44 protein-coding genes and 2 pseudogenes (2 of these 46 cut by a window edge) are annotated in these 57,671 nt (G+C 36.5%); 35 read left to right on the top strand and 11 right to left on the bottom strand.

All coding sequences use genetic code 11. The annotated features are described in order from the left end of the window. Together F9U64_RS09915 and F9U64_RS09910 are read right to left on the bottom strand one after the other, a co-directional pair. Nucleotides 1–183: the start of an MMPL family transporter gene (locus tag F9U64_RS09915; RefSeq protein WP_153402940.1), read on the bottom strand. Its footprint begins 2,115 nt before the window's first position; 183 of the gene's 2,298 nt are visible here — the first part of the coding sequence; its start codon is at nucleotides 181–183; the stop codon falls past the left edge of the window. 26 nt (nucleotides 184–209) lie between these two features. Next, nucleotides 210–818 (bottom strand): TetR/AcrR family transcriptional regulator, encoded by a 609-nt coding sequence (locus tag F9U64_RS09910; RefSeq protein ID WP_153402938.1) that lies wholly within the window; start codon nucleotides 816–818, stop codon nucleotides 210–212. Nucleotides 819–1,302: 484 nt separating this feature from the next. Here F9U64_RS09910 and F9U64_RS09905 point away from each other — a divergent pair, with 484 nt between their 5' ends. The 4 genes and pseudogenes from F9U64_RS09905 to F9U64_RS23645 form a co-directional block, all read left to right on the top strand. Beyond that, nucleotides 1,303–1,671 carry a MarR family winged helix-turn-helix transcriptional regulator gene (locus F9U64_RS09905; protein ID WP_323125835.1) on the top strand — a complete coding sequence of 123 codons (369 nt, stop codon included), beginning with the start codon at nucleotides 1,303–1,305 and terminating at the stop codon, nucleotides 1,669–1,671. 127 nt (nucleotides 1,672–1,798) lie between these two features. Then, nucleotides 1,799–2,278, top strand: a complete 480-nt coding sequence (rlmH, locus tag F9U64_RS09900) for a 23S rRNA (pseudouridine(1915)-N(3))-methyltransferase RlmH (protein ID WP_153402937.1) — start codon at nucleotides 1,799–1,801, stop codon at nucleotides 2,276–2,278. A 666-nt stretch (nucleotides 2,279–2,944) separates the two neighbouring features. Then, nucleotides 2,945–4,528, top strand: coding sequence for a hypothetical protein (locus F9U64_RS09895; RefSeq protein WP_153402935.1), 1,584 nt, complete (start codon nucleotides 2,945–2,947; stop codon nucleotides 4,526–4,528). Between the two features lie 196 nt (nucleotides 4,529–4,724). Next, nucleotides 4,725–4,832, top strand: a pseudogene (locus F9U64_RS23645) (ATP-binding protein); the annotation flags it as partial. A 375-nt stretch (nucleotides 4,833–5,207) separates the two neighbouring features. Here F9U64_RS23645 and F9U64_RS09890 read toward each other — a convergent pair. After that, nucleotides 5,208–5,408, bottom strand: coding sequence for a YjzC family protein (locus tag F9U64_RS09890; RefSeq protein WP_153402933.1), 201 nt, complete (start codon nucleotides 5,406–5,408; stop codon nucleotides 5,208–5,210). Between the two features lie 316 nt (nucleotides 5,409–5,724). Between F9U64_RS09890 and F9U64_RS09885 the strand changes: the two genes are divergently transcribed. From F9U64_RS09885 to F9U64_RS09835, 11 genes are all read left to right on the top strand, one after another. Further along, complete coding sequence (locus F9U64_RS09885; protein WP_153402931.1) at nucleotides 5,725–7,668, top strand: DUF2075 domain-containing protein; 1,944 nt, start codon at nucleotides 5,725–5,727, stop codon at nucleotides 7,666–7,668. Nucleotides 7,669–7,741: 73 nt separating this feature from the next. After that, entirely contained in the window at nucleotides 7,742–8,692 is a 951-nt protein-coding gene (locus tag F9U64_RS09880; RefSeq protein ID WP_153402929.1) for a GNAT family N-acetyltransferase, read from the top strand. A gap of 49 nt (nucleotides 8,693–8,741) precedes the next feature. Next, entirely contained in the window at nucleotides 8,742–11,918 is a 3,177-nt protein-coding gene (locus tag F9U64_RS09875; RefSeq protein WP_153402927.1) for a DEAD/DEAH box helicase, read from the top strand. 7 nt (nucleotides 11,919–11,925) lie between these two features. Next, nucleotides 11,926–13,260: an RES family NAD+ phosphorylase gene (locus F9U64_RS09870; protein ID WP_153402925.1), complete on the top strand. Its 1,335-nt coding sequence runs from the start codon at nucleotides 11,926–11,928 to the stop codon at nucleotides 13,258–13,260. A gap of 61 nt (nucleotides 13,261–13,321) precedes the next feature. Next, the gene (locus F9U64_RS09865) at nucleotides 13,322–15,211 is read left to right on the top strand and encodes an AbiA family abortive infection protein (RefSeq protein ID WP_153402923.1); all 1,890 of its coding nucleotides are present in this window, start codon (nucleotides 13,322–13,324) and stop codon (nucleotides 15,209–15,211) included. A 68-nt stretch (nucleotides 15,212–15,279) separates the two neighbouring features. Beyond that, entirely contained in the window at nucleotides 15,280–16,968 is a 1,689-nt protein-coding gene (locus F9U64_RS09860) for an RNA-binding domain-containing protein (protein WP_153402921.1), read from the top strand. A 591-nt stretch (nucleotides 16,969–17,559) separates the two neighbouring features. Beyond that, nucleotides 17,560–18,552, top strand: a complete 993-nt coding sequence (locus F9U64_RS09855; RefSeq protein WP_153402919.1) for a virulence RhuM family protein — start codon at nucleotides 17,560–17,562, stop codon at nucleotides 18,550–18,552. Nucleotides 18,553–18,743: 191 nt separating this feature from the next. After that, nucleotides 18,744–18,836: a 23S rRNA (pseudouridine(1915)-N(3))-methyltransferase RlmH gene (locus F9U64_RS22965; RefSeq protein ID WP_228275656.1), complete on the top strand. Its 93-nt coding sequence runs from the start codon at nucleotides 18,744–18,746 to the stop codon at nucleotides 18,834–18,836. Nucleotides 18,837–19,154: 318 nt separating this feature from the next. Then, entirely contained in the window at nucleotides 19,155–20,558 is a 1,404-nt protein-coding gene (locus tag F9U64_RS09845; protein ID WP_153402917.1) for a carbon starvation CstA family protein, read from the top strand. A 230-nt stretch (nucleotides 20,559–20,788) separates the two neighbouring features. After that, entirely contained in the window at nucleotides 20,789–21,622 is an 834-nt protein-coding gene (locus F9U64_RS23490; protein WP_153402915.1) for an STAS domain-containing protein, read from the top strand. Nucleotides 21,623–21,964: 342 nt separating this feature from the next. Then, entirely contained in the window at nucleotides 21,965–22,231 is a 267-nt protein-coding gene (locus F9U64_RS09835) for an alpha/beta-type small acid-soluble spore protein (RefSeq protein ID WP_153402914.1), read from the top strand. A gap of 71 nt (nucleotides 22,232–22,302) precedes the next feature. On the opposite strand, the gene F9U64_RS09830 is transcribed toward F9U64_RS09835, so the two are convergent. Next, nucleotides 22,303–23,298, bottom strand: a complete 996-nt coding sequence (locus tag F9U64_RS09830) for an aromatic acid exporter family protein (RefSeq protein ID WP_153402912.1) — start codon at nucleotides 23,296–23,298, stop codon at nucleotides 22,303–22,305. A gap of 185 nt (nucleotides 23,299–23,483) precedes the next feature. On the opposite strand from F9U64_RS09830, the gene F9U64_RS09825 reads away from it, so the two are divergent. After that, nucleotides 23,484–24,476, top strand: coding sequence for an aldo/keto reductase (locus F9U64_RS09825; protein ID WP_153402910.1), 993 nt, complete (start codon nucleotides 23,484–23,486; stop codon nucleotides 24,474–24,476). A 151-nt stretch (nucleotides 24,477–24,627) separates the two neighbouring features. On the opposite strand, the gene F9U64_RS09820 is transcribed toward F9U64_RS09825, so the two are convergent. Continuing rightward, nucleotides 24,628–25,590, bottom strand: a complete 963-nt coding sequence (locus tag F9U64_RS09820) for a TRM11 family SAM-dependent methyltransferase (RefSeq protein ID WP_153402908.1) — start codon at nucleotides 25,588–25,590, stop codon at nucleotides 24,628–24,630. A 337-nt stretch (nucleotides 25,591–25,927) separates the two neighbouring features. On the opposite strand from F9U64_RS09820, the gene F9U64_RS09815 reads away from it, so the two are divergent. From F9U64_RS09815 to F9U64_RS09790, 6 genes and pseudogenes are all read left to right on the top strand, one after another. Continuing rightward, nucleotides 25,928–26,281, top strand: coding sequence for an RpnC/YadD family protein (locus F9U64_RS09815; RefSeq protein ID WP_228275655.1), 354 nt, complete (start codon nucleotides 25,928–25,930; stop codon nucleotides 26,279–26,281). A 379-nt stretch (nucleotides 26,282–26,660) separates the two neighbouring features. Next, nucleotides 26,661–27,083: a hypothetical protein gene (locus F9U64_RS09810; protein ID WP_153402906.1), complete on the top strand. Its 423-nt coding sequence runs from the start codon at nucleotides 26,661–26,663 to the stop codon at nucleotides 27,081–27,083. A gap of 196 nt (nucleotides 27,084–27,279) precedes the next feature. Further along, nucleotides 27,280–28,116: pseudogene (locus F9U64_RS09805) on the top strand (alpha/beta hydrolase). 416 nt (nucleotides 28,117–28,532) lie between these two features. Then, on the top strand, nucleotides 28,533–29,732 hold the full coding sequence (locus F9U64_RS09800; RefSeq protein ID WP_228275654.1) for a DUF819 family protein: 1,200 nt from the start codon (nucleotides 28,533–28,535) through the stop codon (nucleotides 29,730–29,732). A gap of 451 nt (nucleotides 29,733–30,183) precedes the next feature. Then, a complete protein-coding gene (locus F9U64_RS09795; protein WP_153402904.1) occupies nucleotides 30,184–31,116 on the top strand; it encodes an L-lactate dehydrogenase in 933 nt (310 codons plus the stop codon). Nucleotides 31,117–31,148: 32 nt separating this feature from the next. Next, entirely contained in the window at nucleotides 31,149–32,723 is a 1,575-nt protein-coding gene (locus F9U64_RS09790) for an L-lactate permease (protein WP_153402902.1), read from the top strand. A gap of 85 nt (nucleotides 32,724–32,808) precedes the next feature. On the opposite strand, the gene F9U64_RS09785 is transcribed toward F9U64_RS09790, so the two are convergent. Beyond that, the gene (locus F9U64_RS09785) at nucleotides 32,809–33,948 is read right to left on the bottom strand and encodes a hypothetical protein (RefSeq protein WP_153402900.1); all 1,140 of its coding nucleotides are present in this window, start codon (nucleotides 33,946–33,948) and stop codon (nucleotides 32,809–32,811) included. A gap of 280 nt (nucleotides 33,949–34,228) precedes the next feature. On the opposite strand from F9U64_RS09785, the gene F9U64_RS09780 reads away from it, so the two are divergent. The 7 genes from F9U64_RS09780 (at nucleotide 34,229) to F9U64_RS09750 (ending at nucleotide 44,988) form a co-directional block, all read left to right on the top strand. Then, nucleotides 34,229–34,441 (top strand): DUF378 domain-containing protein, encoded by a 213-nt coding sequence (locus F9U64_RS09780; protein WP_153402898.1) that lies wholly within the window; start codon nucleotides 34,229–34,231, stop codon nucleotides 34,439–34,441. A gap of 759 nt (nucleotides 34,442–35,200) precedes the next feature. Beyond that, complete coding sequence (locus F9U64_RS09775) at nucleotides 35,201–36,514, top strand: extracellular solute-binding protein (RefSeq protein ID WP_153402896.1); 1,314 nt, start codon at nucleotides 35,201–35,203, stop codon at nucleotides 36,512–36,514. A 258-nt stretch (nucleotides 36,515–36,772) separates the two neighbouring features. Beyond that, on the top strand, nucleotides 36,773–38,554 hold the full coding sequence (locus tag F9U64_RS09770) for a cache domain-containing sensor histidine kinase (protein ID WP_153402894.1): 1,782 nt from the start codon (nucleotides 36,773–36,775) through the stop codon (nucleotides 38,552–38,554). Nucleotide 38,555: 1 nt separating this feature from the next. Beyond that, nucleotides 38,556–40,067, top strand: a complete 1,512-nt coding sequence (locus F9U64_RS09765; protein WP_194287331.1) for a response regulator transcription factor — start codon at nucleotides 38,556–38,558, stop codon at nucleotides 40,065–40,067. Nucleotides 40,068–40,150: 83 nt separating this feature from the next. Continuing rightward, entirely contained in the window at nucleotides 40,151–41,023 is an 873-nt protein-coding gene (locus F9U64_RS09760) for a carbohydrate ABC transporter permease (RefSeq protein ID WP_153402890.1), read from the top strand. A 3-nt stretch (nucleotides 41,024–41,026) separates the two neighbouring features. After that, nucleotides 41,027–41,899 carry a carbohydrate ABC transporter permease gene (locus F9U64_RS09755; RefSeq protein WP_153402888.1) on the top strand — a complete coding sequence of 291 codons (873 nt, stop codon included), beginning with the start codon at nucleotides 41,027–41,029 and terminating at the stop codon, nucleotides 41,897–41,899. 14 nt (nucleotides 41,900–41,913) lie between these two features. Continuing rightward, a complete protein-coding gene (locus F9U64_RS09750) occupies nucleotides 41,914–44,988 on the top strand; it encodes a beta-galactosidase (protein ID WP_153402886.1) in 3,075 nt (1,024 codons plus the stop codon). A 108-nt stretch (nucleotides 44,989–45,096) separates the two neighbouring features. Here the strand turns inward: F9U64_RS09750 and F9U64_RS09745 are convergent, their stop codons facing one another. Continuing rightward, nucleotides 45,097–46,176, bottom strand: coding sequence for an inorganic phosphate transporter (locus F9U64_RS09745; protein ID WP_153402884.1), 1,080 nt, complete (start codon nucleotides 46,174–46,176; stop codon nucleotides 45,097–45,099). 453 nt (nucleotides 46,177–46,629) lie between these two features. Between F9U64_RS09745 and F9U64_RS09740 the strand changes: the two genes are divergently transcribed. Both F9U64_RS09740 and F9U64_RS09735 read left to right on the top strand, forming a co-directional pair. Continuing rightward, entirely contained in the window at nucleotides 46,630–47,382 is a 753-nt protein-coding gene (locus F9U64_RS09740; RefSeq protein WP_153402882.1) for an SDR family NAD(P)-dependent oxidoreductase, read from the top strand. A 271-nt stretch (nucleotides 47,383–47,653) separates the two neighbouring features. Continuing rightward, a complete protein-coding gene (locus F9U64_RS09735) occupies nucleotides 47,654–48,853 on the top strand; it encodes a DUF819 family protein (RefSeq protein ID WP_228275653.1) in 1,200 nt (399 codons plus the stop codon). Between the two features lie 122 nt (nucleotides 48,854–48,975). Here the strand turns inward: F9U64_RS09735 and F9U64_RS09730 are convergent, their stop codons facing one another. After that, nucleotides 48,976–49,437, bottom strand: a complete 462-nt coding sequence (locus F9U64_RS09730) for a flavodoxin (protein WP_153402880.1) — start codon at nucleotides 49,435–49,437, stop codon at nucleotides 48,976–48,978. A 443-nt stretch (nucleotides 49,438–49,880) separates the two neighbouring features. On the opposite strand from F9U64_RS09730, the gene F9U64_RS09725 reads away from it, so the two are divergent. The 4 genes from F9U64_RS09725 (at nucleotide 49,881) to F9U64_RS09710 (ending at nucleotide 54,742) form a co-directional block, all read left to right on the top strand. Further along, on the top strand, nucleotides 49,881–50,090 hold the full coding sequence (locus F9U64_RS09725) for a DUF378 domain-containing protein (protein WP_153402878.1): 210 nt from the start codon (nucleotides 49,881–49,883) through the stop codon (nucleotides 50,088–50,090). 290 nt (nucleotides 50,091–50,380) lie between these two features. Continuing rightward, nucleotides 50,381–50,806: a hypothetical protein gene (locus tag F9U64_RS09720; RefSeq protein ID WP_153402877.1), complete on the top strand. Its 426-nt coding sequence runs from the start codon at nucleotides 50,381–50,383 to the stop codon at nucleotides 50,804–50,806. A gap of 18 nt (nucleotides 50,807–50,824) precedes the next feature. Then, entirely contained in the window at nucleotides 50,825–53,062 is a 2,238-nt protein-coding gene (locus F9U64_RS09715) for a molybdopterin oxidoreductase family protein (RefSeq protein ID WP_153402875.1), read from the top strand. Nucleotides 53,063–53,497: 435 nt separating this feature from the next. Continuing rightward, nucleotides 53,498–54,742 (top strand): ATP-binding protein, encoded by a 1,245-nt coding sequence (locus tag F9U64_RS09710; RefSeq protein WP_153402873.1) that lies wholly within the window; start codon nucleotides 53,498–53,500, stop codon nucleotides 54,740–54,742. 155 nt (nucleotides 54,743–54,897) lie between these two features. Here F9U64_RS09710 and ahpF read toward each other — a convergent pair whose 3' ends face one another. From ahpF to F9U64_RS09695, 3 genes are all read right to left on the bottom strand, one after another. Further along, nucleotides 54,898–56,427, bottom strand: a complete 1,530-nt coding sequence (ahpF, locus tag F9U64_RS09705) for an alkyl hydroperoxide reductase subunit F (RefSeq protein ID WP_153402871.1) — start codon at nucleotides 56,425–56,427, stop codon at nucleotides 54,898–54,900. Between the two features lie 15 nt (nucleotides 56,428–56,442). Continuing rightward, a complete protein-coding gene (ahpC, locus tag F9U64_RS09700) occupies nucleotides 56,443–57,006 on the bottom strand; it encodes an alkyl hydroperoxide reductase subunit C (protein WP_153402870.1) in 564 nt (187 codons plus the stop codon). 567 nt (nucleotides 57,007–57,573) lie between these two features. Beyond that, nucleotides 57,574–57,671, bottom strand: the 3' portion of a protein-coding gene (locus tag F9U64_RS09695) for an AraC family transcriptional regulator (RefSeq protein WP_194287330.1). The gene runs 778 nt beyond the window's last position; only the last 98 of its 876 coding nucleotides appear in the window; its start codon lies off the right edge, out of view; its stop codon occupies nucleotides 57,574–57,576.

Below are 57,671 nucleotides of genomic sequence, written 5' to 3'. Positions count from 1 at the left end.
CTCTGCTAGCTGGTCAAGAACTTCCTGAGCTTCTGTCCCATCAATTCTTGTTTCACTGGTCATGCTCACACCATTTGATACAATTGCTGCGATAATAATTCCTAAAATGATTACCCAGCTGGCAATAAATGCCCATGGCTTGTTATATGCTGTCTTACCAATTCTGTAAAATAACTTCGACATTTTCTAAACTCCTACTCGTTTTAATTTTATTTGAAGCCTTCCTTTAATTTGGAGAAGACGATTTCCATGTATTTCTGAAATTCATTATCAGGTTGGTCTTGTGCTGTGTCACCAATCGGCAAATGAACATTAATGCTTCCATCAAGGACAGGCATTAGAGCACCAAATACTGCACCAATTAACAGGTGGTAATACTCTTCAGAATAAGCATCACCAAAACCTTCCTTAATACCCTGTCTAGCATAGTCCTGGGTTTCTTTTAAAACACCAGTCACATATAATTTCAAGGTTGGGTGACTTTTGGATAATAAAATCAATTCGTGCAATCTTTGTAATTTATCAATGGTAAAACTGCGCTTGATATACATTTCGATGGTAGTCAGTGGCGTAAGTCCTTCTAAGGAATGTGCCTCATCATGTTCTCGAAAATCATTCATGGTGAGAGCGCTAGCGATTGCTTCTTCCTTACAGGAAAAATGATTCGCAAATGTTCTCCTTGAATAGCCTGCCATTGACACAATGTCCTCTACCACAAAGTCATCTAAACCACGCTCCATTGCTAAGTCAAACGCAGCTTCCGCAAGAGCACGCCTCGTAGCATTTTTCTTTTTTAACCTTAGACTTTCATCTGACATCTTTACACCTCCGCTTATCATTCTATATTTAGTTATAACATAAAAATTGCACAAAGGGCAATGTTTCCCTTTGTGCAATTAAAAATATTATTTTACTTATTATTTGAGATAATGGCTTGTGTGGCGCTACAGAAACTTCCAAACTCACATCCCGTAAAACACCCAGTAACATTATGAATCTCGTTTTACAATATACTGATATCATTTAACCCTTCAGATTCTTGGAGTCTTTATCTGGTTGGTTATACTATAGCCCGCCAGATGCTGTTGATGATGCTGTGTATAACGCTGATCCCATATTAAAACACGCCCTTAATTAATTGTTTACAAATAGATTGTTCGCAATTTAATTGTGTTGCGTCACTTATTATAATTTTACTTCTCGACTTGGTATAATAAAGCCTAAGAGTGATCAACAATGACAAATGAAATAATGAAATTAGATAATCAAATCTGTTTTCCAGTGTAAGCAGCCACACGTGAAATGACCAAACACTATCGTCCATTACTGGAGGAATTGAACATAACCTACCCGCAATACCTAGTACTACTTGTTCTCTGGGAAAAAGATCGTATTTCCGTAAAAGCATTAGGCAAACGCCTTTTCCTTGATTCAGGCACACTGACTCCCATGCTGAAACGAATGGAAGAGCATGGATTAGTAAAAAGGGAGCGTTCCAAAGAAGATGAACGGATCGTAGAAGTTGTCCTAACCGAGCAAGGCAAGCAGACAGAGAAGCAAGCGGAACAGATTCCGTTAAAATTTATTGAACAGACTAATTTGGATGTGGAAGAAGCGATTCAATTAAAGCGGATTTTGAATAAGATGCTTGTGCAGTTAGATACTGAATAGATTAAGCTTCTATTGCCGAACTGCTGAGTTTGCATTTTGTAGAGATGAGGTTTCTACGGGTTCGGCAATAGCTTGATTTTAACTGTGGTAAACTATAGGGGATAAAAGAGCAAAGGATGACACTGCAATGAAAATAACCATTGTAACAGTTGGAAAATTAAAAGAGAAATACCTCAAGCAAGGTATCCAGGAATATATGAAACGGCTCAGTACATATGCCAAGGTAGAGATTGCCGAAGTGGCAGATGAAAAGGCACCAGAAAATATGAGTGAAGCGGAAATGATCGAAGTGAAACGAAAAGAAGGCGAGCGTATTCTTGCTCATATTAGTCAGGATACTTATGTGATTACACTTGAGATTAATGGGAAGATGCTGAGCTCTGAACAGTTAGCTGCAAAGATGGACGAGCTGGCGACCTATGGGAAAAGTAAGATTGCTTTTGTGATTGGCGGTTCTTTGGGGATCAGTGAGGAAGTGCAGCAGCGGAGTGATTTGGCTTTATCTTTTTCTAAGATGACGTTTCCGCATCAGGTGATGAGGTTGATATTGTTGGAGCAGGTTTATCGGGGGTTTCGGATTAATCGGGGGGAACCGTATCACAAGTAAGTACATAGTCATTCTTAATGGAAGTCAAAGAACAATTCAATGTCCTTGACGCTTCTTTCATCTGGTGAATCTCTTTCAATTACTGTAATTTTATTAATGATTGTATGGAGTAAATCCTTTTGTTCCTCAGCGTATACTTTAGGGAGTACCTTTGAAATTTAATTAAAATACTATGCACTTGTTCCAAAGAAACTACTTTAATAGACGGCTTATTTAATACATATACTACAAACATTTTATAAAATGAATGTATGTGTGACACTTCCAGTAGAGAAAATATTAGAGAAATGTTGATTTATCAATGTTTTGAAAAGAAAATGGAAGCACTATTTAATATTAATTTAAATAATATAAGGGCAGTGTGACAAGCCTATTTAAATGTGGAAAAATAATTGATAAGTGTGTAGTGGTAAAAGTGATTTGAATTTAGGTGATGGACTAGAGCATAAACAAACCAGTAAATAATGAAATTATCATCTTATCACATATATTTACCCACAAACTTACAGAATACTATAAAATTGATATATGTGTGACATTTTTAGTAGAGGAAATATTAGAAAAATGTTAATTTATCAATGTTTTATAAAGAAAATGAAAGCACTATTTAATATTAATTTAAATAATATAAGGGCAGTGTGACAACATTTATATAGGGGTGATTAAGTGAGCAAATATCATAAGTATCTAAAAGAAATATTTTCAAATGAGAATGTCTTTAAAACGGGCAAAGAATTAAACCAAATGTTACAAGATAAATTTCGAATAACATCTGATAATGCAAGGAAGATTATTTCGAGGGCTTGTGATAAAGAAGTTATGAAATCAAGTAATCCTGTAACATTTGGTAATGGCCAGTATGTTTACTATGGTAACAAAAAAGGACTAAATACTAATATTGTTAAAGAGATAACAAAGAAGAATCGGCCACCAGTATATCACTTATTAAACTTACTAGAATCCAATAACGGAATTATTTCATATTATGAAAGTTTAAAGATTACAGCATCACCCGTAAGAAAAGAAAAAGAAAAGTCTAATACATTGAATGAAATATTAAGTATGCTGATTAACTTAAGGTTGGTAGAGATTGAAACTAAGAGTGGTATTAACTATATAATTTTATCAAGTCATAAAAAAAATTCTATTTCATTGATATATCAACATAAAAATAATATGGTTTTGGATTGCATGTTCATTCCAGATATACGTAATTGGTTAATAAAGCATAATTTTATTGATAATAGGTTTTTTGTATATAGAAATGCAACTAAATTGACTAAAGGTGCTGAACATAATAATTACGTTTGGGATGCTTACGCTTATACAAACACCACAGGTTATAATACTGTTTTAAGAAGTAATAATGAACGGGATGAAAAGAAGACTTTAGTTGTAATAGATGTAGTTGTTTCTAGAACTTATATGTCATGTGATGTTCAGGGCTTTTTAAGAAGAGTACAAGCTGTCCGCTCAAGTGCAAAAAATGAAAGAAAAATACTACCTATAGTTGTTTATCAAGAAATTACTTCACATGCATTTAGCCAATTAAAAAAATTAGGTTTTATAATGCTTAATTTAGGGTCAATTTATGGAGAAAATATATATCCCATCATTCATAAAGTCAAAGAAATCAAAAGTGCAATAGCTAATGATTTTGGTACATCTGAAGATATTATAGAGAATGTGGATTCAACATTATCTGATATGGACAAGTCTGGACAATCAAATAATTTAGGAAATATGAAAGGTGATTTGTTTGAAGCATTGATGTATCCTTTTATAAAAAAAATGTATCCAGATGCATCAATAGAACAAGGCAAGGTTTTAAAAAGAAAAGAAGATGATGGAACACCTCGTGAATACGAATATGATGTAATTGTTCGGGACTTTCAAAAACAGGAAATTATTGTTTATGAATTTAAAGGTAGAAACTCTAACATTGAAATACCATTAAAACCACATGATAAGAAAAATACAGTTAAATGGTTTTTTAACACGACATTACCATTCGCTAGAGAGGAGTTACAAAAACAAAATTCATTTCCGGTTAAAGGATGTTATATTACCACTGCTAAATTTTCAGAGGATGCATCAAAAGCATTGGAAAACATAAATACACATAAAAACGTAAAACCAGAAACTCTCGATGTCTTTTATGATGGAGAAAAATTACTTAAATTATTAGAAGAAAAAAGAGAAAACCACATAATAGAAATCCTTAAAAAATATTATATCCATAAAGGTTGAAAACGTCTCTGTTTTAGTGACGTTTATTTTTATGTTTATTCTTTATATTACATTAACATCTATTACTTTTTACTTTGTTGTTTAAAAACTTTTAAAAAGTCTCTAAATCCAATTGTATTGTAATACTACTAGATTTTCATTTAGGGAGAAGTTTCGGATCAAAGTTCATTCTAATTTTATAGCGTTGGAATAGCTTATATTGGACCGCATCCTACACCGAGTAGAAATCATTCACTTGAATGAAGACATTCGGCGAATGAAGCATAGATCACCTATATTTGGTCAACCAAGTGTATCAAATTAATCAGCAAAAATTGTGTCATTCTACTTGACGGTCACAATAACTTATTTTTCTATATTATCATTATACATAATAATGGATTTTCAAGTATGTTCATATATATTATAAATGACTTTTGATGAACCGCGTCACAAGTAGATGAGGTATTTATAGAAAAAGCATCATTTACTTAATCCGAGAGCTGCAAATTATATTAGATATAATAGATTTCGATTATGATCAAAAAATAAGATCATACTCTTTCTTCCCAGTTAAAAATAAAATTTAAAATGTAAATCACACCAGTCTATAATTTCAGATGAACCCAAAGCCGTTTGGTAGAAAAACGCTTACATCTAGCTTGAAGAAATATGCTTCAAGCTAGATGTGATGCAAGAATTAAGCATACGAAGTCATACGCCAATAAGCTCCTTTATCACATGAGTTTATTGGTGGAAACACTTCACCCTTCTCTAATCGAATTTTTTGCTCTTCTGAAGTAGGTCTTGGTGAATTTGTTCCATCCGTATAACCATCCCATTTATAATACGCATTTGCTGGGGAACGTTGCCCGGTTTTATATCTATCTCCAATAGCCATTATACTCACCTCCTGATCCTATTAGGAACGTATGTTCTGTTATTAATATATAACATTATTTATTACTTGTCAATAATAGCTAAACAAATTAATTTCATTGAAAGAACTCTCCTAGTTTTATTGTTTTAATAAATACTAAATAAAAAGTCATGAAATTCGAGATTTATTTGTTCTATTAATAAATAAAATGGTATAATTTAGGTGTGTTTAATAAATAGAATTACCTAAATAATTAAATGAGTGAGTTGAAAAGACCTATAAAAAAGTGTATATATTCTAAAATAAAACAACTAACTTGAAGTTCGGAGATGAAACCATGATTGTATACGAATCCACAAAAACAGCTTTTCTCGACGATGTATTTAACGATGAACTAGTAAATAATATCACCAAAAATTATAATGCGAAGATCGGAAATATTAATGAAAGAGAAGTAAGATCCTGGGACAATTCTATGCAGTATATGTATAGAGTATTAAGTGACCGGGAAATTCCCGATGATGCAGGGATAGCAATAGAGTTTAATATTCCCCATACCTCTAGAAGGGTAGATTTCCTCATTAGTGGAAGAAATAAAGATGAAAACTCAATAATTATAGTAGAATTGAAACAATGGGAGTCTGTGGAAAAAGTAGAGGGAAAAGAAGCTATTGTTAAGACATATTTAGGAAAAGGAATAAGAGAAACCACACATCCCTCCTACCAAGCATCTTCCTATGCTTCTCTTATTGAAGATTATAATGAAAACGCTCAAAAAGAAGAAATGCAGCTTTATCCTTGTGCTTACTTGCATAATTACATAACTCAGAAAAATGATCCCCTATCAGATAATATTTATAGTTTCTATATTGATCAAGCTCCTATTTTTGTTAAGGGAGATTCTCAAAAGCTGCGGGACTTTATTAAGCGTCACATTACTATAGGTGACAATAAGGAGAACCTATATAAAATCGAAAAGGGTAAGATTAGACCCTCAAAATCATTACAAGATGCATTAAATCAAATGTTAAAAGGTAATCAAGAGTTCGTTATGATTGATGATCAAAAAGTAGTATATGAACAAGCCATTTATATGGCTGAAGAGGCGCTTCGTACAGGAACTAAGCAAGTATTAGTTGTGAAAGGCGGACCTGGAACTGGTAAATCTGTTTTAGCGATAAATTTATTAGTGGAATTAACAAAGCGCCAGATGGTGTGCCAATATGTTACCAAAAATTCTGCCCCTAGAAATATATATTCTACTAAATTAAAGCAAGACTTTCGCAAAGGACATATTGATAATTTGTTTAAGGGTTCTGGAAGCTATGTTGAATCACCAAAAGATGAGTTTGATGCATTAATTATAGACGAGGCACACCGGTTGAATGAGAAATCGGGTATGTTTCAACATTTAGGAGAAAACCAGACGAAGGAAATTATTAACGCAGCAAAATACTCAATCTTTTTTATTGATGAAAGGCAAAAAGTCACTATCAACGATGCTGGAAGCTTAGAACAAATACAACATTTTGCCCAGGATAATGATGCAAATATTGAGATTTTGAATTTGGAATCCCAGTTTAGATGTAATGGATCTGATGGCTACCTTGCGTGGCTTGATGATGTCCTTCAAATCAGGGAAACAGCAAACAGCCAGTACATTGGCGGCCAGTATGACTTTCGCGTATTCGATAACCCAAATGAGTTAAAATCAGAAATAGAAAAGTTAAATGAGAATAATAACAAGTCAAGAATAGTTGCAGGATATTGTTGGAATTGGGATAAAGCAGGAAGAGATAAGCCAGACTATGATGATATCATTCTACCTGACTATAACTTTAAAATGAGCTGGAATTTAGGAAACTCAGCTACCTGGGCAATAGACAAAGACTCTATTAATGAAGCAGGATGTATTCATACATGTCAAGGGCTAGAGTTTGATTATGTTGGAGTCATTATTGGTGATGATTTACGATTTGCAAATGAAGAAGTGATTACAGATTATAACCAAAGGGCAAAAACTGATAGGGCATTATTTGGTATAAAGAAGTTGTTTAAAGAGAAGCCAGAAGAAGCTGCTAAATTGGCGGATGAAATAATTCGAAATACATACAGGACGTTAATGACCAGAGGACAAAAGGGTTGCTTTATTTATTGTACTGACAAGAAATTGTCGGAGTACTTTAAAGAGCGATTAGAGCTAGTGAATAGAGTTTATAAAGAGAATGAGTTTTTTACTGATTGGGGAGAAGTGGCTGAAGATCAAGGGAAGTATGAGTGATTTTTAGCTTCTTCTCATGCAACTGAAATTTAGTGAGTTGTATTTTTCATGAACAAATAAGGGGGGAAGAAAAATGGAAGAAAAATCCCAGGAACTCGCAAAAGCTTTTCTAAAAGATAAAAAGTTAAATGATAAGTCCTTACATAAAATGAAGGATCCTACACTAGCAGGAGAATGGGCTAAAGCAATTGCACATTTTATATATAGAAATGGGCCTGTGGAAGACATACATAGCAATGGTCAATTGACAGATGCCGATATGAAGACGATAAACAAATATATGATCAATCAATTAACAGGTCTTATTCTCACTATTCAAAGGGAAGAGTGGTTTTTACTAGATAACATGCTTGCTTTTTATAAAATGTTTGGTGGAAATTGGGATAATGCAGATTTAACAAAGTTTAATACTGAAAAACAGCTTGTTATTGAAAACATAGCAAAGATAGTAGCGAATAATGTTAGTGACTATAGTGCAGTTGAACCGGAAGAAAATATTCATTATATTGATATAACTTACTCCTCCAGTTTAGATGAAGAGACAGGCGTAATACAATACTCTTCAACAATAGATAACTACTCGGTGTATACCGATTCACATGAAAATGTAGGTCGTGCTCTGTTTTCTATGTACAACCTTGGTATTTATGAGAGTTGGTGGGGTGTAATAGATGCAGCAGATCATTATTCAAGTGAAGAATGTATATTAATTGGTTCCTTAAAAGATGTAGTAGACGAAGAATTGTTGTATGGTAAATGTATTATTTTCCATTCATTAAGTATTGAAGAACAATTTCAGCAGAAAGGTATAGGTAGGGAAGCAATGGATAAATTGATGTCATATTGGTCCATTTTAGGAGTAGAGTATGTAATTTTACGGGCAGCCCCACCTATTACTGAAAGCGTTGATAATAAAAGGAAAGAGAATATAGAAAAACTGATTCGCTTTTACGGATCTCTAGGATTCAAAGAATTAGATAAAGGGAGTGATATGGAGGGATCGGTAATGATTATGTATTTATAATAAACTGTATGGCATTTTTGAAATCTAGTATTTAGTATGAATTACCTTAATGAAACGAAGGAACCGTCCCAATGTTTCAAAGAAATGTGAGCAAATAGATGATCGATTTTATATTGTTGAAGCTATTGGGCGTGATACGAGTAAGTTTTATGAACTGATGTTGGAAGAAGATGAGATCCACTCGTTGGATGGGTTAAATCAGGAACACGAATATAAGAATATATCACCAGAGGACATTCAACATTTCTTACAATACTATGAATTGGTAAATGAACATCGTTATAAACATTCCAGGGCATTGGGTGGAAATAATTTAATTCCATTACCACACCAAATAGAAGCTGTATATAGCAGAATGTTGCAATCGCCAAAAGTACGCTACTTACTCGCCGATGATCCGGGTGCGGGAAAAACAATCATGTCTGGAATGTTAATAAAAGAACTTAAAGCTAGACAAAGTGTTGATCGTATTTTGATTCTCGTTCCACCTTTAGTATTAAAACAATGGCAAGAAGAGTTAGAAGAAAAATTTAATGAATCATTTCATATTATTAATCGTAATGTAGTGCGGGAATATGGAAATAAAAATCCTTTTTTAGTGAATGACCAATGCCTAGCTTCTATGTATTGGGCATCCAGAGATGATATAAAAAGTTTAATAAATGAAGCAGACATTGATTTAGTTATTGTAGATGAAGCACATAAAATGGCGGCGTATACGTATGGTGTTCTGAAGAAGAAAACCCGAAGAACGAGATTGTATCAATTAGGGGAATTACTTCTAAAAAAAACGGAGCATTCTGTATTACTAACAGCAACCCCACATAAAGGTGATATGGAAAACTTTCGTCATCTAATGAAGCTTTTGGATGATGATATCTTTTCCTCGATTTCTGCAAATGAAAGCTTACGAGAAAAGAGTAATCCATTCATAATTCGACGTTTAAAAGAAAGTATGACTAATTTTGATGGAACACCTATATTCCCAAAAAGAACAACTAAAAAAATAAAATATCAGTTATCCAATGAGGAATTAGATTTATATAACCAAGTAACAGACTATGTCAGAGAACACTTTAACCGAGCTGTTAATAAAGGTAGTAACAGTACAGCCTTTGCAATGATGCTATTACAACGTAGATTGAGTTCGTCTATTGAAGCTATTCATATTTCACTTAAACGAAGGAAGAATAGGTTGGAAAAACTACTGGAACGAACATTGAAAGAAAGAAAAAGTTATCTTGCTAAATTAAAGAAGGTGGATATCACTGACTACAATGAGGAATCCTCGGAAACGGTAGAAGAGATAGAGACCAAACTACTCTATTCAATCGATGATATAGATCCAGAAGAAATTAATGTTGAAATTAGTGAGCTTGAAAAATTAATTAACCAAACTACCTATATTCGACAAAATTTTGTTGAACGAAAATATAAAGAACTTGAGGAAACTTTGTTTGGCATCAACGGTTTGTTAAATGAAGATGAAAAGATTTTAATATTTACAGAATCAAAAGATACTCTGAAATACTTGGAGAAAAAATTGCTTGAACGTGTACCTTCTGTTGCAAAAATTATTGGTGAATTTACCATGGACGAAAGGAGAAAACAAGTAGAGAAATTCAGGAATGAATCACAGATTATGCTGGCTACAGATGCAGGTGGAGAGTCTATTAACCTCCAATTTTGTAATCAAATGATCAACTACGATATTCCATGGAATCCGAATAGATTAGAACAACGGATGGGTCGTATCCATCGTATCGGTCAAAAAAATGAAGTCTTTGCTTTTAATTTGGTAGCTGAAAATACTAGAGAAGGTAATGTAATGATTCGTTTGATTGAGAAGATGGAACGGATGAGAGCTGATTTAGGTTCTGATTCAGTATATGACTTTATTGGTGAAGTACTGGAAGATCAGTATGATAGTTTAGCCAATTTAATGCAAGAAGCTATTATTAATCGTGAGAAATTAGATGAGATCATCATTAATATGGAAAAATCATTATCAGAGGAACATGAAAATCTGTTAAAACTTGTACACGATGAAAAATTAGATGAAGACACTATTGATTTACCTCACTTAAAAAGAGAACAGAACGATATTGCTGTCCATCGTTTACCGAAAAGAGGATATGCAAACTTTGTAGATCATGTCTTTAAAATGAGAAAAGTACGAGTTTATGATTCAAATGATGGCTTTGTCAAACGAATTGAGCGGTTTCCGAAGTTTATCAGGGATATTGCATTAAAAGAAAATATCCAGCTTGATTTTACTGAATCAATACGTTTTACAGGATACCAAGAATATGCAAATGGATACACACCACAAATCGATATTGATTCTCCTATACTTAAATTAGGGCTGAATTTAACAAAGAAAGAGCTAGATAAGTACGCATTAGGTCGATATATGGCCGCTTATCCAGTTTCAGAACCATTAAGTATTGAATGTTACCTAATAGGAATCAATGATGGTACTGGTGAAATGCTAAAAAGCGAACTTATTTTTCTAGCAAAACGAGAAAATGGACAAACCATTGAAATTGACCCTTATTGGTTGTTCCAAAGCAAGCTTACCGGTGAAGGTATTAATTTAAACACAGATAAAGATACGACATTAAAATCAGAAGCACTTAAAAAAGCAATTAAAAGCAGGAATGAAGTGAAGGACAAACGAGAGAAACAATTAAACAAAATGAAATCATTCTTAGATAGAACGTACCGAGTGCAATACGATGAGACACTTCAGAAACTTGAGGAATATCAAAGAGACAATATTGATAATAAAAACAGTGCATTGATCAATCAGATGAATGCCAGATTAATTGATATTGAAAATAAGAAGGAAGACCGTCTTAGTTTGATTGAAAGACAAGCTAATATTGGAATGATCCCACCAAAACAGATTGTACAATTAGAAGTAACACCGAATGGCAAAAATAACAGGGTAATTTCTACAGATTATCAGGAAATTATTGAAGAGTATGAGAAAGCGAATGGCCGACGAAATGTGAAAGCTTATGCCCCTTTTGCGTTGGTGGACTTTTATAGTGAACGATTTAATGGTGAAGAACGAGTTATTATTTTAACGGACAGTGAAGATTATTTTCCATCAGATGGTTATTTAGAAGATATTCACGAGATCTTGAACCAAGTGTATATTTATGTTGTTAAAGATGGAAGGGTAGTCGAAGAAAGAAAAATTAAAGACGAATTAATATAATATTTTTTTGAAGCTACTTAAGACTCTTCCTGAGGATGAAAAAAAGGGGTGCTTAAAAATCTTTATTAGTGATGATAAAAATTATAGATTAGATACAAGAAGACTTTTTAGTGAAATAATTAGAGAAATATTTGGAAATGAGCCTCTTTCAAAATTAATAACTGATGAAAAAGAAATCTTCGAAATACTCTCAAAGTTGGAGAAAAAGTTTAATTTGGAAAAGGATAAAATGGAGTATATATGGTGGTGGAGGGGTGGGAATAGTCCAATTGGAAAATTTGAAGTGTCAGGGAATTACCTTTTAATGGACTATTGGAAGTTAAGGATTGAAGAGCTTTATATACAAATATCTCCGATATCAGTCTTTGATTATATAGTATTTAGGGTTAAAGGTGAAAACAATAATACTCCAGATATTAGAAATTATAACTGGACAAATGAATTTGTTGACTTAGATTTAGATCATCACACCTTTTACGATTATTCCATACGGGAACATGTGGATGATGATTTACAATTTTTTAAACAACCTTATAACTTTATCCTATCTGCTAAATTTGCTTTACCAAATTTAAACATGAAAGGGTATTCTGATTCGAAAATAGTAATTATGCTAAATAAACTTCTATTCAATGTAATAGGATATGACGAATTTAATACCTGGTATAATGGGATTTTGAATGGGTTAAAAAGACAGATAGACCAATTTTATAATTATTTAAAAGAATATCCAATGCTTGCTTTAAATACCGAATTTGGTAGACATATCCTAGAAAATATAAATGGTTTAGGGAAACATGAAATTACAAACGCTTCTTTTTATCGGGCAAGAAAATTGAAAGAGTACATACCCTATGATGAAGGTGGTATGTGGCATCCAACAGCAGAAAAAGTTGCGATTTATGAAGGTAGATACAATCATTTTGGACAAAGTTTTCTTTACCTATCCAGTAATGAAATGACAGCATTTAGTGAGGTGATTCCCTTATGGCATAGGTCATGCAGTATGATTAGAATTGACGTAAACCAGCTAATATATGTTCTGGATTTAAGAAAGGTTAACTTTTATACAGAGGACAAGGGTATGAATTTTATTATGCTACATTATATGTTGGTGTATGAAGGTATTGTAAGTCGAGAAACTAAAAATGAGTATGTAAAGCCTGAGTATTTGGTTCCTAGATTTATAGCTGACTGTGCCAGATTATATGATTTTGATGGTATACTTTTCAGTAGTGTAAAAGGGGAAGGTGAAAATTTAGTCCTTTTCGAACCTGATAAATTAAAGCTTGAACAAACGATTGTTACATTTGAACAGCCATATATATTTTATCAGAACTGATTTATTATAAACATTCCTATTTTGTCTTCTTCTTCAAGATGTATTGGGGGATTAAAATTATATGATTAACATGAAATACGATACCTGGAATAATGTCTGTGAAGGGATTTTTAAACAAAATAAGCAATCTCTAAACAAATATCTGCAATTGTATCCTTTTTCTATTTTAACTGATGATGAAAAGGAAGTAATAAGAAGTGAAGAGTTCTTTTATAAGTTTATTAATAATGGCGCTCTTTTTAAGAATAAACTAGTTTTTGACTTTCCACGTCACTATATTCAAAAGAATAATAGCTCATTTAGAAATTCTAAGTTGGTATCTCCAATAGTTTATATCTATTTGGAATGTATAGGATACCATGTATGTAAGACGTACATTAAAGATTCGACTTTAACAAGGTGTTACTATGCAGGAAATATACATGATCTAGATTTTCATTATCAAAAAAGCTATGAGCATTATTATGCTGATGTTAATGAATGCTCTCAACGATACCAGTATTATTATAAGTTTGATATTACCAATTTCTTTGATAGTCTAGATATTAACATTTTATTTGACCAAATAAATAGAAAGTCCACCATTATAGATTCAAGAACTGCTTTGATCTATAAAAGATTACTGCAATCAATTGGAAGCGGAAAGTATCCTACTATAGAAAAATCTTGTTCACTATCATTTTTGGCAACATATGTTTACTTAGATCTGTTTGATAGTAAACTAGAAGCATTTTTAAGTGATCTACATGAAATTGAAGATTTCCAAATTATAAGATATGTAGATGATCTATATATCTTCTTTAATACAAGTGATGACCTGTTAAATGAAGTTATTTCAATTATAAAAAACTTCGTTATTCATAATTATAGAGAAGTTAATCTGAACTTAAATGAGCAGAAAAGTAACTATGGATTTTCTAATGATATAAGTGAGGAACTAAGTGTCGCCTTATATGATCATTATGTTAATGAGCAAGATATAGATATACCAAGTATGTTTGACGAGAATAGCATTAAAGTATTTGTAGATGAGTTGTATGAAATTGCCAGAGTAAGATTGCATAACCACGACCGCTACAGAGAAATAAAAGATGAAGTTTTTACCATACCTGATGTACAGTATTCATCTGATGAGGTATTTCGATACTTAATTTACTATAGAAAAGGTATATTTAATGATGCAGAACTCATTAGTAAATTAAAAAGGTTGTTAAGACGTGATTACAAGATAATTAAGTACGATACAAAGAATTTGATTTATATGATATTAAACACATGTGATGAGGAACTGATAAAGCACTTCCTGAACGAAATATTTCGTAATAGAAGTTTGGATTCATTTGATATTGCAATGATTATTAATTACCTGATATTAAGGAATTTTCGTCATCAAGATCTACTAGATAAACTCACTGAATATGAACCTAATATCTATAAATACATCAATTTGTACTGTATGGGCTCTTTTGTAAAATCTCTGCTTGATGAAGACAACAACAGTTACGTAAACCTAATATTTGAGGATGACTATGATTTTAATAATGACTCAAAAGTCTGGTATATATATTTTATGTACCAACATTACAAGAATAGTAACGATACCTTAGAGGCGTTTTCATATTATAAATCATATTTTGATAGAGTTACTGCCCATTTGATGTGCTTCAAAGGTATCGAACGAGCTGGAAAAGGTAAGCCTAATTACAGAATGTATTATAAAGAAGGCCCAATAAAAAAGGGTTTTAAAAGAATTGAATTCAATCAGGAGATTACTGATATTGATGATTTAATAAAAAAAGCCCACGACTTAAGAAATCACAACCCAATTAATCATTCAAGTGCTGAGGTAATGGATGATGAAACATTAAATATAGAGGAAATAGAAACCATTATCGATGAATTAGAATTTTTATTGGAACAAGGCTTTTTGGGAGAGGTTGTTAATGAATAAAGGAAGTATGTGTGTAGAGTGGTAAATAATTATATAACAGGCTAAAAATGCCGGGGAGGTGTGAAAAGATGATATCCAAGCAAGACGTGTACCAATTATTAGACAAGCTCGAATCAAACATCGCTGATGACCTTGAATCACAAACATTAGACTTTAAACAATGGAATAAAAGAAGTTTAGATGACAATGTTAAATTGATGTTGAAAATGGCTGTATGCATGGCAAACGGTGGTGGCGGAAGTATTGTGTTTGGTGTAGCAGATAAAGTAAAGGGAAGGTCTGATGCAATATTAGGTGTTCCGCAAGAAATTGATACAACTTTACTTCAGAAAAGCATTTATGAAAAAACCGACCCACACCTAACACCAGTATTTGAGGAAATCACTGTACCAGAAGGAACAAAGCGCTTATTATTGATGAATGTTTACCCTGGAATGCCACCATATACGACAACGGATGGAGCAGCAACCATAAGACAAGGGAAGGAATGTATCCCGTTTACTGGTACGCTTAGGAGACAAATGGTTGGCGCATCTACTGAAATGGATTACACATCAGAGATTATTTATGAAGATTGGAAAGAATTATTCTCTCCTTCAGCAATGGAACGTATAAGAGAAATAATGTCAAAAGAAAGAGTTGATCAAACATTATTGACTTTAAGTGATAAAGATTTGCTCGAATCAATAGGAGCACTAAGGGACGACTTTCTTACAAAAGGAGCTTTACTTTTAGTTGGGAAACCAGACGCTCTTTCAAGAATTATACCTCAGCACAAATGGTCATATCGAAAAATGATGAGTGATACAGATTATACCCTAAGGGATGATGGCACACAGTCAATTCCAGTTGCCCTATACGAACTTGAAAGGTATATTTCTGTTGATAATACAGTGGTAACAATAGAATCAGGTTTGGTGCATCCAGAGTTTAGCACTTATCCTACAATAGCTTTAAGGGAAGCTTTGTTAAATGCATTTGGACATCGAGATTTTAGGATACCAGGCACAGTGATGCTTAAACAATATAAAGATAAGCTAATACTCACTAACCCGGGTCAATTTATTGGAGGCATTACTGAAAAAAATATTCTTCACCATCCACCAGTAGCAAGGAATGATCATTTAATGGATCTATTAGACCGTCTTAAATTAGTGAATAGATCTAATTTAGGAGTGTCAAGAATTTACCGTTCTTTATTGATAGAAGGAAAAGAACCTCCTGTTTATCGAGAAGTCGGAAATAATATTGAATTAACTTTTACAGCATCTCCATTAAAGAAAGGTTTCAAGACAATTGTAGATGCTTTAACAAATGAAGGTAAAACACTCGATGTAGATCACTTGTTAATATTACAGTATCTGCTAAGGCATGAACAAATAGATTCTACGGTAGCATCTATAGTGGCGCAAAGAAGCATGGAACAAGCTAGAGAATTGTTAAGTAGAATGAATAACGATTTTAATCTCATCGAGCCCATTGGAAGGGGAAAAGGGAGATATTTCACTTTAACTCGTTATTCCTACGGTTTACTAGAAAAAGATATGAAATATGAACGACAACAGCGCTTGGACAAGGAAGCTATTAAGATAAGAGTACTTTCTATTCTCAAGGAGAGAGATTTAACAAACAAGGAAATTAGACAAATGACAGGTCTGACAAGTAAACAGGTACAACGTCTAATAAAGGAACTAAAATCGGACGGTGTAGCAGTTATCGGCCATGGAGCGGGTACTAAATATACTTTTGATAAATAAGTGAATAATAAGGACAATCTTCCTTTAAAAGAAGTAAAAATAAGTTGAATAGAAGCGGATGTCCGAGCACTAATGGGAATAAATTAAGACAATGAGGACAAGAAATAAGGACAATAGGGACAAAAATAAGGACATTACAATTTAAATGCAAGATAAACATAAGAAATAATTATTAAGTTAGAGCTCCTCTCAATATATTTTGTGAGGAGCTCTAACTACTTTATTTTACCCTACATACCGGTACGGTGAACCGTATCATAAGTAAATGAGGTTTTTAATTTGAGTTTACGAAATATGAAATATTAATTTTGAACTATCTTAAAAAATTTAAAAAACAATGGAATGAAAGTAATGTAGGTATTAATTGTCTCATAGGAATTATGTCTATTTATTAAAATAAATAGGTGCTTTGCTCAACAAGTTGTCGAAAAAGTCATTAATTGAATGAGTATTGTCCTCCCGCTCCAAAGTAACTAAGTTTCTGAGGAGCATATTTCATTTATATTAGAATGGAAATTCAACTGACGAACAAACATTCCCTTCGTTGTATTAAAATGATATAATTATAAGAAAACAACGGGAGTGAATAAAGTGCAAAATCAAACAGATATCTTAATCTATCAAACAGAGGACGGAAATACAAAAATAGATGTTCGATTAGAGGATGAAACAGTTTGGATGACACAAAAGATGATAGCAGAGCTGTTTCAAAAAAGTGTCAAAACAATTAATGAGCATATAAAAAATATATATGAAGAAGGAGAACACAGGATAGATACAACTATCCGGAAAAACCGGATAGTTCAAGTTGAGGGTTCTCGGGAAGTAGAGCGAGAGGTAACATTTTATAATCTTGAAATGATCATTGCAGTTGGTTATCGTGTTCGTTCTCATCGTGGTACACAATTCCGACAGTGGGCGACGGAACGTCTGAATGAATATCTTGTCAAAGGTTTTACAATGGATGATGAGCGATTGAAAGAAATTCGTAATATTGGCTCAGATTACTTTGATGAATTACTGGAACGTATTCGTGATATTCGTGCATCTGAAAGACGGTTTTATCAAAAAATTACAGACATTTATGCGACATCCATTGATTACAACCCAAGCACACCAATAGCGAAAGAGTTCTTTGCAACGGTTCAAAATAAACTTCATTTTGCGATTCATGGCTATACAGCTTCGGAACTAATTATGAAAAGATCAGATGCTACAAAGCCTAACATGGGATTGACTAGCTGGAAAGGAGATAAGGTACGTAAACAAGATGTCGTTGTAGCAAAAAATTATTTGACACAAGAAGAACTTGGTGATTTAAACCGTATCGTGACAATGTATTTAGATTATGCAGAAAATCAAGCTAGAAAGAAAAAGCCGATGTATATGAAAGACTGGGCAGGGAGATTAGACGCATTTTTAGCATTCAATGAGCATGAAATATTAACAAACGCAGGAAAAATAAAAGCCAAAGTAGCGGAGCAATTTGCAAATGAACAATATGAAGCCTTTCATCAACAGCGATTAGCAAATCCACCGAAAGATGATTTTGATAAGTTTATAGAGCAGGAAAGGTTGAAATAAAACACCCATGTAAGATCGACGTGCACGTCATCCACTTGCAATTTAAGGAAAATGAAAATGTTGAAACAATTAACAACAGTCATCCAATCACTTATGACTTATGATAAAAGTAAGTTTGCGGCATTATCAGAGGATCACTCAGTTTATAAGAGTCCGTTTATAAACTTGCCAATGAATTATTTTTATTTAAAATGGCAGCCCCACATCAACTTATGAAAATTTCCCTGATAGAGCAAGTCTATCGAGTGTTTAAAACTATGAAAGGTGAACCATACCATAAGTGAGTGGCAAACAGACTAAAATACTTAGCTATTCCGTGCTCATTAATGCTCATTAAATTTAATTTAATATGAGGGAACCACGCCGATATACTAATATTAGATGTTATATTGGCGTTTTCCCATTTAATAAAGGCAGTCTGAAATTAGAGTTACCCTCATAACTAATGCAATATAGTGAACCTCTATGTAATGCATAATCGATTCAAATGCAGAGTCACCTATCAAACAACAAATGTCTGAAAATTTAAAAAATATCATTGCTTTTTCCTCCCATTAACTATATTATTAGATTTCACTATTTAAAAAAAGGAGGTTTCAGCGGTGGTTACTTTTATAGCATCTATTGTATTGTTAATTGTCGGCTACATTGTTTATGGTAAGGTGGTTGAACGAATTTTTGGCATTAATGACCAGGATTCAACGCCTGCTTATACAAACAATGATGGTCTTGATTATATGCCGATGAGTTGGTGGAAAGCGAGTTTAATTCAACTATTGAATATCGCTGGAACCGGTCCGATATTTGGTACAATAATGGGCGCGTTATATGGTCCAGTCGCATTTATATGGATTGTTATTGGTTGTATTTTTGCTGGAGCAGTGCATGATTACTTTTCGGGGATGATCTCACTTAGACATAATGGAGCTCAATTTCCGACACTTGTCGGTAAATATTTGGGCGGTAAAATGAAATTCATTACAACGATTGTTTCGATCATATTAATGGTTTTAGTGGCAGCAGCATTTACTGCGGCACCTGCCCAGTTACTTACGGAAATAACACCACTTAACACGACGACTTGGCTGGTAATTATTTTTGCGTATCTAATACTGGCGGCGGTTCTGCCAATTAATAAAATAATCGGAAGAGTGTATCCTGTATTTGGAGCTATCTTAATTTTCATGGCTGTATCAATTGGTATTGGAATGTTTTTCTTTGATCATCAAATTCCAAATTTAACATTAAGTAATTTACACCCAGGAGATTTGCCTATTTGGCCATTGTTAATGGTAACAATATCTTGTGGGGCAATTTCTGGATTTCATAGTACGCAAAGTCCTATATTAGCTCGAACCTTAAAAAAGGAAAGTGAAGGCAGAAAAGTTTTTTATGGAGCTATGATTGGTGAAGGCGTCAGTACGGGTGCATTGCAAACAGCACTGGATGCAGGAGGCCCAGCAGGCATCGTTAATGAAATTAGTATAACGACGTTAGGTGCATTTGGCGGATTCATCGCCATTTTGGGTATTGTGGTTCTCCCAATTACAACAGGTGATACGGCATTACGTTCCTCCAGAATGATGCTGGCGGAAGTATTGACTCAACTGACGAAGAAAGATTTTAATGGGAAGAAGAATTTAGCTTTACTTACCATCCCTGTGGCTGGTGCAACGCTATATCTAACTACGATTGATTATAGCTTCCTCTGGCGCTATGTTGGAGGATCGAATCAGATTGTTGCTGCGGTGATGTTATGGACGGCAACCATGTACTTAGTGAAAAATAACAAGTTTCATTGGATTTGCAGTATTCCGGCTTTGTTCATGACAGCAGCCGTAAGTACGTATTTCTTCTATGCACCGGAAGGCTTTAACCTGGACTATGGTATTTCTCTGATTTTAGGAACGGTTATTTGGACAGCTGTGCTCGCTTGGTTTGTATGGCAGCTTATTAAACATAAAAGAGCAAGTAACTATGGAGATTCAGAGCTGAAAGCAGGGTAGAGCTATCCTCTTTAGATATAAAGGAATGTTGAGAGGGCATTGAAAATTCAATTCCCTCTTTGCTGTATAAGTTATTCGCTTCATTCATGATATAATAATAGAGTGAATTACTGGAAAATAAGTGACTTCTTATCGGTTAGGTGATTTGGAAAGTGGAAGTGTTACTTTGTTATAAAAATAGTGTAGAATATATGTAGGAAAATTCATCTAGTTTGTTGGGAGGAATTTAAATGGAATTAAAAAATATCTATGATTTCTTTAGTAGTAAAACAAGGGAATTAACTGAACAGTGGTATGACAATCTAGATAAGACAGGGTCAAGAGGTGTATATTCTTCTGATTCAGCAGATACTATTGCTGCTGTTAAAGAACAGAATCATCAATTCCACCAATTTTTTATAAAAATATTTCAGAATGATAGAAACGCATTTAAGAAGAACCTAGAAAATTGGATTATAAAGGTTGCACATGATGAAGCGCATGGGCATACTCCTATTCATGAGATCATTAGAGAATTTCATGGAACTCAACACCAATACCTAGAGTTGTTAAATGAGTACTTCAAATTACATAAAGATCATTATTCGTTAGATGAAATGTTCTATCTAAATAAGTTAATAACGGATACAATGGGAGAAGTAATTGAGTGGTATACAAAAGAATATAACCAAAATGCTGAAAATAAACTTCTTGCTCAACAAGAATTGATATTAGAATTAAGTACCCCAGTAATTGCTTTAAATGACCATATTGCTTTGTTGCCATTAGTTGGTGAAATTGATACTCACAGAGCAAGAATATTACTTGAAAAAACTCTGGAAGACTGTGCTCGCTTAAATATTGATCATTTATTATTAGATCTATCAGGTGTTGTTGTGATAGATACTATGGTTGCCCATCAAATTTTCCATTTAGTTGAATCATTATCACTTATCGGTGTGAAAACTCATCTTTCAGGTATACGCCCGGAAATTGCACAAACAGCGATACAATTAGGATTGGACTTCAATGACATCAGCATAAATTCCTCCTTATCAAAAGCAATTAAGGCTGTGGATATTTAATATTATACCCTCTAAGAACACAAGTCTCCCTTTTTATCAAGTGACTTTTTGCATGCCAGCCCACTAAAAAGCCCTCGAAACCGTTATGGTTCGAGGGCTTTTGCAGAATCTGGTTAATAAGTGTTGCTTGTCAGTTACTCATAAATTCTAGTTAAACGTAAATCATAATAATAAAGGAGGTATTCACCACAGCCCTAAAACAAAAGAGCTGACTAATTAAGATGTAAAGGGTCATGATAGCCAAGATCAGCATCAAAAAATTGATTATTAGTGAATTTGATAGCATTAATAAAAGACACGAATGAACTAACAGAGATATTCTAAGAAAGGGTAATAAACAATATGGCAAATAAAAATAAAATTCTTGTACCAGAAGCTCGAGAAGGATTAGATCAATTAAAAGCAAAAGTAGCTAATACAAAAGATCCCCAAAAAGCAAAATTTGAAGTGGCAGAAGAACAGCAAATTTCACTTAATCAAGGGTATAATGGGAATATTAAAGCGAAAGATGCTGGGAAAGTTGGTGGGCATCTGGGCGGGAGTATGGTTAGAGAATTAGTCAAGATGGGGCAACAGCAGCTTAATCAAAATCGTAATGAATCTAAATAAATAAGCACCATAAGTGAGACTTTCCTCAGGGGGGGTTTTTGTATCCCCCCACTGAGGATACTTAGCGTCTGTTATCCCCCACTTACCATCTTCGTGTTACTCGAAACTTTTCGTTTCGGATCTGGTTTGAATTTTTTCTTAATGGTTAAATAATTTTCTATTTCATACAATAAATGAAATAATGCAGATCGTACTTCGAACTCTTCTCGGGAATTTGGAAGCTCCATTTCCCGAAATTCTTGCGTCATTTCATGCAGCTGTTTTAAATAAAAGATGGCAGTATTGCCCGGATGGACGGCTTTACTCAATTCCTCCATAAATTCAGCTATTTTCTGACTTTGTACGACTGTGTGATCAAGTGTTGATATCAACGGTAACATCCGTTCCATAATCTCAAACTGTTTTTCTCTCATTTTAAAATAGTGAAAAAAGTAATCATCATGACGAAATAATTGATTATCGCTCGCTTTTAACGCATTTGCAAGCCCATCATCAATTCTATTGGAAGCAGTTATGAGTTCCTCCCCGTTCCAATCCGTAATATTTTCTCTTAAATAGCGCGCATATTCATACCAGACCTTTTGAAAACATTGTTCGATTTCTCGTTGAGTGTCTTGCATTTGTTTTTCATTGCTTGGCATATATGTATTCATTAGCAGTGCCGCTCCGACCCCAATTAATAATAGCAAGATTTCATTAAGCAGAATACCGAGTGTAACTTGTTCAAGTGTGTAAAGATGGAGCATGAACACAGTGCTTGTCACAATGCCTTTTTTTGCATTAAAATACACGACTATCGGAATGAACAATAGCAGTAAAGCACAGAGCACGATAGCATGATATCCGATTAATTCAAACATGACTGTCGCTAGAGCTAGTCCAAGGACACACGCAACGATTCTCTGCCAGGAAGCTTTCAGAGAGTCTTTTCTTGTCACCGATATACAAAGGATTGCGGTAATTCCTGCTGACACATAAAAATCAAGCTGCAGCTGCTCTGCTATGAATATGGCAAGAGCCGCACCTACAGCAGTTTTTGCTGTACGATAACCAATTATGTTAAACATATATCTTTTCCTCTTTTCGTGGACTACAGTAAGGATGTACTTTTATTTAATCATATGGCAAAGGTTTGGAAAAGCGATTTGGTGCGGAGTAATGTGGAATTATTTTTTCTGCCGTTCTTTATGTTTAATGCAGGATAAAAGCGGAAAAAGACTTGTGTGACTTCATAACACAAGGAGGAATATTAATGAAATCACTAGAGCAAGCTCTTAAACATAAAGTAGGTCTTGGAACAGCACCATTAGGAAATATGTTCAGAGATGTTCCTGAAGAGGAAGCACAAGAAACCATACAAACGGCATGGGACCAAGGGATTCGCTATTTTGATACGGCCCCTTTTTATGGAGCAGGATTAGCAGAAATCCGTCTGGGCAAGGCTTTATCAAATTATAATCGAGATGAATATTTATTCGGAACGAAAGTTGGACGTTATATGACGGATGAAAAAGAGGAAAAAGAGGAAGGCATTTTCCAGAATGGACGTCAAAACAAGGTCATTACAGATTATTCAGAGGAAGCAACCATGAAATCAATTGAGCAAAGTCTGGAACGATTAAACACGGATCGTTTAGATATCGTTTATGTTCATGATCTCTCTCCTGATTTCCATGGCGATGAATGGCTTGCAAAATTTGAAGAGGCAAGAAATGGGGCGTTTCGTGTCTTGAGTCGCCTTCGTGAAGAAGGAGTGATTAAATCGTGGGGACTTGGTGTTAATACAACTGAACCGATTGAGTTAGTGATGGACATGGAAGAATTCCAGCCTGACGTATGCTTAAATGCTACCAAATATACCATTTTGCAACATGAGCAAGCACTCCAGCGTATGATGCCGAAAGCTGCCGAAAAAGGGGTGGACATCGTTGTAGGCGGCCCATTTAATTCTGGTGTTTTGCTTGGAGGAGATTATTTTAACTATGCTAAAGCAGATGGTGAGATCAAAAATAAAGTAAAACAGCTAGAAGAAATTGCGGAAAGTCATAACGTACACTTGAAGGCAGCAGCTTTACAATTTTCAACCGCACACCCAGCTGTGAAAGCTGTCATTCCTGGTTCTACTCGCCCGGAACATAACGCTCAGGACGTGGAAATGATTAAACAAGATATCCCGCAAGCATTCTGGAGTGAATTAGTGGACAAAGGATTTATTTCACCACATGCTCCATTACCGGCTAAATAGAAACATTGCAGCTCAAAAATTGATTATTCTCACCCTGTTTTGGGAATTTACTGAGAAAAAATAAAAGAACCATGCTGGTGAAAATGAATCAGTATGGTTCTTTTTTATAGCAGACTGGACCACTCGTACATTAACTCACCATCATAATCCATTATTCACAAACAATCACTTGCCTGGAGAAAAGCGCCTTCTTCCCTTTGTTGGCAACACACCGATCGACGATCGTAAAATCAGCGGACAAAATCATTTCATCTATGTCTTCAATCGTCAGAATCACCACTCTATCTGCTATTTTTCTAGCATGCCTGATGATAGTGAACTGCTCCTCTTGCGTAGCTTTGGCAGAAAGGTTATATGGCAAATCAATGATTGCCACATCATAATAGCCTTCTTCGTCAGCAATATCTTTTACCTTCACTGTTCCCTCATAGTTAAAAAAGGCGATATTTTCTCTGGCCCCTTTTACGGCTAATGGATTGCGGTCAGAGCCAACAATCTGAATCCCCATCGACAGTGCCTCGACAAGTACTGTACCTATTCCGCAACAGGGGTCGATAACAAGGACTCCTGCTGTGTCTGGAACTGCTATATTGACAACAGCTCTGGCCAAGCGTGTGCTTAATGCTGTTGAGTACTCCTGCGGCTTCTTCAAATGATGCAGCCATACTGATTCACTTTCCAGGTATGTGCCGAAGTACCAATGTCCTTTGAACGGTACAATCCCGAAAAGAATATCAGGGTTTTTCATTTTCGCCTTTCCAATGATGTTCCAGCCAATCTCATTTTCAATCATTCGCTGTTCTGCAAATTCTATTTTCTGCTCATGAGAAAGGTCATTTATCTTAATGTAAAGAATTTTGAAGGTTTGGTCACTAAGTTCCATTTGATGAACCTGTTCAGCAATTGCTTGCACAGACTCACCTGTAAAAAGAATGGAGAGCCTCCCCTTTATAAACGGGCTCCTGCTTGGGTTGATATTTTTACTGCTTTTGATAATGTTATCGGATTCTTCACCGAAGAGTACTCTTTGCTCTAATGCACAGAGAGAGTATTCTTCGAAATCACGTGAGTAGGTGTACAGGTATTCTGAGGATTGCAAGTTAAGTTTTTTCATATTTGGTTTATTAGCCTTTCTTTGATCATTAATTGAATACTTTTAAACCTATTATATCTTAAAAACACCTTGATAACGGAAAATGAAGAATTTATAAAACAAACCTATTAAATTACTAGTTTGGGGGGAGCTGTCGCTGTTTATGAGTAAACTAAACCGTGCCAGAAGCCATGGAATAATCCCGATTTTTTTAGAAAAATTTCTCAATTAAAAAGCGCTTCCTAAATGGTGTAACTTTGGCCAATAGTGATATCTTTTTTCTTGCACAAACAATAGAAAGTAGTTTAATATTTATTTAAGAACAAGTGTTCGATAAGGTAATGAGAGGAGAAGTGTTATGAATCATACGTTGATCGCAGTTCATGAAGATTCCAGCAAGTATTTATCGCATGATCAGTTATTTATACAATTGATTGGCACGTTTTTTGAAGAGTTTCTTGAATTATTTTTCCCAGATGTCCATCGCTCCATCGATTTTTCTGACGTGAAGCCATTATCAGAGGAATGGTTCACAGATTTGCTTGAAGGGGACCATAAAAAAGTAGATATGGTATTCGAAGCCAAGTTAAAAGGAGAAGAAAAACTGATTATCATCCATGTAGAGCCTCAAAGCTACAGACAAGATTTTTTTCATCAACGTATGTATCAATACTTCAGCCTATTGTATAATAGGTATAGAAAACCTGTATAGCCAATCGCCCTTTTCACATATGACTACATTCGCAATGAACCCAACCAATTTACTATTACCTTTCCATTCTTTCATGTCTTAACCTTTTCGTTTTTAAAAAGGTAAGGGAGTATAAAATGTTGGCTATATAATGCTCGCTGACAGAAACGGCCACGTCCGGCTCCAGCGCCCAGAGACTAGGCGACTTCGCGAAATCGCCCTACGATAAGTCATCATCGTTTCGTTACCTCACCGTGATTCCCTTTATCTCAGTTGATTCGCTCCACTGCTACGTCTCTAAACGGGTGCTTGCGCCTTTGTTCAAATAGAATTAAAGAATCTCAACTGCCGTACTTTCCTAAAGTCTAATAACCCAGTAGCTGCTGCTTTACTTAGTAAAATGGGTTATCAAAAGTCAGAAGAATTAGATGTCAAGCGTGCCTTCTTAAGAATGTTAATAAGCCTTAACACAACCCCTGCAAAAGCAGAGTTAGTCAATGGATTTTTTGAAGCGTATTTACCGATCACTGTACAGGAGAAGGAAAAAATAATGAAAGATATGGAGGAATTCACACCAGAAGAGTTAGCATTTATTCGAAGCTTACCAAATTCTTGGCGGGATAGAGGATTGAAAGAAGGAAGAAAAGCAGGAAAAGCGGATACAACTGTCCGATTGATTAAGAAATTTGTCGGTCCTGTACCAGAAGATATAAAACAGCGAATCTACATGCAAAGTATCCCAGTGTTAGAAAACATTATTGACCATATTGATCAAATAGAGACAATGGAAGAAGTGAAAGAGTATCTGATCAATCGGGAATAGAAAGCGAATGATTATACACAGTGTGAGCGGCTGTAATTTTTTACTTAGCCTTGTTTTTTAGTATGGGGGAGGGGCTGTTTGCACTGTGAACAACAAAAGCAAATGCATTCCTTTAGTTAGCACATGAACATAGGGTTTTATGACCTATTTCTATACAAGGTTTTGACAATACAAGATTTAGCAGGGAGAATCATAAATGAGCAAAACTACTGCTTTACCGTGGAGAAAAGTTCTGAATGACGACAAAATACATACGATTACCGGTGATGTGAAGATAATCGAAGCATTCCCGATTCCTCAGCTGCAGATAGAGCGCAGAATATGGATTTATTTTCCGAAAAGTTATAAAGAAGGGGTACGCAGGTATCCAGTCCTCTATATGCAAGATGGCCAAAATGTGTTTAATCAAGCAACATCTTGGGGAATCGAGTGGGGCGTAGATGAGACACTAGAGCAAATGGCTATTGGGGAAACTGGTCTCGAGGCTATCGTAGTTGCTATTGATAATGGAGGCGACCAGCGCAACAATTAATATAATTTTACCATGAACGAGGAGTATGGCTTTGGAGGAAAAGGTAATGCTTACACTGAATTCAGTGCAGAAACACTTAAGCCATATATCGACCGTCACTATCGAACCCTTCCCGAACCGGAGAATACACTGATTGGCGGAAGCTCGTTCGGTGCGTATATTGCGCTCTACACGGCCATTTGCTATCCTGATCTGTTTGGCAAAGTTTGTGGGATTTCATTTGTTATGTGGCAGGATGATGGTGCGATCATCCGATTAATTCAGCAGTCAGATATTTCTCCTGCGATGGGTATTTACCTGAGCATGGGAGGTCAGGAGACCGATAATACAGATTTTAATCAGACTGCCTATGAGCATGTAGTAAAGGTCCGTCAGACGCTAATCGCAGCAGGTGTAGATGAAAATCGAATACGATTTGACTTTATACCTGATGGAACGCACCATGAATCAACTTGGGGGCCATTGTTTGCTGAGGCTCATCGTTGGCTGATCCATTTATAATATCGTGTTTTCTGCTAATCTAGCGAAAGGAATTACAGTGTCATTCGCTTTCTTGTTAAGAGTTAAAGATATTTATTATAGCTAAGCTGGTGGCTTTATAACCATATCATTATATAATAGAAAGTTGCACTGCTGCATGTGTACATTTAGTAAGAGTGCTGTTGTCTTTAAGATAATAGTGCTTTTTAGCTGTGCATATTTCTGGCTTTCGAATTTGGGACAGACGATATAAGTAAAGGATCTATCCTCCCAACAGTAAATAAACCCTCAATGCTTCCATCTCCTTATCTGTAGTTCGATGCAAATTTCACAATATTTTCCGATTGATTTTTTGACTGGAAAAGTGATAAAATCTCCAAGTCCTTACCACCAATTATCTGAAAATTTTCAAAAATCAACAAGGAGTGTTTCTCATCATGAATAAAGATATGGTGTTAATTCAAGATCCTATGGCGATCTTCGCTTATTTAAGTGCAATTGTCGGGATTGTATTTATGTTATCTACTTTAGATAATAAATTTTTACGTAAGTTCTTTCGTTATGCTCCACCTTTAATCTGGATGTACTTTTTACCAATGCTTTCAACCACATTTGGTATTATTCCGCAAAGTTCGGATTTATATAGTTTTCTAAGTACGTATATACTTCCAGCAGGTTTGTTATTATTAATGATTAGTGCGAACGTTCCAGCAACATTTAAGCTCGGAGGGAAAGCTGTTCTTTTATTTCTTTCAGGGACAATCGGTGTTGTGATTGGAGGCCCTATTGCTTTTGCTTTATTCCAAGGAATCCTGCCTGAGGAAGCATGGCGTGGAGTAGGAGCCCTTGCTGGAAGCTGGATTGGCGGATCAGCAAATATGGGTGCAATGATTGAAGCGTTTCGTACACCTGACGAGATATTAAGTCCAGTCATTTTGACAGACACCCTAGTCGGAATTAGCTGGATGGGTGTTATGATTGCATTAGCCAATTTCCAAGAAAGGTTCAATAAGTGGAATGGTGCGGATAATTCTACGATTAAGAGAGTTAATGAAGATATAGCAACAGATATTGAAAGGAATGTGAAACCATTACAACTTCCACAGCTGTTTGGAATAATTGGTATTGGTTTTGCAGGATCCTATATCATTCGTGTCTTCGCAGGGATGGACTTTATTCCAAAAAGTGAGATTATGAGCACTTCAACATGGTCGTTCATTTTGATCACTGCTGTTGGAATTGCCCTTTCCTTTACAAAAGTTAGAAACCTGGAATACTATGGTGCCAGTAAAATCGGTTATTTAGGAATATATTTGTTTTTAACTGGGATTGGTGCACAGGCGAATTTAGCAGATGTTGTGCAGGCACCTCAGTTTATCTTAATGGGAGTCGTCTGGTTAGCAATCCATATCCTTTGTATCTTTGCTGCCGCGAGATTGTTAAGAGCGCCGTTGTTTTTCGTAGCAGTTGGGTCTCAAGGTAATATCGGTGGGACGAGTTCAGCACCCATTGTTGCATCTGTATTCCAACCCGCATTAGCGCCTGTGGGATTATTAATGGGGATTTTAGGTAACATTGTCGGCACCTATGCAGCCTTATTGTGCGGGAAACTAGCACAGATGATCGCAGGGGGATAGGCTTACTCAAATTGCCTCGCCAAAGGAGCGAATAAGCTCTTAGTGAGCGATTAGATTATATGGATTATGCCTAATTATATAGGCGAGATCCACTATATTGATTGTTAAATAGCAAAAGAGCACACTCTTAGTATATAGACTGTGCTCTTCTTTGCATGAGGGTTAATTTTGTTAGGTTGTTTTTTACAGATTGAGATAAAGTCTCCATCCCCATTTCTTTTGATCTTGTTATTGAGATTTGATTTATATGTGACAGAAATTTGTCCAAAGCATCAAAGGACTTTAGAAACTTTAATGGTGATCTTGCTAAATTCAAAAAAATCATGTATATTATGTTTGTGAAGTAATTCACAATTATTGAGTTAAAGGATCAAGAAATTAGATATTTTTTTACACCTATATGTGAAACACTTCACATTAAATAAATTCAAGGACGATGGAGGAATTTAAAATGAATTTTACACAAGGTAACAAAGTTGTATTAATCGGAGACGGTGCTGTTGGATCAAGTTATGCATTTGCTTTAATGAATCAGGGATTATGTGATGAATTAATAATAGTAGACTTAAATGAAGATAAAGTAAAAGGGGATACTATGGATTTAAGTCATGGTATTGCATATGCCCCTACGGCAATGAAAGTCAAAAAAGGTTCTTATCAGGATTGCAGCGATGCAGCCATTGTTGTCATTACAGCAGGAGCAGCACAAAAACCTGGAGAAACCAGATTACAGCTAGTAAATAAAAACGTCGCTATTTTTAAAAGTATTGTAACAAATGTAATGGATTCAGGGTTTAACGGTATTTTTATTGTTGCATCAAATCCAGTTGATATCCTATCATTCGCAACATTAAAATACTCAGGTCTACCAAAAGAAAGAGTTATTGGATCTGGAACTATTTTAGACTCTGCGAGATTTAGATACTTACTAGGAGAGGAGTTTGATACGGCAGCAATAAGTGTTCACGGTTATATCATTGGAGAACATGGGGATTCTCAATTCCCGGCATGGAGCTCTGCAAATATCTCTGGTGCACCTCTTGCCCAAAAGCTAACCGAGGAAAGGAAAGAAGAAATAGCTGGAATGGCTCGTGAAGCAGCTTATGAAATAATTAATGCAAAAGGTGCAACATATTACGGTATAGCTATGGGATTAGCCCGGATAACGAAGGCTATTTTCAGAAATGAAAATGTCGTTCTGCCTGTAGGGACATTGTTAGAGGGGGAATATGGTCACAGTGGTGTATATGTCGGTATGCCTTCTGTTATTACAAGAGCCGGCGTAAAACGTATTGTCGAACTATCTCTGAATGAGGAAGAGAGACAAAAGCTTTCTCAATCTGTCCGAACGTTAAAAGATATTCAAGATTCTATTTTCGAATAAAGATATATTTATAGTTTAAAGGGGCAATTTATATGTTAGTGGAAACTTTTAATCCATTTGATAACCTTGTTCTCTCCGCACTTGTCGCAGCAATACCGATCTTATTGTTTTTAATCTGTTTAACTTTTCTAAAGATGAAAGGTATAAATGCTGCCTTATTGAACTTATTCATTACATTTTTAATCGTAATATTCGTATTTAAGTTACCTCTTAGTACATCACTTGGAAGTATTGTTCAGGGGATCGTTGCAGGTTTTTGGCCAATTGGCTGGATTATCGTGATGGCTGTCTGGCTTTATAAGATCTCTGTGGAGTCTGGTAAGTTTAATGTGCTACGTAGCAGTATTGTCGGGGTTTCACAGGATCAACGGGTTCAATTTTTACTTATAGGATTTAGTTTTAATGCATTTTTAGAAGGCGCTGCTGGATTTGGTGTACCTATAGCCATTTGTTCGGTACTGTTAGTTTCATTGGGTTTCAAACCTCTCCAAGCTGCCATGCTTTGTTTAATCGCAAATGGCGCTTCGGGAGCGTTTGGGGCAATTGGTATACCTGTAGGAATCATTGATACATTTGAACTTCAAGGAAATGTTACTTCGATGAGCGTATCGGTAATGACAGCTTTAACACTTCCGATTATTAACTTTACCATTCCATTTTTATTAATATTCTTAATTGACGGATTAAAGGGAGTAAAGGAAGTATTACCGGCAATATTAGTGACATCTGCCACATACACTTTGACTCAAGTGATAATTACAGTATTTGTAGGTCCGGAATTAGCCGATATTATACCACCTTTATTAGCAATGGGAATGTTAGCATTATTTCTTAGAAAATGGCAACCACGGAATAATTTTTTATTGATTGGCAAAAATCTTGAATTTGAGAATCATTCTCTAAGTGAAGTTATTAAGGCATGGTCCCCATTTTATTTGTTAACGATCTTCATTCTGATTTGGAGCTTCCCAGCTTTCAAAGGGTTATTTGCTGAAGATGGTATGTTAGGATTCACTGTATTGGACTTTGGAATAGCGGGAACATCTTTAAGTGCAAGTGTTAGTTTGATAGGGGCAACTGGAACAGCAATTTTGTTAGCGGGATTAACAACCATTGGAACAACGGCAGGAATTAAATTTAGCGAAGGTTATCACCTTATTAAAAACACAGTGGTTGAGTTCTGGAAACCAATTGTAATGATTTGTGCTATTATCGGGATTTCTAAATTAATGACATACGGTGGATTAACTGTTGCATTAGGAGAAGCTGTGGCAACCGCAGGTACAGTCTTTCCACTATTATCACCAATATTAGGATGGATTGGCGTATTTATGACTGGATCAGTTGTTAACAATAATACATTATTTGCTCCGATTCAAGTAACAGCAGGTAATATTATCGGAACTAATCCTTCTCTATTAGTTTCTGCCAATACGGCTGGTGGAGTTATTGCGAAGCTTATTTCTCCGCAATCGATTGTGATTGCAACTGCAGCTGTTGGCGAAACAGGAAGGGAAGCAGATTTAACAAAGATGACGCTGAAATACAGCTTTGGATTATTAGCTTTTGTATGTATTTGGACATTCATCTTATCACTATTTTTCTAGATGAAATATAGAAGCAAGGGAGAAGCACTTTCGCTTCTCCTTTTATTGTCTTAGATCGTAATTGGTTCTTAAAACGGACTCTTTATCACTGATAATTAATAATCGCAGGATTGGGATCAAGCTTTAAGACGTCTTCAGCACTTAGTACAGGTTCATCTTTATTATAAAAGATCTTGAACCCGCCGTATTGGACTGCTTCATTCCGCACGAACTTGCGATAGAGAGACATTTTTGTGGAGGAATCACCCCAGCCATCATAGTTCAAGACGACTTCTACATTCTCAGTCGGTTGGATGGCTTCTTTGTTCGTTAATGCTTCGTCCATGAACTGATGGACGAGGATAATTTTGTCTGGCAGGTCGTTTTCTTCTACCATTTCTGTAAGGTAGTCCACCGCTTCTTGGACTTCCGCTCCGTTTACTTGGCCAAGGTCGATACCTGGTGTTTCTCCTTCTTTTACATGAAATTCGGTATCTATGGCCAGGTGAACGTATGGAAGCTTCAACCATTCCTCGAGTAATTTAACTTGATTCATGACAGAGTCTGTTCCCAGCTGAACATCAAGCATAAGCAACGCATTGTTTTCTCTTGCAAGTTCAGCATATTCATCAATTTGTTCTGTTGAAGTCATGTGGTAGTACTTACCTTCAGGTCCAGGATCCCGCTGTGCTATTGTAGAAATCAACTCAATCATTGGAATGGCCGGACGGGATGGATCGGCATCGGAATATGCCTTTGTCTGTTTTTTTAACTTTTCCATGAGTTGTTCTGGTTCCATTTCCCCCAGAATCCCCATATTGGTGGAGTTCGGATGCCCATAGTAGGCTACAATTCTATTATCCTTTAAAGGACCATTGGTTTGATCCTCCGCTCCTTCAACCAGTGTTTGGCCGACTGGAACCATCCTCGTGCGATCATCTCCGTGAGCTTCGGCACTAGGCATCATCTCAAGCTCCTCTTCAGACAATTTATCTTTGAGAAGTTTGGCATCATTTTCAGGCTCTATCGGTTTGTAAGGCTGAGCTGGCTCTGTTTGTTTTGTTTCTTCTGTTTCTTGCTTTTCCTCTGATTCTATATTTCCTTCTTTCTGTTCCGATACACTTTCTTCCGATTGCGCATTTTCATTGTTTCCTTCACTCTGATCAGTAGTAACAGTGTTTTCCGAGCATGCGATAAGGACAAAGACTAAGAGTAACCAGGATAATGTCATGGTTAAATTTTTCATGTTGTTCACTTCCTTATGTATTAATTTTCTTCTATCTATCATTCTATCTATTTCCCCTGAATTTAAAAAGAATAACAGAAACCAGATAGATTTCACATGGGAATTTTCATGGTAGAACGATTCTAAACAAAGACAATTAGTGTATAAGTAGTAAAGGAGAAGTCACCACAAACCAACTTAGCTCTTTGCTTAAAGAACTAAAAATGTTTGAAAAGTTGAATAAAAGGAATGAACAAAGTAAGGCAAGAAATCATCGAACACATAGAAAGGAGTATTATGTATGAAAGCACTAAATATTATTGCTTTAGTTTTATTAATTGTAGGAGGGCTAAACTGGCTTTTAGTTGGTCTGTTCCAATTTGATCTTGTAGCAGCAATCTTTGGAGGAGAGGAAGCAGTTCTATCACAAATTATTTATGTTATTGTAGGTATTTGTGCGATCTATGCTTTAAGATTCATCCCTAAAGTTAAATCTGAATCAGTGCATAGTTGATAAAAAACCAGGGATATTGTAATAAGATACAATTTTCACTCTTGTGCTGAAAGAGATCATCAGTTATTATTTAATATTCTCAATTCTTAGTGGATAAATCCTTTTCATTATCCAACCCTAGTGCTAGGCTGCATATTTTCAATATTTCCTGTATGTTCCTTAGGTTGTTTACCATTACTTGGTGGCTTAATTGTCATCGCGATCACTAGAGAGACAATACATAAGACTGCAATAATTGTAAAGGTTGCTTGAAACCGCTTTAGACAAAACTATTGTATTAGTCCAAAGAAACGACCATTTTAAAAAGGACAGCAACCATATTTGTTGTCAACCACAAACAAATTATGAAGCTAATGGATGAAAAATCAAATAATAACGGCAAAAAAGGAGAAGGTTTCCTTCCAATTAGGTGGAAATCCTTTTTTTTACATGTTAGGAGGAAGTCTTGGTTGACATAGTAGAAATTCTGAAGTTTCAAGTATAAACAGAGATGTCTAGCCTCATGTACCAGAAACTAGGCAACATGCTTCCTTTATCTTAGTTGATTCGCTCCACTCGCTATGTCTCTAAACGGGCGCTTGCGCCTTTGTTCTGGTATATTCCCCGAACGACTAACTTTATTCTGCAACTTTCCATTCATCTGCTATATAATTCCAAAGTATAAATTATTGGATATTATATTAATTTTCTTGTATTTTTAAGTTTAATATCCTGTGAGATAATCCATTTGTAAGCGATAACAAAATGGAGGGTTGTTAAATGAGAAAGCATAGTAAACGTGTACTTTTAGGTTTTGTTATATTATTGGTCAGTTTCTTAACAGCATGTTCAGGGGAGAGTGATAAGGAATCTTCGGCTGATGGAACTTCTAATAATGAAGACGCTGTGGAATTGACATTTTGGAAATCGGAAGATATTGGCCGGGCAGATTACCAGGCGTTTATGGATGTAGTAGAAAAATTTGATGAAGAGCATCCAGACATTGATCTTCAAGTCGATACAACACCTAATGCGGACTATCGAACACGCTTAAATACACAGGCAGCAGGTGGACAATTACCTGACGTATTCCAGGTTTGGCCAGGTGCTGAGTTAGAGCCACTCGTAGAAGGTGGTGTTGTACAGCCAATCAGCGATATTACCAGCTATTGGACAGAGGAAACAGGGTTGTTGGATGAAGAGGATTTTGAAGATTTTTCAATTGACGGGAAACCTTATGCTGTACCTGCAAACACAAATCCAACCCATATGATTTTTTATGATAAGGATATGTTAGCTGATGCTGGATTTGAGGAATTTCCTACGACCTATGAGGAATTTCTTCAATTAATTGATAATCTGAATGCAAATGATATTACACCAATGGCACTAGGTAACTCAGATGCATGGGTTTTACAATCTGTCTATATTTCTACCATTGCTGATAGATTTACTGGCAACGATTTTTTGGAAGGTGTTTCTAATGGGGAGAGAGCATTTACCGATGACGATTTTGTCCAGTCATTGGAAGTAATTGATGAATTGGTGAAAAAGGGAGCCTTTAATGAAGATTTGAACACAATCGACAGTTCCCAAATGATTGACTATTTCCTTCAAGGAAGAGCAGCAATGGTAATGGACGGTAACTGGGGTATTTCCGCGATTTTGGAAAATATGCCTGAGGGCAAAAATGTAGGGGTTGCCATGATTCCGCTAAATGATAAGAAAACGATGGCAACCGTTGCAGGGACCGGTGTTGCGATTAATAGTGACTTAGAAGGTGAAAAACTGGAGGCAGCACATACCTTCCTAAAATACGTCTACAACCAGGAACTATGGGAAGAACTGATTAAAGTGGGTCGTCCGGTTATTGCCAATGTTGAAGTACCAGCCGATGCAGAGCTTCATCCATTGCAGGAAGATATGCTGGACTTAATTGCAGAGTCAGAGCCTGCTCCTGTTTATGACGCCACATTGATACCTGCAGTAAATGATCAATTAGAAAATGAACTGCAATCGATAACGGTTGGTGGTTCAACTCCAGAGGAAGCAGCAGAAAATATTCAACGTGTACAGGAGAGTGAACAGCAGTAGCTTATTACAAAGCGTAGATTAGTAGAGTGTCTTACGAGATGCTCTACTTTTTGCGCATATGAAAGTGTTATACTTTACTTATCTACGATGCTATACATCTATGAAGTCACCACTTCAAGCGTAAAGTAGCACAGGAAGCTAAGTGTATGTAAACAGGCTAACACTCTGATAAGTTTCGCAAGGAATCAGTGTGGATTAACCTCCCGCTGACCATAGTTTCAATTTACACTAACGATGACATAATGGGGGCAATCAACTATGCCACTTATTCACTTTATTAAAAACAGCTTAAAATGGAAATCTGTTATTATCTTCCTTCTGCTAGTCACCATTCCTAGCGGGATAATTGGATCAATTGTTCTCTACCAATCCAATAAAATATTAAAAGAACAAATTATAACGACAACTCATCAAAATCTGGGGAACATGGAGTCCCAGCTGACCAATGTGATAAAAGAAATTGAAGATATATCAAGGTATATGATTTACAGTCAGGAGTTTCGTGACTTTATGACATATCCAGCTGTTACGGGAGAAGATTATAATCATCTGAATCAAGTGCGAAGTAATATAAGTGGTTTTTTTGTCTTTCATCAATCAGAGAAGGATTATTTCCATTCAGTTCAAATCGAAGGAGAAAATAAGCAAGTACTGTCCGTTGGGGAAACTGTCGAGGGAAATGAGAAACAATGGGTGGAAGGTGCAAAAGAACGGAAAGGAGAAATGCTGTGGAGTTCACCATATCAAATGTACAATCAACGTACCGGCCAAGATGAAGAAGTAGTTACATTGTTCCGGGTGATTAATAACTTATATAACATTACTGAGCCAATTGGACTTGTTCGTATCCGTCTTGATCTGCAAGCATTGTATCAGCAGGTGACAGATGGTTTCACTAATGAGCAGCATCAAGCCTTTCTTGTTCATAACAAGGAACAAAATATTACGTCGTCTAAATTTGGTCCAGACTTTAGTTATCAAGCAATAATCAATAATATTCATACAGAGGGTGAAAGTTTCCAACTGGAATCAAAAGGGGACGTCTATTATGGTGTTTCAAGGTATATTGAGCCGCTTGACATGCATTTAGTATCGGTTGTCAGTGAAACATATATATTATCAGAAATGAAGGATATTCGATCGACCTTTGGCTATATGATTTTGATTTCAATTTTTATGGGATTAATGACATTTGCTGGGTTCGTTGTTTTTGTAGTCCGTCCTATTCTGGAGTTAACAAGAGAAACGAAACGGGTGGAACATGGTGACTTTAGTGCACAGGTAAAGGTTCGATCAAATGATGAAATCGGCCAGCTGGGCTATCGGTTCAATTCAATGGTGGAACAGATACAGCGATTAATTGATAATAAGTATAAGCTTGAAATTCAAAATAAGCATTCAGAATTGAAAGCGCTGCAAAGTCAAATTAATCCTCATTTTCTTTACAATACATTAGACATGCTGCGTTGGACAGCTAGATTGGAAAAAGCGCCGAATACTAGTAAAAGTATTGAAGATTTATCAACACTGTTTCGAATTACACTCAGTCAGGGAAAAGTATGGATTCCGTTAGCGGATGAATTAAAATATGTCCAGAGTTATATGGAATTGCAGAAGCGGAGATTAGGAGAGACTTTTCAATATGCTATTTTTATCGAAGCCGGATTAGCCAGCAGTATTGTTCTAAAACTAATGCTCGAGCCACTTGTTGAGAACAGCTTTAAACATGGATTCCCACAGTCACAGGAAAATAAAAATATCACCATTCGTTGTTATTTGAAAGGAGATGTTATGATCATTGATTGCTCGGATAATGGGATGGGAATCGATAAGGCAAAAGTCAAGCACTTATTACATGCTACGGAAGAACAAGACAGTTACGCATTGAAAAATGTACATGATCGGATTACAAATGCATTTGGCAATCATTATGGAATTGAAGTCATCGAGGTTGCATCTGGTGCAACTGTACGTATAAAGGTTCCCTGGATTAAGGATAAAGGAATGCTGAATCAGTTAATAGAAGGAGATGACAGATGAAATGACGCTGAAAATGTTGATCGTAGACGATGAACCATTAATATGCCAAGGGTTAGCCAATACCATACCATGGGGAGAAATGGATATTGAGATTGTTGGATCTGCACTTAATGGCAAGAAAGCGTTGGAGATTATGAAAAAAACGCCGATGGATATTGTCATAACAGATGTCAATATGCCTGAATTGGATGGTATCGAATTATCTAAAGTAATCATTGAGACTTTTCCTCATGTGTCTATTATTATGATTAGTGGTTACGATGAGTTTGAGTATGCCCGCCAGGCACTTCGGATGGGGGTAAAGGATTATCTGTTAAAGCCTGTCGATATTGATGAATTATGGACATTAGTCAGTAATGTAAAAAAACAAATAGAAGAGACAAGGAAGAGTGAGCAGACGAAAGAAGAGACAATCCTGACAAACTATTTATCTCAGCAATTATTTCATTTGCCGGGATCCTTTAATTTATCGGAGCAAATTAAGAGCCGGCATTATGCCTATCGATTAATGTTAGTCGAAAAGAGAAACTATTATAAAGCGGGTCAGCCGCCAATATCCTATAAAAACATGAAACATCTCATCGATCAAATGAATATTTGCTCAATTGGTATTGAAATGCATGAAAATCAGACAGTTTTATTTTTATATGACCAAGAGGGAATTTCAGCAGAGAAAATAAATAAACTCTCCTCTTCGGTCATGACTGCCCTTAATAATGAAGCTTCGTTAGCCATATCCAACAGCTATTATGATATGCATCAATTAGCAGCACTTTATCAGGAACTTAACATACGTTTAAGCTTTTACCGTGGTTCAGATAAACAGGTGGTGACAGAGCTGGAAAAGCTCCCAGCTGCTAAAGAATATCAATTAGACAAACAACAGATTGGTAATTTGGCAGAAGCTATCTTTCAACAGAATAAGAAAGCTGCAGTGAGAACAGTGAATAAATTGTTTGCTGATTTCCAAGAACAGTCATTAACCCTCCAGCAAATAAAAACAATCTGCCTTCTTCTGTTTACATCCATTAAAGAAAGAGGACAAGAATCCTTGTTTGAACAACTTGATTTTCAATTAAATGAAGAAACGGATTTACTGGTTTATAATAGTGCCTGTTCCATTCAAAATTTGCTGCTAGAAGATCTGGAAAGAATGATCGATTATGTAGATCGTTCTACAGATAGCCATTGGATTATTCAGCAAGCAAAGCAGTATATCGAGAAAAACTACCAAAAGGATATTAAAGCAGTAGAAATAGCTGAGGCGCATTATATTACACCTAATTATTTCAGTATGCTCTTCAAACAGGAGACAGGTTACAATTATTCTGAATATCTCAATACAATAAGAATTAATAGAGCGAAAGAGCTGCTGAGCGAAACATCAAATAAAGTGTTTGAAATAGCAGAGTATGTTGGCTACAAGGAATATAAATATTTCGTTCAGGTCTTCAAGAACTATGCCGGGATCACACCTACCCAATTTCGAAAACTCCATTCTATAGAAAAGTAGATATATTGTTAATTTTTTAGGATTTCAGAATAATGTAAGCCCTTTTATAATAAAGAAAAGTTACAGTTGGAGGGTGTGGTCACATGCATTTACTTAAAAAGCCGTGGATTATCGCGGTAGGAGTTATACCTGCTTTAGCGATTTATCTCATTTTCAGCATTGTTCCAATTTTTATCTCTTTTTATTATTCCCTTATGTCATGGAATGGTTTTTCAGAGATGCAGTTTGTCGGTTTGGCGAATTTTAAGGAAGTGCTCCAGGATTCTGTATTTTGGGTATCTGTTAGAAACAATATTTTAGTAGTTCTAGCGTCTGTATTTGGGCAGATACCGATTGCTTTAGCGTTAGCTTTATTATTGAATAGAAAAATGAAAGGTGCCAAATTTTTCCGAACAATTGGATTTATGCCTGTTGTTATATCAACTGTCGTTATCTCGATCACGTGGCGGATGATCTATAATTCGGAATATGGTATGATTAATAACTTTTTGGAAGCAGTGGGGTTAGGTTTCCTGCAACAGAACTGGCTCGGTGATCCAACATGGGCGATGATAGCGATTTGTATCACGATTATCTGGCAGTTTGTCGGCTTATACTTTATTATTTTTCTTTCCGCTTTGCAAACGGTACCAAGCGAAATATTAGAGGCAGCTGATTTGGATGGTGCCTCAGAGTGGAAGAAAACAATCCATGTGGTGCTGCCTTCTATATGGAATATCATTCTCATCTCCATTGTTCTTTGTATTAGTGGAAGCTTAAAAACCTTCGACTTAATTTACGTAATGACATCAGGGGGACCAGCTAACTCAACAGAGGTTATGGCTACTTATATGTATGATAAAACCTTCGAAGGTCTTCGTTACGGGTATGGTAGTGCTATTTCTGTTTTAATTTTTGTCTTTAGTATTGCCCTTATCCTGATAACAACTAAATTACTCCGCAGAAAAGAGGTGTAGGTAATGAAAGAGTCAGCAGTTAATTATGATAAGGTTTCCAGACAAGCACGTAAAAAGAAAAGAGTAAAACGAAGCGCGATTTATTTGATTTTATTGTTGTTTACGATTGTAAATGCTTATCCGATCTTTTGGATGATTATGAATTCCTTTAAAACAGGTCAGGAATTTTCTACTGATCCATTTGGTCTGCCTGACGAGTGGGTGTTTGTTAACTATGTGGAGGCTTGGGTTACTGCCAACATTGGGACTTATTTCTTTAATAGTCTATTTGTCGGCATTGTCGCTTTATTAATATGTATTATGGTCGGCGCATTTGCCTCGTACTTCCTGGCACGGTTTCGATTTAAGGGGAGAAATCTGTTATACGGATTTTTTGTTGTGGGTTTATTAGTGCCAATTCATGCTACGTTGGTTCCAATGTTTATCTTAATGCAGAAGCTCGGGTTCCTTAATACACACTTAGCATTGATCTTCCCATATGTGGCATTTAACTTGTCTATTACAATCTTCCTGTTAACAAGCTTTATGAGTTCGTTTCCTAAAGAAATTGAGGAATCTGCTATTATGGATGGCTGTGGTCCCTTTCGAATTTTCTGGTCGATTATTTTACCAATGAGTCGTCCAGCATTAGCAACAGCAGTTATCTTAAACTTTATTAATAACTGGAATGAATTCTCTTTTGCTTTAGTCTTAATTAATGATGATGCTTTAAGTACGCTGCCACTGGGGTTAGCGAACTTTGCCGGAGAGTATACGACCAATTATACAGCACAGATGGCAGGACTAACGCTCGTATTAATCCCTACAATACTCTTTTATTTAGTTATGGAAAAACAAATTGTAAACGGTATGACACAAGGCGCTGTAAAAGGATAAAAGGAGGGCTACCAGTGACCAGAACATTAATTTTTTATGATGAGGAGTTTCCATATGAAGGTGAGAGGCCTTCACCAGAGTGGCTTGGAAAGCTTGATGACTCATTCGAAGTGGTCAATGCCAAACAGCTCTCAGCAGCAATGGTGGATCCATCTTTCAACAGCTATGTACATTTACACGGTCCTTATTTCCCTAAAGAGGCATGGCCAGATATGCTGGCATTTTTCGAGAAGGGAAAGGGCTTGCTGCATATTGGGGGGGCACCTTTTCGTAACCCTGTTCATCTTTCAGAACATGGAGAATGGGAAGTAGAAAGAGCGCAAACTGCTTATCACCGTCAGTTACAAATACATGAAATAATCCCTGTTGATGCTAAACCAATCGTGAAACTGCAGGCAGATCATAAGGTGCCAATTTTTGAAGGAAAAGAATCGTTATTTGCAATTGAGCCGACACACAATCTGATTTTGCATGTAACACGCCACCGGGATCGTCCGGAAGAAAATGGGTCAAGCGGTCCAATGGATGCCCATATTTATCCTTTGCTGAAAGGCATATCTATAGAACAACGGGAAGTTGCCGCACCAGCAGTATTATTAGAGAATACAAAGGGTGACTTCGCTGGTGGCAGGTGGTTAATGATCAATCAAGCGGCAGGTGAAAATTTTTGGCAAAATGGCGGTATAGAGGCTATTTCAGAATGGTCAGAATATGTCAGCAACGGTGTGACAGAAATATGGGTGAAGCCGAACTTCGCGATGTATGAACAGGGTGACCGTGTGAGCATTACTATTCAAGTGGAAGAAATAACCCTACAATCAGCAAAGTGGCAATTTCAGTTAACAATCACAAAGGAATCAGAGGTGGTCTGGACAGGGGAAGAAACGATCATGGCGACAGATGAACTGCAATTTCTCAGGATACCGGCAGATTTCGTGGTGGAAAAAGGTCAGTATCTGATCGAATGTGTCGCCATTTCTGATTCAGGAGAAAAGCGGATATTTACACAAGGATTCTGGGGGAATGATCCTGAATTATTGCAACAAGGGAGTGTCATGACGGCCGGAAGAGATTATTTCTGGAAGAACGGAAGACCTTTTCCAATCGTAGGACAAACATATATGACTTCAGATGTGGCACGCAAGTTTATTTTTATGCCAAATGTAGCTGCATGGAATCAGGATATGGCCACAATGAAAGAGGCAGGAATCAACCTAATCCGCACAGGTCTTTGGACTGGCTGGCGTCATCTGATGTTTATCGATGGCCACCCGTCTGAAGAGGTATTGCGTGCAATCGATGCTTTCCTGCTTACAGCGAAAAAGTATGATATTGAGGTTACCTTTAACTTCTTTGCCTTTACGCCGATTGCATATGAAGGGGAAAATCCTTACCTCGATCCCCGCAGTGTTAACGCACAGAAGCGATTTATTCGTGCTTTGGTAGCAAGACATGCCAAAACAACCAATGTGCAATGGGATTTAATTAACGAACCATCAATGTTCGATCCGAAGCGCTATTTCCAGGGACCGCGATCTGCGCAGGATCGCTTTGAAAAAGCTGCGTTTGTAAAATGGTTGAAAAAGCGGCATGGGTCTATTACAGTATTGCAGGAACGCTGGGATATGACTAACGGAGAATTACCAGATTTTGAATCTGTGTCATTACCAGAACAAGAAGAGATTAATTTTGACATGGAGGATATGAAACAGCCGAAAAAAGGCCTGCGTTGGCTCGACTATACATTATTTACAATGGACATGCATAACCAATGGGCAAAACAATTACGTGATTCGATTAAGGAGCTTAACCCTGATCAGCTTGTCACTGTTGGACAGGATGAAGCCTTGTACAGTCAGCGTCCAACACCGTTTTTCTATCAGGAAGCAGTCGATTATACGACTGTACATTCATGGTGGCTGATGGACCAGCTTGTCTGGGATGGTATATTCACCAAGACACCATATAAGCCGAATTTAATCCAGGAAACTGGGATTATGTATGTCGAGACAGCGGATAGTAAAGCTAAACGGTCTGAAGAAGAATTGCGTAATATTTTGGAACGGAAATATGCCTATTCTTTTTCAACTGGTGGTGCAGGTGCTGTCCAGTGGCTGTGGAATACGAACTTTTATATGAATAATACCAATGAATCGAATATTGGAGCACTGCGGGCAGACGGTACCCAGAAGCCCGAAGCAGATGTATCCTATGATTTTGGAAAATTTATCGGGAAAATTCGTGATCTGTTTATTGATCGAGAATTAGAAGATGTCGTCGTAGTATTTCCTTATTCGAATGACTTTTCAAACCGGAAGTTTGCTTTCGATGGTACCACAACATTAACGAGAGTGCTTGCCTATCAAATGAACGTTCCATTCCGTGCGATGGGAGAGTATCATCTGGAGGCATTAGAGGAACATCCGTCCAAACTAGTGATTGTACCTAGTGCCCATAATTTCAGCAAAGAAGCGGCAGAGAAAATTTTTCGATATGTAAAAAAGTCTGGTGCAACACTTTTATGGACAGGACCGATTGGCCTTGATGAGTATTGGAACCATTCACAGCAATTATCAAAACAATTAGGAGACTATCACTTATCAAATGTGGTACGCGAAGAGGTGCTGACAATTGATGGTAACGACTACCTGGTTTCTTTTGGCGAAAGACGCATTGGCGAGGTAAATAAAGAAGTAGCAGAAAAAAGCAAGAATGCCGGTTTAATAGAGACAAAACTCGGCAGTGGTACATTGCTATGGTCTCCGCTCCCGGTAGAACTGAATGAACGTACAGATATGCTAATTGCTTTATATCAAAAAGCATTAGCTCATGCAGCTGTCGAAGAAGAAATAAAGTGGATCGAAGGCGGTGACTTGCCAGGTATTTATGGAAGAAAACTAACTTTCCGTGATGGCTTTCTTTATACATTTGTATCTGAGTATGCAAAAGATACAGAGATAAAAGTACAGGACCCCGTTACTGGTCAGGTCTACCAATTTACTCTGGAAAAAGAACGGTCTGTATTATTTGCTACAGACAAACAAGGCGAGATTAAAGCGTCTTATCGAGATCAGGAAATTAGGATTTGAAATAGTGGATCCCACTCTAATGAATAGGGTGGGATTTTTTTGTTTCTCACAAACGTAGTATAAATAATGCTTAATAAACCCCACCTGTTCATGTAGGATAACAAGTAATTAAATTCCAGAACCACTGTCATGCAGATTTCTTCTTTCATTTCGCACAATCTGAGATAGCTTAATCGTTCCCAATGCAAAAGTAAGGGTGCACACAATAATAAGGATATTATAGCCGTTTACTTTTATAAAAAGATTTATTAACAAGTAAGAAACAACAAGTGATGCAACAGGGGAAACAAGCCAAACCATGATAATTCGTTTAATCACACTCTTTTGTAATGTGACAATCCCGTCTTTGGCAGTACCAATTCCCAGAATTCCGGACGTCGTTACCTGTGTGAGAGGAATAGGCAGTCCAAAAACGGAAGCAATAATTACCAGTGTACCTCCAGTAAAGGAGACTGCACTTCCTTGTAAAAGCGATAACTGTGTTATTTTTTTCCCATTCGTTTCTAATACTTTGCCACCAAGTGCTAACGCTCCAATAGAAGTGAAAAGTGCACCAAGTAAGATCCCGTTGCTGGAAGATATCATATTCGCTCCAACAAGTGGACCGATAGCATTAGCAACATTGTTCATTCCTGCAGAGAATGCTTCAAGGCATCCTCCGATAACAAGCAGGATGGATAACCACTTTGCCCATTTTCCTTTCCCAGTTAAAAAAGACCACTTTTTTTCAGCTTTCTTAATGACAACACCTAAAATATACGTGATAAGGAAAGAAACGATTGGAATGATGACCCAGAATGAAATAATGACAATTAGCTTGCCGGTAAACAGGGATTGGAATGCTACCCCAACCCCAACAATGGAACCAACTGTCACCTCACTGGTGGACAACGGAATCCCCATTAAATTGGCCAAAAATAATGTAAAGGCAGCACCAACGAGGATAATGATAACAATTTCCACCGTTAAGATATCAGATGGGATAATACCCTCTCCGATTGTTTTAACAACTTCTCCGCCTCCCAAAACTGCCCCTAAAAAGGCAGACAAAGCGACAAGAGTTAATGCTAGCCGTTTACTTTTAATAGCATCTGCCCCATAGGGAGCACCCATGGCTGCAGCGGTTCCACTTGCTCCAATATTCATAGCAAAAAATAGTGCCACAATTAATGCTATATAAGTCAGCATAAGACAATCAATCCCTTTCGGATAAATATATAAGCCCACCTTATTCTAATTAAAACCAAGTAATTTTATAAGAATTGTATATATTGTGATTATAATATTAATGACTTGGCTTATACAAGGGAAATATTAAAATTCAGGGATAGTTTTCAGGTAATTATTCCAATATAGCGCATTGCAGAAGCTAGCTGCAAAGGCATCATGTGTCATCACCATGATTGTCGAGTTATTCTGTTCATTTAACATCGCGGACTTTGAACTTAATCACCTATTGACTCATCTGCCAGGATAGGGCCTGGTAATGATCGCTCTCGTGCTGCTGTCCGCTGTCTTTTGCTAATAATAATGTGAAAAGAAAAGGGGAATGTTAAAGCATATAAACATCAGCTTAGACAAGCAACTAAATTTCCGATAGTATTAATTCTGTATTGGACTTACATAAAGGAGCTGGCAAAAATGGAAAATCAAAAAGTAGCAATTGTTACAGGAGCAGGCAGTGGATTAGGCCAGGCAGTAGCTGTTAAATTGGCTGAAAAGGGAGCCAATATCAGCGTTGTCGACATTTCAGAAGAGGGCGGTCAGGAAACTGTTAAATTAGTGGAAGAAAAAGGCGCTAAAGCTATCTTTATTAAGGCAGATGTTAGCAAAGCAGAGGAAGTAAAAAATTATGTGGATCAAACAGTGAAAGAATTTGGTACGATCGACATGTTTTATAACAATGCAGGTATCTCCGGACCGGGTACGAATTTCGTTGAAAATACAATTGAACAAATAGATCAAGTTATTGGTATTAATATGCGCGGGGCATTATATGGTATTAAATATGTAGTTGAGGTTATGCTTAAAAACGGTGGTGGTGCTATTGTTAATACATCTTCAACTGCAGGTCTTGTCGGACAGCAGACAGTGGGTACTTATTCTGCTACAAAACATGGCATTATTGGAATTACTAAAACCATCGCAGCAGAATATGCTGCTCAGGGAATTCGCTCTAATGCAGTAGCACCAGGAACAACGGAAACTCCTATGGTAGCTCAATTTCTGGAAAGGAATCCTGAGGCTGCAAAGAATTCCGTTGACCCAGTTCCGCAGAAACGATTAGGTCAACCAGAAGAAGTGGCAAACACAGTCGCTTTCTTGCTAGGGGAAGAAGCCGCATATATTAATGGGGCAGTGATACCGATTGATGGAGGCTTTACAGCTATTTAATTGAATATGAAAAGTTGCACTGCCGAATGGTGTGCATTAGTTGTGTTCATTGCTGTCTATCGAAATTGGGATAGAAAATTAAGTATAGGATCTATTGCTTCAATAGCAAAAATAGTGATCAAAATACTTGTTTAATGACACCCCCTGTAGTTAAATGGTAAATTTCACAATACTTTCTGATTGAATTTTTCCTATAAGATGATAAAATCTTCAAGTCTCCACCACTAATTATCTGAAAATTTTTAAAAATCAACAAGGAGTGTTTCTCATCATGAGTAAGGATATGGCGTTAATTCAAGACCCTATGGCTATTTTTGCTTATTTAGTTGCTGTTGTAGGGATTGTATTCATGTTATCTACGCTAGATAATAAATTTTTACGTAAGTTTTTTCGATATGCTCCACCCTTAATCTGGATGTACTTTCTACCAATGATTTCTACCACCTTTGGGATAATTCCGCAAAGTTCTGATTTATATAGTTTTCTCAGTACGTATATACTTCCTGCGGGCTTGTTATTATTAATGCTTAGTGCGAATGTTCCGGCTACCTTTAAGCTCGGCGGTAAAGCTATTCTGTTATTTTTGGCAGGGACCATAGGTGTTGTTATTGGTGGACCGATTGCATTTGCTCTTTTCCAAGGAATACTGCCAGAGGAAGCATGGCGTGGAGTCGGTGCCCTTGCTGGAAGCTGGATTGGTGGAGCGGCAAATATGGGTGCCATGATTGAGGCATTTAAGACACCTGATGACATATTAAGTCCTGTTATCTTAACAGACACAATAGTTGGCATCAGCTGGATGGGTGTCATGATTGCATTAGCCAACTTTCAGGAAAGGTTCAATAAGTGGAATGGTGCGGATAATTCTACTATTAAGAAAGTTAATGCAGATATTGCCACAGATGTTGAAAGAAATATTAAACCAATACAGCTTCCACAGTTGTTTGCCATTTTAGCAGTTGGGGTTGCAGGCTCCTATATCATTCGTGTATTCGCAGATATGGACTTTATACCAAAAAGTGAGATTATGAGCACTTCCACATGGTCGTTTATTTTAATAACGGCTGTTGGGCTTGCTCTTTCCTTTACAAAAGTAAGAAATTTAGAATACTACGGTGCCAGTAAAATAGGTTATTTAGGCATTTACTTATACTTAACTGGTATAGGTGCACAAGCCAATTTAGCAGATGTTGTGCAAGCACCACAGTTCATATTAATGGGAGCTGTGTGGTTAGCCATTCATATTATTTGTATCTTTGCTGCAGCAAGATTATTAAGAGCACCATTGTTCTTTGTCGCAGTAGGATCCCAAGGTAATATCGGTGGTACAAGTTCTGCCCCAATTGTTGCTTCCGTATTCCAGCCGGCATTAGCACCTGTTGGACTGTTAATGGGTATTTTAGGTAACATTGTCGGTACCTATGCAGCTTTGGTGTGCGGGCAGCTAGCACAGATGATTGCAGGGGGATAGGCTTAATATCAACCACTTCTTAAAATCATTTTTAGTTGTTAACATTTGAATAGAGAAGGGTGGGAAGAAGCGATTCTTAAGTGATTCGCTTCTTTTTCTAATGGGAAGAGAAACAACGATCTTCATTCGGCATAAATATTAAGCTGCTCAACAAAGTCTTCAGCAAATTGCTGACACCGCTTCACATCATCATCATCTGGGGTCAAATCTACTTTTAAGTGATATAGAATATCCGAGGCCCCCCGTTCTTTAAACCGCTCTGCAAATGTATCAATGGCACCACCATAATCAGGATACATGCTATCACAGGACCCGAATAATGCGACAACTTTTCCAGTTAGATCAATCTCCTCCATATCATCATAGAAATCTTCCAATTCATAAGGGATATCTCCATCTCCCCATGTGTATGTCCCGAATAATATAGCTTTATAGTCCAGCAGATCTGTCACTTTTATATCTTCCATATCTAATTGAAATTTACATACTTCTAGTCCATGATTGGAAATACTTGTTTCAATGATCTCAGCTATTTCTTCCGTATTGCCAGACATACTGCAGAACAATAAGATTACTTTTGCCATTTAATGATCCCTCCTGTAAGGTATCTGATTCTATGTTAAATGAAAATGATTATCATTGTCAATTAAATGATTTATAAGCAGAATAATTTATCATAACAGTTTTGAAAATGAGAACGATTATCAATTATAATAATTTTCATTTATTATTTCCTGTATTCAAACTCCTTATTTTATTTATTAGAAAGAAGGGATTCGTTATCGAATATAATTGTTGTTTGTTTTGCGGTTTTGTAAATGAACCGCAATTTTTCAATGGCGAGTATGTCAATGAAAGCAATGAATGTTCGTGTTGTGGCAGATTTGATACGGAAGTAGAAGGAAATCAATAGTGGAAGTGTGATGGCATTTATTTATTTTCAGCAATATATGTTTCAAATGTTGAATAAAAGGAAATGGAAAGGTAAGACGAGAAAGGATCAAAAATATGGAAAGGAGAATGAATGATGAAAGCATTAAATATTATCGCATTAGTTCTATTAATTGTAGGTGGAATAAATTGGCTATTAGTTGGGCTATTCCAATTCGATCTTGTAGCGACAATCTTTGGCGGGGAAGAAGCGATTCTATCACAAATCATTTATGTTATTGTAGGTATTTGTGCAATCTATGCTTTAAGATTTATCCCTAAAGTCAAATCAGAATCAGTATCCTAATTAGTAAGTGCTGATTAATAAGTTATCGAAAGAACCACACCCCAAAAGCTGGAGACAATCTGGCTTTTGGGGTGTTTATTTTTTTGACAGAAATACTTGAAACCCATGGCATGCCTTCACAGATTACTTCTAATAACGATTAGCAGGCGTCAAAAATACCCGTTGATTAAATTCCTGCTATTTTTACAATCTATACCAAATCCCTTGCTGAGCAAGTTTAGTTCGATGAAAAAGCGGGAATTTTTTAGGAGAATAAAACTCAAAACATTATTCCTATAGGGAGGGTCGGAATGCACGCAGCAGCTGAAATTGCTTATCATTTGCGGATTGTTCAAGGGCTGGCGGATCGGGTGCTGGACAGGATGCCTGTATGGGAGAACACGATGGAGGAAAGGTTCACAATGCTCCTGCAGGAAAAAAAGGAAGCAATACAGATTATATTGAATGGACTTAGAGAGACTCCTGAAATGAATGACGAGATACACAAAAACCTGCATATTGTCTATAAAGGGGATAAAGCAGAGAAACTCATCTTTGAGCAATGGAAACGGGTTGCTGAGCAAAATAACTTTGTTAATAGTGATGAACTTGATTGGCTGGAAGAAAATTTTCAAGAAATGAAGAAGGAATTAAAAGAAGCTGTTCCGTCTATACATGAATTTGCTGGAGGATGGGAAAAAACTCGATTTATTGTACCTGCACAGTACCGGGAATAAACAGAGAGGGGAATTGATATGGATCATAGAAAGGTCCTGCATGAGCAGTTTGTAGCAGATAACGAAACTGTCGACAAATGGATACACAGTACATGTAATTTGTGTTCTGTTGGCTGTGGTACAGATATAGCGGTAAAAGATAATAAAATTATTGGTATTGGGGGAATAGATGAACACCCGATAAATAAAGGAAGATTGGATCCTAAAGCTAAATACCAATGGATTCCAAATAATAGCAAGGATAGGTTGTTAACGCCAATGATCCGTAATGATCAAGGAGATTTGGAACCTGCCAGCTGGGAAGAAGCGATGGATCTGATTGTCCGTAAAGCCAAAGAAGTTTTGAAAGACAAAGGTGGAGATGGTGTGGCCATCTATTCGACTGGCCAAGGTTTTTTGGAAGATTATTATACGATTGGAAAAATAGGTAGAGCAGGCATGGAAACACACCTGTTGGATGCCAATACACGTTTATGTACAGCAACAACAGAATGGTGTCTGATTGAATCATTTGGATCAGATGGGGTTCCAACTTCATTTGATGATGTGGACGAAGCTGATACCATTATGCTGTTTGGCCATAACATGGCTGAAACAGGAACCGTATTATGGGACAGAATTTTAAGACGAAAAAAGGCTACAGGGAAACCATACTTAATCGTAGTTGATCCACGCAGGACACCGACAGCCAAGGAGGCAGACTTACATCTGGATTTAAACCCTGGAACAAACCTTGCCTTACTAAATGCCATCCAGAACAAAATAGTCAATAATGAATGGATTGACCATGACTTCATTAACAATCACACTATCCAGCTGGATGAACTGAAACAGGAAATTAATAAGTGGACAATAGCAAAAGCAAGTCAAATCACCGGTTTATCAGAAGAAAAGATTACCCTAGCTGCTGAAAAGTTAGGGAAAACAGAATCTCTTGTCACCACAACACTGCAGGGTGTATATCAAGCAAGCGATGCAACAACAACCTGTTTAGCTATCAACAATATTCACTTGATGCGTGGATTGATTGGTAAACCAGGCTGTGGACCATTACATATGGCAGGACAGCCGAGCTCGTCAGGCAACAGAACAGTAGGCGGTGTCGGAACATATCCTGGCAACCGGAATCCTAACAATCCAAAGCATATTCAGGATATTGCGGCACTCTGGAATGTAAAGGAGGAAGATTTAGAAATTGGACCTAATAAAGGAATCATTAAGCAGCTTGAATTGATGGAAAAGGGACAGATTCAATTTTTCTGGAATATCCATACAAACCCGCTGGTCTCCCTGCCAAACCAGGAGCGGGCAAGAAAGGCACTGGAGAAACCCTTCGTCGTTGTCCAGGATCCGTTCTTAACAGAAACAACAGAGGTAGCAGATGTTGTCCTTCCACCTGCCATGTGGGGCGAGAAGGAAGGAACAATGGAGAATGCCGATCGGACCATCAACGTGCTTCGCAAAGCTATTGAACCACCAAATGGGGTAAAAACAGACTTTGAAATCCTGGTGGAATTCGCCAGAAGAATGGAATTCAAGGATAGAGACGGGAACCCATTGATTGCTTACTCTACACCTGAAGAAGCTTTTGAAGAATGGAAGAAGGTTTCTGCTGGTCGTCCTTGTGATATGACTGGTATGACATATGATCGGCTGGAAAAAGAAAATGGTCTTCGCTGGCCTTGTACTGCTGATAATCCTGAAGGAAAAACTCGTTTATATGAGAATCATTTCTTTAACACAGAGGTTGATTATTGCCAGAACTACGGCAAGGATCCTTATACAAGCAGACCGCTGTCGAGAGAAGAGTTTGAAGAAATGAACCCGAACGGACGGGCTGTTTTTAAAGTTACTCGTTTTGGCGGTCCGACTGAACAGCCGAGAGCAGATTATCCGTTCTGGTTAAATACAGGCCGACTTATCTGGCATTGGCACACCAGGACGAAGACAGGAAGAATGCCTGAAATGGAAAAGGAAGCTCCCGAGGCTTTTGTGGAAATAAATGCAGATGATGCGAGAAACCTTGCAATCAAGGATGGAGAAAAGGTACGAATTGTTTCACCAAGAGGTAACGTTGAAGTGCCGGCAAAAGTAGGGAATATCATGAATAAGGGGGAAGTCTTTGTTCCATTTCATTACGGGAATTTTGATGGGGAAGCTAATGCTAATGAGATGACAATGGATGAGGTGGATCCACTTTCCCATCAGCCTGTGCTAAAGCATGCAAGCTGTCGGCTGGAAAAGATAGGTAAATAAATATATGAGCTGCAGTGGTTATAGCAAATTGGCGCCCTGCAGCTTTTTAAATCGACAGGCTGCAACAAGCGCATTATCTATTGGAGCCATAAGGCTGGTCCAGGCGTTTTTGGGAGTCAGTTCATCATTTTTGGCAATTTATTTGTGGACGATTATAAGGGTTGATCATAGGAGGATTCTCTTCTTTCAGTTTTAGGGAAACAGGAAGGAAGAGGTTCTTTTTTGTATTTGAGATATTTTAAGAGAATATATCATAAATGAAGTGATTTTTGGACCAATCAGGATAATGGATAGAAAGATATATGACTTCTGTATTATAAAAATATATAGTATTTTTATTGATGAAAGAGAAAAACGTTGTATATAAGGGAATATATCGTATAAAATGAGATATAGGAAATTTGTCGGAATAAGTTAGTCGATGGAGGAGGGATTATGTCAGAATCTGTTTCTACTAAATATGCTTTGTTACATCAAGAGAAAAAAGCCACCATATTATTTTTAGTTCTATTTTACATTATTGCCTGGGGTTATGATTTTTATGATTTTTACATCGTTCCCATTATGAACGGAGAGGAGCAAGTCTTGTTTGCAGATGGGAGCTTGGGTATTATTCCTTATCTCATTCATGTCGGATTGCTTTTCGTTGCTCTCTATTGTTTTAAAAAAGAAAAACCAAATCTTATTAAATATATTTACATTATTGTATATATCCTGGTCGTTATGATTAATGATGCAATGATATTTTTATCGAGTAATAATATTAATTATACCTACGAGAGTGGAAATATTATTGAGGTTTTACTTGTCCTGTTTTCTCCTATATTTGTTAATAAGACATACTTTTGGATGGTTTCACTCGGAATGATTTTTAAATATATCTTTGCAGGACTTATAACAGGGCATATGGAGGATGTGCTGACACCAATCATATTAATTATTATTATTGCTATTATTGCCTATTTGTTATTAACTCGTATTATATCATATATTACCTCTATTAAGAGAGCATATGAAGAGTTGCAGCAAACGGAAAGATTAGCTGTGGTAGGGGAAATGGCAGCTGGTGTAGCCCACGAGATAAGGAACCCATTAACTTCTATAAAAGGACTTATAGAGTTGCAGCAAATCGGCGAACATTCTGCAGGACGATACAATGCGATAATCCTTGAGGAGGTCAACAGGATAGATACGATTGTAAATGATTTAATGATTCTCGGGAAACCAAAGTCCCATCATTTTGCTTTGAAAAACGTCCAAACTATCTTAGATTATGTTCTTTCATTGTTAAAACCTTTAGCTGAAAAAAATAATATTAAGCTAAAAACAAGAATAGCAGGAAATCTTCCGAATATTATTTGTGATGAAAGCCAAATAAAACAAGTCTTCATTAATCTTGTAAAAAATTCGATTGAAGCAATGGAAAACGGAGGAGTCATCACAATAACAGCAAAAATTGGCAATAATAATGTAGAAATTGAAGTAAAAGATCAAGGTGGAGGAATACCGGAAGAGAAAATACCAAAGATGGGTGAACCGTTCTATACAACAAAAGAAGAGGGAACAGGCTTAGGGTTAATGGTGAGTTTCAAAATAATTCAGGAACATCAAGGCCATATATCAATTGATAGTGAGGTCAATAAAGGGACGAGTGTAAAAGTTTTGTTACCGAGAAATTGATTAAGACCAGTAGGGCTATGTCCCTTTAAATGGGGATAATGGCCGTATTGGTACTTTTGCTTGGAATAGGATTAAAAGTAAAACCTACTATCCTGTCATCAATAATAGGATAGTAGGTTTCTAAAGATGTCGAATTTGCTTATACTTACTCTGTATTAATTTCTAATCAGATAATCAAATGCCCCTAGCGCTGCAGTTGCACCTGATCCCATTGAAATAATAATCTGATTATAAGAACTGTCAGTACAATCTCCTGCTGCAAACACACCAGGGATTGAAGTAGCACCGCTCTTATCGACAATAATTTCGCCGATGCGATTGCGTTCAATTGTTCCATCTAACCATTCTGTGTTTGGTACAAGACCGATTTGGACGAATACACCCTGCAGTTCAACATGGTGCTCTTCACCTGTCTCACGGTCTGTGTACGTAAGTCCTGTAACATTGTCTGTACCTGTAATTTCTTTCGTGGCAGCATTTGGTATAACCGTCACGTTTGGCAGGCTGTTCAGTCGCTCCTGTAAGACAGAATCTGCTTTCAGTTCTGGTGCAAATTCAAGAACTGTCACATGTTTTACAATTCCGGCAAGGTCAATGGCTGCTTCCACTCCAGAGTTACCTCCACCAATAACTGCAACGTCTTTTCCAGCAAACAATGGACCATCACACTGCGGACAGTAAGCTACCCCTTTGTTTTTCAGTTCATGTTCACCAGGAACGTTCACATTTCGCCATCTTGCACCTGTTGAGATAATAACTGTTTTACTTTTAAGAACTGCACCATTTTCAAGTTCTAGTTCAAAAAGTTCTTTCTTTTCTAAGCGTTTTGCACGCTGTAGATCAATAACATCAATATCATAATCTTTTACATGTTCTTCAAGTGCCTGTGCAAGTTTTGGTCCTTCTGTTGCCTTCACACTGATAAAATTCTCAATACTTAGTGTGTCAAGAACCTGGCCGCCAAAACGTTCTGCAACAATACCAGTGCGGATCCCCTTACGTGCAGTGTAGATTGCCGAACTAGCACCAGCTGGGCCACCGCCAACAACAAGAACATCATATGGCTCTTTATCTGCTAAGTCTTCTGCAGTAACGCCTTCCCCTAGTTTCGCGATGATTTCCTGAAGAGAAATGCGTCCTCCGTTCCAGAATACACCATCAAGGAAAACGGCTGGTACTGCCATAACATTTTTGCTTTCTACTTCTTCTTTAAATGCCGCACCATCGATCATTGTGTGTGTAATATTAGGGTTAAGCACACTCAAAATGTTTAGTGCCTGCACAACATCAGGACAATTGTGGCAAGTAAGACTCACATAAGTTTCGAAGTGATATTCACCATCAATTTTTTTGATCTGATCAATCACACTTTGATCCACTTTTGGAGCACGACCACTTACTTGTAACAATGCTAATACGAGAGAAGTAAATTCGTGTCCTAATGGAACACCAGCAAATGCTACACCAGTTTCTTCACCAGCACGGTTAATACTGAAGCTTGGTGTTCGTGTTAATTCTGTATGTTCGACAGTGATTTTAGATGACATGGAAGCTAGTTCATCAACAAGAACTAGCATTTCCTTTGATATGTCATCTGAACCTGCACTGACTTTAAGCACAATATCGTTCTCTAACATTTGAAGATACTGATTTAATTGTGATTTAATTTCTGCATCCAGTGCCATTAATAATCGCTCTCCTTAAATTTTACCTACAAGATCAAGGCTTGGTTTAAGTGTTTCGCCACCTTCTTGCCATTTCGCTGGGCAAACTTCACCTGGGTTGTTACGAACATATTGTGCTGCTTTAATTTTGTTGATTAATGTGCTTGCATCACGGCCAATACCTTCTGCATTAATTTCCACTGCTTGAATAATACCGTCAGGATCAATGATGAATGTACCACGATCTGCTTGTCCTAGTTCCTCCACAAATACATCAAAGTTGCGGGAAAGAACATGCGCCGGATCACCGATCATTGTGTAAGTAATTTTACCGATTGCTTCTGAAGAATCATGCCATGCTTTATGTGTGAAGTGAGAGTCTCTTGATACAGAGAATACTTCTACTCCAAGTTCTTTAAGCGCAGGATATTGTTCCTGAAGGTCTTCAAGTTCTGTTGGGCAAACAAATGTAAAGTCTGCTGGATAGAAACAAACAACACTCCATTGACCTTTTAAATTTTCTTCTGTAACCTCAATGAACTCACCGTTTAAGTACGCTTGGGCTGTAAATGGTTGTACTTCTTTACCGATTAATGACATAACAAAAATTCCTCCTAAGTTTCAATTTTAATTATTATACAAAGTTGCCTGATCCACAGACCCTATATAATAATTATTAATTTATACTAATTATTATATAGGGTCTGTTATTATTGTCAATTAAAATGCAGTTATCTTTTAATCAATTACCGTATATAGATTGGGTGATTCAGCATGAAATATACATTCACTGCAGAAAAAAGTATTTTTCAGAAAAATGATGGAATTAAAAATAAGTGAGTTTTCATTCAACATTGCTGCTAATGATAATAAACAAATGAAAATAAAAATTGGAAAATTGTTTTTAGTATTTCTAAAAGTAATATAGAGGTGTTGAGACTGTTTATACATATTATTATAAGAAAGCGTTGGTTGTATTTCCATCATTTAGTTTCTAATAATTTAGTATGCTTCCACAAAAGGGGGAAAAGTACCGATTCATCACGAGATCGTTTGAATAATGCAGGTATGAATTTTATTTAATAAAGTAATCTTATGGGTGGCACCTGCCAGGTACGGTAAGTGCCATTTTTTAGAGAATAGTCTGTTTCCTACTAAAATAGTTGGTTACAATTTATCACTAACCATTCGCTGATGAGAGATTCTGAATTGATGTGGTGTTGTACCAATCATTTTTTTGAATAACTGGATAAAATAAGATACAC

The organism is Gracilibacillus oryzae, assembly GCF_009498735.1.
Taxonomy (GTDB): Bacteria; Bacillota; Bacilli; order Bacillales; family Amphibacillaceae; genus Gracilibacillus; species Gracilibacillus oryzae.
Note: the sequence above shows the minus strand (reverse complement) of the source record. Positions and strands in the feature narration are given on the sequence as shown.

Coding starts and splice junctions, on each gene's coding strand:
- F9U64_RS09910 (WP_153402938.1), bottom strand. CDS start 818: ATGTCAGATGAAAGTCTAAGGTTAAAAAAGAAAAATGCTACGAGGCGT.
- F9U64_RS09905 (WP_323125835.1), top strand. CDS start 1,303: ATGACCAAACACTATCGTCCATTACTGGAGGAATTGAACATAACCTAC.
- rlmH (WP_153402937.1), top strand. CDS start 1,799: ATGAAAATAACCATTGTAACAGTTGGAAAATTAAAAGAGAAATACCTC.
- F9U64_RS09890 (WP_153402933.1), bottom strand. CDS start 5,408: ATGGCTATTGGAGATAGATATAAAACCGGGCAACGTTCCCCAGCAAAT.
- F9U64_RS09885 (WP_153402931.1), top strand. CDS start 5,725: ATGATTGTATACGAATCCACAAAAACAGCTTTTCTCGACGATGTATTT.
- F9U64_RS09880 (WP_153402929.1), top strand. CDS start 7,742: ATGGAAGAAAAATCCCAGGAACTCGCAAAAGCTTTTCTAAAAGATAAA.
- F9U64_RS09875 (WP_153402927.1), top strand. CDS start 8,742: ATGAAACGAAGGAACCGTCCCAATGTTTCAAAGAAATGTGAGCAAATA.
- F9U64_RS09865 (WP_153402923.1), top strand. CDS start 13,322: ATGATTAACATGAAATACGATACCTGGAATAATGTCTGTGAAGGGATT.
- F9U64_RS09860 (WP_153402921.1), top strand. CDS start 15,280: ATGATATCCAAGCAAGACGTGTACCAATTATTAGACAAGCTCGAATCA.
- F9U64_RS22965 (WP_228275656.1), top strand. CDS start 18,744: ATGGCAGCCCCACATCAACTTATGAAAATTTCCCTGATAGAGCAAGTC.
- F9U64_RS23490 (WP_153402915.1), top strand. CDS start 20,789: ATGGAATTAAAAAATATCTATGATTTCTTTAGTAGTAAAACAAGGGAA.
- F9U64_RS09835 (WP_153402914.1), top strand. CDS start 21,965: ATGGCAAATAAAAATAAAATTCTTGTACCAGAAGCTCGAGAAGGATTA.
- F9U64_RS09830 (WP_153402912.1), bottom strand. CDS start 23,298: ATGTTTAACATAATTGGTTATCGTACAGCAAAAACTGCTGTAGGTGCG.
- F9U64_RS09825 (WP_153402910.1), top strand. CDS start 23,484: ATGAAATCACTAGAGCAAGCTCTTAAACATAAAGTAGGTCTTGGAACA.
- F9U64_RS09820 (WP_153402908.1), bottom strand. CDS start 25,590: ATGAAAAAACTTAACTTGCAATCCTCAGAATACCTGTACACCTACTCA.
- F9U64_RS09815 (WP_228275655.1), top strand. CDS start 25,928: ATGAATCATACGTTGATCGCAGTTCATGAAGATTCCAGCAAGTATTTA.
- F9U64_RS09810 (WP_153402906.1), top strand. CDS start 26,661: ATGGGTTATCAAAAGTCAGAAGAATTAGATGTCAAGCGTGCCTTCTTA.
- F9U64_RS09800 (WP_228275654.1), top strand. CDS start 28,533: ATGAATAAAGATATGGTGTTAATTCAAGATCCTATGGCGATCTTCGCT.
- F9U64_RS09795 (WP_153402904.1), top strand. CDS start 30,184: ATGAATTTTACACAAGGTAACAAAGTTGTATTAATCGGAGACGGTGCT.
- F9U64_RS09790 (WP_153402902.1), top strand. CDS start 31,149: ATGTTAGTGGAAACTTTTAATCCATTTGATAACCTTGTTCTCTCCGCA.
- F9U64_RS09785 (WP_153402900.1), bottom strand. CDS start 33,948: ATGAAAAATTTAACCATGACATTATCCTGGTTACTCTTAGTCTTTGTC.
- F9U64_RS09780 (WP_153402898.1), top strand. CDS start 34,229: ATGAAAGCACTAAATATTATTGCTTTAGTTTTATTAATTGTAGGAGGG.
- F9U64_RS09775 (WP_153402896.1), top strand. CDS start 35,201: ATGAGAAAGCATAGTAAACGTGTACTTTTAGGTTTTGTTATATTATTG.
- F9U64_RS09770 (WP_153402894.1), top strand. CDS start 36,773: ATGCCACTTATTCACTTTATTAAAAACAGCTTAAAATGGAAATCTGTT.
- F9U64_RS09765 (WP_194287331.1), top strand. CDS start 38,556: ATGACGCTGAAAATGTTGATCGTAGACGATGAACCATTAATATGCCAA.
- F9U64_RS09760 (WP_153402890.1), top strand. CDS start 40,151: ATGCATTTACTTAAAAAGCCGTGGATTATCGCGGTAGGAGTTATACCT.
- F9U64_RS09755 (WP_153402888.1), top strand. CDS start 41,027: ATGAAAGAGTCAGCAGTTAATTATGATAAGGTTTCCAGACAAGCACGT.
- F9U64_RS09745 (WP_153402884.1), bottom strand. CDS start 46,176: ATGCTGACTTATATAGCATTAATTGTGGCACTATTTTTTGCTATGAAT.
- F9U64_RS09740 (WP_153402882.1), top strand. CDS start 46,630: ATGGAAAATCAAAAAGTAGCAATTGTTACAGGAGCAGGCAGTGGATTA.
- F9U64_RS09735 (WP_228275653.1), top strand. CDS start 47,654: ATGAGTAAGGATATGGCGTTAATTCAAGACCCTATGGCTATTTTTGCT.
- F9U64_RS09730 (WP_153402880.1), bottom strand. CDS start 49,437: ATGGCAAAAGTAATCTTATTGTTCTGCAGTATGTCTGGCAATACGGAA.
- F9U64_RS09725 (WP_153402878.1), top strand. CDS start 49,881: ATGAAAGCATTAAATATTATCGCATTAGTTCTATTAATTGTAGGTGGA.
- F9U64_RS09720 (WP_153402877.1), top strand. CDS start 50,381: ATGCACGCAGCAGCTGAAATTGCTTATCATTTGCGGATTGTTCAAGGG.
- F9U64_RS09715 (WP_153402875.1), top strand. CDS start 50,825: ATGGATCATAGAAAGGTCCTGCATGAGCAGTTTGTAGCAGATAACGAA.
- F9U64_RS09710 (WP_153402873.1), top strand. CDS start 53,498: ATGTCAGAATCTGTTTCTACTAAATATGCTTTGTTACATCAAGAGAAA.
- ahpF (WP_153402871.1), bottom strand. CDS start 56,427: ATGGCACTGGATGCAGAAATTAAATCACAATTAAATCAGTATCTTCAA.
- ahpC (WP_153402870.1), bottom strand. CDS start 57,006: ATGTCATTAATCGGTAAAGAAGTACAACCATTTACAGCCCAAGCGTAC.